Annotated in this window: 39 protein-coding genes and 1 pseudogene (1 of these 40 running past the window's edge); 12 read left to right on the top strand and 28 right to left on the bottom strand. The window is 73.5% G+C overall.

The annotated features are described in order from the left end of the window. Both ACWDYF_RS00675 and ACWDYF_RS00670 read right to left on the bottom strand, forming a co-directional pair. Positions 1-1,166 (bottom strand): aspartate aminotransferase family protein (locus ACWDYF_RS00675; protein WP_389464530.1); only part of this gene is annotated, 1,166 nt, incomplete at its 3' end. Positions 1,167-1,395: 229 nt separating this feature from the next. Then, positions 1,396-1,647, bottom strand: a complete 252-nt coding sequence (locus ACWDYF_RS00670) for a helix-turn-helix domain-containing protein (RefSeq protein WP_381740034.1) — start codon at positions 1,645-1,647, stop codon at positions 1,396-1,398. Between the two features lie 52 nt (positions 1,648-1,699). Between ACWDYF_RS00670 and map the strand changes: the two genes are divergently transcribed. After that, the gene (map, locus tag ACWDYF_RS00665; protein ID WP_389464532.1) at positions 1,700-2,467 is read left to right on the top strand and encodes a type I methionyl aminopeptidase; all 768 of its coding nucleotides are present in this window, start codon (positions 1,700-1,702) and stop codon (positions 2,465-2,467) included. A gap of 161 nt (positions 2,468-2,628) precedes the next feature. Continuing rightward, the gene (locus ACWDYF_RS00660; protein ID WP_389464533.1) at positions 2,629-5,196 is read left to right on the top strand and encodes an ATP-dependent Clp protease ATP-binding subunit; all 2,568 of its coding nucleotides are present in this window, start codon (positions 2,629-2,631) and stop codon (positions 5,194-5,196) included. A 109-nt stretch (positions 5,197-5,305) separates the two neighbouring features. On the opposite strand, the gene ggt is transcribed toward ACWDYF_RS00660, so the two are convergent. Continuing rightward, positions 5,306-7,129: a gamma-glutamyltransferase gene (ggt, locus tag ACWDYF_RS00655; protein ID WP_389464535.1), complete on the bottom strand. Its 1,824-nt coding sequence runs from the start codon at positions 7,127-7,129 to the stop codon at positions 5,306-5,308. A 104-nt stretch (positions 7,130-7,233) separates the two neighbouring features. Here ggt and ACWDYF_RS00650 point away from each other — a divergent pair, with 104 nt between their 5' ends. Then, positions 7,234-8,001 (top strand): hypothetical protein, encoded by a 768-nt coding sequence (locus ACWDYF_RS00650; RefSeq protein WP_389464537.1) that lies wholly within the window; start codon positions 7,234-7,236, stop codon positions 7,999-8,001. Between the two features lie 272 nt (positions 8,002-8,273). On the opposite strand, the gene ACWDYF_RS00645 is transcribed toward ACWDYF_RS00650, so the two are convergent. The 7 genes and pseudogenes from ACWDYF_RS00645 to ACWDYF_RS00615 all read right to left on the bottom strand — a co-directional run bounded on the left by ACWDYF_RS00645 (position 8,274) and on the right by ACWDYF_RS00615 (position 14,221). Continuing rightward, positions 8,274-8,720 (bottom strand): DUF6278 family protein, encoded by a 447-nt coding sequence (locus ACWDYF_RS00645; RefSeq protein ID WP_381740025.1) that lies wholly within the window; start codon positions 8,718-8,720, stop codon positions 8,274-8,276. A 134-nt stretch (positions 8,721-8,854) separates the two neighbouring features. Further along, positions 8,855-9,634: an exodeoxyribonuclease III gene (locus ACWDYF_RS00640; protein WP_389464539.1), complete on the bottom strand. Its 780-nt coding sequence runs from the start codon at positions 9,632-9,634 to the stop codon at positions 8,855-8,857. Positions 9,635-9,680: 46 nt separating this feature from the next. Further along, on the bottom strand, positions 9,681-10,316 hold the full coding sequence (locus ACWDYF_RS00635; RefSeq protein ID WP_389464541.1) for an MBL fold metallo-hydrolase: 636 nt from the start codon (positions 10,314-10,316) through the stop codon (positions 9,681-9,683). Positions 10,317-10,423: 107 nt separating this feature from the next. After that, complete coding sequence (gene pcaDC / locus ACWDYF_RS00630; protein ID WP_389464543.1) at positions 10,424-11,728, bottom strand: bifunctional 3-oxoadipate enol-lactonase/4-carboxymuconolactone decarboxylase PcaDC; 1,305 nt, start codon at positions 11,726-11,728, stop codon at positions 10,424-10,426. A 606-nt stretch (positions 11,729-12,334) separates the two neighbouring features. Then, positions 12,335-12,469: pseudogene (locus ACWDYF_RS00625) on the bottom strand (IS5/IS1182 family transposase); the annotation flags it as partial. Between the two features lie 82 nt (positions 12,470-12,551). Then, positions 12,552-13,010, bottom strand: coding sequence for a hypothetical protein (locus ACWDYF_RS00620; protein WP_389464545.1), 459 nt, complete (start codon positions 13,008-13,010; stop codon positions 12,552-12,554). Positions 13,011-13,537: 527 nt separating this feature from the next. Next, on the bottom strand, positions 13,538-14,221 hold the full coding sequence (locus ACWDYF_RS00615) for a hypothetical protein (protein WP_389464547.1): 684 nt from the start codon (positions 14,219-14,221) through the stop codon (positions 13,538-13,540). Positions 14,222-14,374: 153 nt separating this feature from the next. On the opposite strand from ACWDYF_RS00615, the gene ACWDYF_RS00610 reads away from it, so the two are divergent. Continuing rightward, positions 14,375-14,980, top strand: a complete 606-nt coding sequence (locus ACWDYF_RS00610) for an FG-GAP repeat domain-containing protein (RefSeq protein WP_389464548.1) — start codon at positions 14,375-14,377, stop codon at positions 14,978-14,980. Positions 14,981-15,064: 84 nt separating this feature from the next. Here the strand turns inward: ACWDYF_RS00610 and ACWDYF_RS00605 are convergent, their stop codons facing one another. From ACWDYF_RS00605 to ACWDYF_RS00565, 9 genes are all read right to left on the bottom strand, one after another. Then, the gene (locus tag ACWDYF_RS00605; protein WP_389464549.1) at positions 15,065-18,031 is read right to left on the bottom strand and encodes an AfsR/SARP family transcriptional regulator; all 2,967 of its coding nucleotides are present in this window, start codon (positions 18,029-18,031) and stop codon (positions 15,065-15,067) included. Between the two features lie 179 nt (positions 18,032-18,210). Further along, positions 18,211-20,430 carry an SWIM zinc finger family protein gene (locus ACWDYF_RS00600; protein ID WP_451584257.1) on the bottom strand — a complete coding sequence of 740 codons (2,220 nt, stop codon included), beginning with the start codon at positions 20,428-20,430 and terminating at the stop codon, positions 18,211-18,213. 137 nt (positions 20,431-20,567) lie between these two features. Continuing rightward, positions 20,568-23,471: a DEAD/DEAH box helicase gene (locus tag ACWDYF_RS00595; RefSeq protein ID WP_389464625.1), complete on the bottom strand. Its 2,904-nt coding sequence runs from the start codon at positions 23,469-23,471 to the stop codon at positions 20,568-20,570. Between the two features lie 239 nt (positions 23,472-23,710). After that, positions 23,711-24,295 (bottom strand): hypothetical protein, encoded by a 585-nt coding sequence (locus ACWDYF_RS00590; protein WP_018571659.1) that lies wholly within the window; start codon positions 24,293-24,295, stop codon positions 23,711-23,713. Continuing rightward, complete coding sequence (locus ACWDYF_RS00585) at positions 24,292-25,440, bottom strand: ROK family glucokinase (protein WP_018571658.1); 1,149 nt, start codon at positions 25,438-25,440, stop codon at positions 24,292-24,294. The genes ACWDYF_RS00590 and ACWDYF_RS00585 overlap by 4 nt, the downstream gene beginning before the upstream one ends. Before the next feature lie 117 nt (positions 25,441-25,557). Next, positions 25,558-26,355, bottom strand: a complete 798-nt coding sequence (locus ACWDYF_RS00580; protein WP_018571657.1) for an ATP-binding cassette domain-containing protein — start codon at positions 26,353-26,355, stop codon at positions 25,558-25,560. Further along, positions 26,352-27,401: an ABC transporter permease gene (locus ACWDYF_RS00575; protein WP_381740001.1), complete on the bottom strand. Its 1,050-nt coding sequence runs from the start codon at positions 27,399-27,401 to the stop codon at positions 26,352-26,354. The genes ACWDYF_RS00580 and ACWDYF_RS00575 overlap by 4 nt, the downstream gene beginning before the upstream one ends. Beyond that, the gene (locus ACWDYF_RS00570) at positions 27,398-28,402 is read right to left on the bottom strand and encodes a sugar ABC transporter substrate-binding protein (protein ID WP_389464554.1); all 1,005 of its coding nucleotides are present in this window, start codon (positions 28,400-28,402) and stop codon (positions 27,398-27,400) included. Before ACWDYF_RS00570 ends, ACWDYF_RS00575 begins: the two co-directional genes overlap by 4 nt. A 164-nt stretch (positions 28,403-28,566) precedes the next feature. Further along, positions 28,567-29,304, bottom strand: coding sequence for a GntR family transcriptional regulator (locus ACWDYF_RS00565; protein WP_086024387.1), 738 nt, complete (start codon positions 29,302-29,304; stop codon positions 28,567-28,569). 129 nt (positions 29,305-29,433) lie between these two features. On the opposite strand from ACWDYF_RS00565, the gene ACWDYF_RS00560 reads away from it, so the two are divergent. Beyond that, positions 29,434-30,462: a Gfo/Idh/MocA family protein gene (locus tag ACWDYF_RS00560; RefSeq protein WP_389464556.1), complete on the top strand. Its 1,029-nt coding sequence runs from the start codon at positions 29,434-29,436 to the stop codon at positions 30,460-30,462. A gap of 64 nt (positions 30,463-30,526) precedes the next feature. Here the strand turns inward: ACWDYF_RS00560 and ACWDYF_RS00555 are convergent, their stop codons facing one another. The 3 genes from ACWDYF_RS00555 to ACWDYF_RS00545 all read right to left on the bottom strand — a co-directional run bounded on the left by ACWDYF_RS00555 (position 30,527) and on the right by ACWDYF_RS00545 (position 33,861). Beyond that, positions 30,527-31,708 carry a cytochrome P450 family protein gene (locus tag ACWDYF_RS00555; protein WP_389464558.1) on the bottom strand — a complete coding sequence of 394 codons (1,182 nt, stop codon included), beginning with the start codon at positions 31,706-31,708 and terminating at the stop codon, positions 30,527-30,529. A 109-nt stretch (positions 31,709-31,817) separates the two neighbouring features. Beyond that, positions 31,818-32,498 carry a response regulator gene (locus ACWDYF_RS00550; RefSeq protein ID WP_037889519.1) on the bottom strand — a complete coding sequence of 227 codons (681 nt, stop codon included), beginning with the start codon at positions 32,496-32,498 and terminating at the stop codon, positions 31,818-31,820. Positions 32,499-32,613: 115 nt separating this feature from the next. Next, complete coding sequence (locus ACWDYF_RS00545; RefSeq protein WP_389464559.1) at positions 32,614-33,861, bottom strand: sensor histidine kinase; 1,248 nt, start codon at positions 33,859-33,861, stop codon at positions 32,614-32,616. A gap of 180 nt (positions 33,862-34,041) precedes the next feature. On the opposite strand from ACWDYF_RS00545, the gene ACWDYF_RS00540 reads away from it, so the two are divergent. Further along, positions 34,042-34,239, top strand: a complete 198-nt coding sequence (locus ACWDYF_RS00540; RefSeq protein WP_018571649.1) for a hypothetical protein — start codon at positions 34,042-34,044, stop codon at positions 34,237-34,239. A 39-nt stretch (positions 34,240-34,278) separates the two neighbouring features. On the opposite strand, the gene ACWDYF_RS00535 is transcribed toward ACWDYF_RS00540, so the two are convergent. Continuing rightward, positions 34,279-34,677, bottom strand: a complete 399-nt coding sequence (locus ACWDYF_RS00535; protein ID WP_389464561.1) for a ribonuclease domain-containing protein — start codon at positions 34,675-34,677, stop codon at positions 34,279-34,281. Positions 34,678-35,009: 332 nt separating this feature from the next. Here ACWDYF_RS00535 and ACWDYF_RS00530 point away from each other — a divergent pair, with 332 nt between their 5' ends. Continuing rightward, positions 35,010-35,729 (top strand): SDR family oxidoreductase, encoded by a 720-nt coding sequence (locus ACWDYF_RS00530; RefSeq protein ID WP_389464563.1) that lies wholly within the window; start codon positions 35,010-35,012, stop codon positions 35,727-35,729. Between the two features lie 83 nt (positions 35,730-35,812). On the opposite strand, the gene alc is transcribed toward ACWDYF_RS00530, so the two are convergent. Further along, positions 35,813-36,928: an allantoicase gene (gene alc, locus ACWDYF_RS00525; RefSeq protein ID WP_018571646.1), complete on the bottom strand. Its 1,116-nt coding sequence runs from the start codon at positions 36,926-36,928 to the stop codon at positions 35,813-35,815. An 85-nt stretch (positions 36,929-37,013) separates the two neighbouring features. Next, positions 37,014-38,351: an allantoinase AllB gene (gene allB / locus ACWDYF_RS00520; protein ID WP_018571645.1), complete on the bottom strand. Its 1,338-nt coding sequence runs from the start codon at positions 38,349-38,351 to the stop codon at positions 37,014-37,016. Between the two features lie 443 nt (positions 38,352-38,794). On the opposite strand from allB, the gene ACWDYF_RS00515 reads away from it, so the two are divergent. Beyond that, positions 38,795-39,595 (top strand): IclR family transcriptional regulator, encoded by an 801-nt coding sequence (locus ACWDYF_RS00515; RefSeq protein ID WP_018571644.1) that lies wholly within the window; start codon positions 38,795-38,797, stop codon positions 39,593-39,595. A 45-nt stretch (positions 39,596-39,640) separates the two neighbouring features. Here ACWDYF_RS00515 and ACWDYF_RS00510 read toward each other — a convergent pair whose 3' ends face one another. Together ACWDYF_RS00510 and ACWDYF_RS00505 are read right to left on the bottom strand one after the other, a co-directional pair. Further along, positions 39,641-40,321, bottom strand: a complete 681-nt coding sequence (locus ACWDYF_RS00510) for an ABC transporter ATP-binding protein (protein ID WP_381739988.1) — start codon at positions 40,319-40,321, stop codon at positions 39,641-39,643. Continuing rightward, on the bottom strand, positions 40,318-41,382 hold the full coding sequence (locus ACWDYF_RS00505) for an ABC transporter permease (RefSeq protein WP_389464567.1): 1,065 nt from the start codon (positions 41,380-41,382) through the stop codon (positions 40,318-40,320). The genes ACWDYF_RS00510 and ACWDYF_RS00505 overlap by 4 nt, the downstream gene beginning before the upstream one ends. Before the next feature lie 135 nt (positions 41,383-41,517). Here ACWDYF_RS00505 and ACWDYF_RS00500 point away from each other — a divergent pair, with 135 nt between their 5' ends. Both ACWDYF_RS00500 and ACWDYF_RS00495 read left to right on the top strand, forming a co-directional pair. Continuing rightward, positions 41,518-42,768, top strand: coding sequence for a sensor histidine kinase (locus tag ACWDYF_RS00500; RefSeq protein WP_389464569.1), 1,251 nt, complete (start codon positions 41,518-41,520; stop codon positions 42,766-42,768). Further along, a complete protein-coding gene (locus tag ACWDYF_RS00495; RefSeq protein ID WP_018571640.1) occupies positions 42,765-43,403 on the top strand; it encodes a response regulator in 639 nt (212 codons plus the stop codon). The genes ACWDYF_RS00500 and ACWDYF_RS00495 overlap by 4 nt, the downstream gene beginning before the upstream one ends. A 179-nt stretch (positions 43,404-43,582) precedes the next feature. Here ACWDYF_RS00495 and ACWDYF_RS00490 read toward each other — a convergent pair whose 3' ends face one another. Beyond that, positions 43,583-43,909, bottom strand: coding sequence for a DUF5955 family protein (locus tag ACWDYF_RS00490; protein ID WP_381739981.1), 327 nt, complete (start codon positions 43,907-43,909; stop codon positions 43,583-43,585). 143 nt (positions 43,910-44,052) lie between these two features. On the opposite strand from ACWDYF_RS00490, the gene ACWDYF_RS00485 reads away from it, so the two are divergent. Both ACWDYF_RS00485 and aceB read left to right on the top strand, forming a co-directional pair. After that, on the top strand, positions 44,053-44,652 hold the full coding sequence (locus ACWDYF_RS00485) for a nucleotidyltransferase family protein (RefSeq protein WP_389464572.1): 600 nt from the start codon (positions 44,053-44,055) through the stop codon (positions 44,650-44,652). A gap of 184 nt (positions 44,653-44,836) precedes the next feature. Beyond that, a protein-coding gene (gene aceB, locus ACWDYF_RS00480; RefSeq protein ID WP_381739977.1) for a malate synthase A crosses the window boundary here: on the top strand, positions 44,837-44,857 show its 5' portion. It continues 1,605 nt past the right edge of the window; the window shows 21 of its 1,626 coding nt (coding positions 1-21); it begins with the start codon at positions 44,837-44,839; its stop codon lies beyond the right edge, outside the window.

Here is a 44,857-nt window from a genome sequence, read left to right as displayed (position 1 = left end):
CCGATGAGCAGGCCGCGTTCGCGGGCCGCCTCCAGCACGGCGGCGGCCGCCCGCGGGTCGGCCTCGTCGGTGCCGGGTCTGACCAGTTCGACGCCGATCATGAGTCCGCGGCCGCGCACCTCGCGTACGCCGGGCAGCCGGGCGGCGACGGCCCGCAGCCGTTCGATGAGCAGGCCGCCGACCCGGCGCGCGTTGCCCTGGAGGTCGTGATCGAGCAGGTGGTTGAGGTTGGCGAGGCCCGCGGCCATGGTGATCTGGGTGCCGCCGAAGGTGGAGATGCTGTGGGCGTCCAGGCAGTTCATGATCTCGGCGCGGGCGATCACCCCGCCGATGGACATGCCGTTGCCGATGCCCTTGGCGAAGGTGACGAGGTCCGGCGGTCCGCTGCGGCCGTGCGCCTGCCAGCCCCAGAAGTGGTCGCCGGTGCGGCCCCAGCCGGTCTGCACCTCGTCGGCGATCCACAGGACGCCGTGCTCCGCGAGGACCTCGCGGAAGGCCGCGTACAGGCCGTCGGGCGGGGAGGTGAAGCCGCCGACGCCCTGGATCGGTTCGGCGATGAGCGCGGCGGGCGGCCGGGTGTGGCCGAGGAGGTCCCTGAGGTCCTCGACGCAGGCCGCGACGAACCCGGCGTCGTCCAGGTGGGCGAAGGGCCCGCGGGTGCGGACGCCGCCGTGGACGTAGAGCGTCTGGAGCGGGGAGAGGGAGCTGGGCGACCAGGAGCGGTTGCCGGTGACGCCGATCGCGCTGAAGGAGCGGCCGTGGTAGCTGTTGCGCATGGCCAGGACCGTGTTGCTGCGCCGGTGGGTGGTGGCCAGCAGCAGCGCGGTGTCGTTGGCCTCGGTGCCGGAGGTGGTGAAGAACACCCGGGCGTCCGGGATGCCGCTCAACTGGGCGATGCGTTCGGCCAGTTCGACCATGGGCCGGTTGAGGTAGAGGGTCGAGGAGTGCACGATCCTGGCGGCCTGCTCACTCACCGCCTTGGTGACCTCGGGCAGCGCGTGGGCGGTCATGGTGGTCAGGATCCCGCCGAAGAAGTCCAGGTAGCGGCGGCCTGCCGCGTCCCAGACGTACCGGCCCTCGCCGTGGGTGATCTCCAGCGGGTCCTCGTAGTAGAGGGAGAGCCAGTCGGGCAGGACGGCCCGGTGACGGTCGTAGAGGTCGTTCACGGCGTCCCTCCTCGTACGCCCGGCCCGCGGGGCCGGGGAGGCGATCGGGTCACTGCGCGGCGGACGTGACGCGGGAGAGTCCTCTACGCACGTAGAACGGACCCGGGGGCACGAACGTAAGCCCCTTGGCGCCCCTTGCCAAGACCATCGCCGTGAACCGGCGGAGTCGATCGTGTTTCACACTCCGCCGGGTGAGTCCGCGGCGCCCCGCCGGTCCGGGAGGGCGCGCTCACACCCGGGCGGGCACGCACCGGCCCACCAGTTCGTCCATGGACAGGCCCAGGGCGTGCGCCAGGGCGGCGACCGTGAAGAACGCCGGGGTCGGCGCCCGGCCGGTCTCGATCTTGCGCAGGGTCTCGGCCGAGATGCCCGCGCTCGCCGCGACCTCGGCCATGCTGCGGCTGCCGCGCGCCTCGCGCAGCAGCCGCCCGAGACGCTCGCCGCGCTCGTGCTCTTCCGGGGTGAGAGGGGTGCGCACCATGACGCCATCCTAGCGCGTCGACCGGTATAGAAATACCGGTATAGTAATTGGCATGGTGGAACTGAAGACAGACACATCGATCGACGCCATGCACGAGACCGGCCAGGTCGTCGCGCGCGGACTCACCGCCGCCCGCGAGGCCGCCGCGGTGGGGGTCTCCCTGCTGGAGCTGAACGAGGTCGCGCACGACGTGCTGCGCGAGGCCGGGGCGGCCTCGCCCTTCCTCGGCTACCGGCCCTCCTTCGCCCCGACCCCCTTCCCCGCGGTGCTCTGCGTCTCGGTGAACGACGCGATCGTGCACGGCGTCCCGACCCGCTACCTGCTGCGCGACGGCGACCTGGTCTCCCTGGACTTCGGCGCCCACCTGGGCGGCTGGGCGGGCGACTCCGCGCTCAGCTTCACCGTCGGCCGGGCGCGTCCCGCCGACACCCTGCTGATCGAGACCGCCGAGCGGGCCCTGGCCGCCGGAATCGGCGCGGCCGTCGTCGGCAACCGCGTCGGCGACATCGCCCACGCCATCGGCACCGTGTGCCGTGCGGCGGGCTACGGCATCCCGCAGGACTTCGGCGGCCACGGCGTGGGCCGCCACATGCACGAGGACCCCGGCGTCCCCAACGAGGGCCGCCCCGGACGCGGCATGCCGCTGCGCCACGGCATGGTCCTCGCCATCGAGCCCATGCTGATCGGCGGCGGCACCGACGGCTACCACCCGGCCCCCGACGGCTGGACCCTGTGCACGGACGACGGCTCCCGTGCCGCGCACGTCGAGCACACGGTCGCGATCACCGGCAGCGGCCCGCGCGTCCTCACCCAGCGGTAGCCCGGCGCCCCGGGAGCCGCGCCCGACCGTGCCCGACCGCGCCCGACCGTGCCCGCCCCGCGCTCGACGTGCCCGGACAAATGGGACGTGTCATCGTGGCATGACCGCATCCCATCCGGTTACCCGGCGAAAGCCACCCGTCAGCGAAGGAACGGAAAGCGATGACCAGCGGCTTCGTCGGCCCGGAGGGCGAGGACGACCCCTTCGGCGAATTCTTCGCCCGGTTCTTCGGCGGCACCCGCCCCGGGCCCCGGCACGTCGACATCGGCAGGCTCCTCAGCCGGCCGGCCCGGGAACTCGTCAAGGGCGCGGCCCAGTACGCCGCCGACCACGGCAGCCGGGACCTGGACACCGAGCACCTGCTGCGCGCGGCGCTCGCCACCGAACCCACCCGCTCCCTGCTCAGCAGGTCGGGCGCGGACCCGGACTCGCTCGCCACCCAGATCGACGAGCGGTCCGGGCCCGTGCAGAACCCACCGGGCGACGCCTCCCCGCCCCCCGCGCTGTCCCTCACCCCGGCCGTCAAACGGGCCCTGCTGGACGCCCACGACATGGCACGGGCCGGCGGCGCGGGCTACATCGGCCCGGAGCACGTGCTCAGCGCGCTGGCCGCCAATCCCGACTCGGCGGCCGGGCACATCCTGAACGCGGCCCGCTTCGCCGCCTCGGGCCTGCCGCCCGAGCAGCCGGACACCGCGGCGGCGCCGGGAGCGGAGCGGCAGCGGCCCACCGGCACGCCCACCCTGGACAAGTACGGCCGCGATCTCACCGAGCTGGCCCGGCAGGGCCGGGTCGACCCGGTGATCGGACGGGACCAGGAGATCGAGCAGACCGTCGAGGTGCTGTCCCGGCGCGGGAAGAACAACCCCGTGCTGATCGGGGACGCGGGCGTCGGCAAGACGGCCATCGTCGAGGGGCTCGCCCAGCGCATCGCCGACGGCGACGTGCCCGACATCCTGCTCGGCCGCCGGGTGGTGGCCCTGGACCTGACGGGCGTGGTCGCCGGCACCCGCTACCGCGGCGACTTCGAGGAGCGCCTGAACACCATCGTCACCGAGATCCGCACCCACTCCGACCAGTTGATCGTCTTCATCGACGAACTGCACACCGTGGTCGGCGCGGGCGGCGGCGGCGAGGGCGGCTCCCTGGACGCGGGCAACATCCTCAAGCCCGCCCTGGCCCGCGGCGAGCTGCACATCGTGGGCGCCACCACCCTGGAGGAGTACCGGCGCATCGAGAAGGACGCGGCGCTGGCCCGCCGCTTCCAGCCCATCCTGGTCCCGGAGCCGACCCCGGCGGACGCCCTCGAGATCCTGCGCGGGCTGCGCGACCGCTACGAGGCCCACCACCAGGTCCGCTACACCGACGAGGCCCTGGTGGCGGCCGTGGAGCTGTCCGACCGCTATCTGACCGACCGGCGGCTGCCGGACAAGGCCATCGACCTGATCGACCAGGCGGGCGCGCGGGTACGGCTGCGGGCCCGCACCAAGGGCACGGACGTACGGGCCCTGGAGCGCGAAGCGGAACAGCTCGCCTGCGACAAGGACCAGGCCGTCGCGGACGAGCAGTACGAGCGGGCCACCGAGCTGCGCGACCGCATCGGGGAGCTGAAGCGGCGCATCGCCGAGGCGGGCGGCGGCGAGGAGGCCGACGAGGGCCAGCACCTGGAGGTGACCGCCGAGGCCGTCGCCGAGGTGGTGTCCCGGCAGACCGGCATCCCGGTCAGCAGCCTCACCCAGGAGGAGAAGGAGCGCCTGCTCGGCCTGGAGGAGCATCTGCACCGGCGGGTGGTCGGCCAGGACGAGGCGGTCGCCGTGGTCTCCGAGGCCGTACTGCGCTCCCGTGCCGGGCTCGCCAGCCCCGACCGGCCGATCGGCAGCTTCCTGTTCCTCGGCCCGACCGGCGTCGGCAAGACCGAACTGGCCCGCGCTCTGGCCGAGGCGCTGTTCGGCAGCGAGGACCGCATGGTCCGCCTCGACATGAGCGAGTACCAGGAACGGCACACCGTCAGCCGCCTGGTGGGCGCCCCGCCCGGCTACGTCGGCCATGAGGAGGCCGGGCAGCTCACCGAGGTGGTGCGCCGTCACCCGTACTCGCTGCTGCTGCTCGACGAGGTGGAGAAGGCGCACCCGGACGTCTTCAACATCCTGCTCCAGGTGCTCGACGACGGGCGGCTGACCGACTCCCAGGGCCGCACGGTGGACTTCACCAACACCGTCATCGTGATGACCAGCAACCTCGGTTCGGAGGCCATCACCCGGCGCGGCGCGGGGATCGGGTTCGGCGCGGGCGGGGCGGAGGCCGACGAGGAGGCGCGGCGCGAGCAGATCCTGCGCCCGCTGCGCGAGCACTTCCGGCCCGAGTTCCTGAACCGCATCGACGAGATCGTCGTCTTCCGGCAGCTCAGCGCCGAGCAGTTGCGGCAGATCACCGATCTGCTGCTGGAGCGCACCCGGCGGCTGCTGCACGCCCAGGGCGTGGCCGTGGAGTTCACGGACGGGGCCGTCGAGTGGCTGGCGCGGCGCGGCCATCAGCCGGAGTACGGGGCGCGGCCGCTGCGCCGGACCATCCAGCGCGAGGTCGACAACCGGCTGTCCCGGCTGCTGCTGGACGGGCGGCTCGGCGAGGGCGGCCGGGTCACGGTGGACGTCGAGGACGACCGCCTCGCCTTCCGCACCGAGAACGGGGAGGCCGGGGACCGGGAAGCGGTCCCCGCCCCCGCCGAGTGACGGAGCCCGGCGCACGCGCAGGGGCCCCGGACGGTGAACTGCCGTCCGGGGCCCCCGCGTCGGGTGTGTTCCGGTGGCCTGCCGGTCCGGGCGGGCGGCGGCCTCCGGCCTACCGGTCCGGGTGGACGACCATCGCCGAGCCGCCGCCCCTGCGCACCTTCTCCGCCGCCGCCAGCCACCTGCCGTCCGGCAGGCGCTGCACCCCGGTGGCCGCGCCGATCTCCGGGTTGAGCTTGAAGGAGTGGCCGATCGCCTCCAGTTGCTTCCTCGACGGGCTGTCGTAGAGGGCGGGTTCGAGTTCGGTCTGCGCCGCGTTGCGCTGGCTGGCGCGGGGCGCGGCGATCGCGTCGACCAGCGGCAGATGCCGGTCGAGGAACCCGGTGAGGGTCTGGAGCACGGTGGTGATGATGGTCGCGCCGCCGGGTGAACCCACCGCCGCCACCGGCCGGTTGGCGCCGTCCAGCACGATCGTCGGCGCGATGGAGGAGCGCGGCCGCTTGCCGGGGCCGGGCAGGTTCGGGTCGTGCACCGCCGGATTGGCGGGCGTGAAGGAGAAGTCGGTCAGTTCGTTGTTGAGCAGGAAGCCCCGGCCGGGGACGGTGATGCCGCTGCCGCCGGTCTGCTCGATGGTGAGCGTGTAGGAGACCACGTTGCCCCACCGGTCGGCGGTGGTCAGATGGGTGGTGTTCTCGCCCTCGTAGGTGGTGGACGCGGCGGTGCCGCCGGTGCCGCAGGCGGCGGGCCGGGCCGGGTCGCCGGGCGCGAGCGGGCTGGTGAGGACGGCGTCGTCCTTGATCAGGCAGGCCCGGGAGTCGGCGAACCGCTGGGAGAGCAGCCCGGCGGTGGGGACCTTCTCGAAGGCGGGGTCGCCGACCCAGCGCCCGCGGTCGGCGAAGGCGATCCGGCTCGCCTCGATGAAGTGGTGCAGGTACTGGACCTCGCTCGCCCCGGACAGCTTCGTGTTCTCCAGGATGTTCAGCGCCTCGCCGACGGTGGTGCCGCCGGAGGAGGAGGGCGCGATGGAGTACACGTTCAGGCCCCGGTAGGACGTGCGCGTCGGGGCCTGGAGCTTGGCGCGGTAGACCGCGAGGTCCTTCTCGGTGAGCTTGCCGGGCCGGGCGTTCCGGCCCGAGGCGGGATCGACGGGCGGGTGCTCGACCGTGCGGACGATCTCGTCCGCGAGGGCGCCGTGGTAGAGCGCGCCGACGCCCTTGCGGGCCAGTTCCGCGTAGGTGCGGGCGAGGTCGGGGTTCTTCAGGACCGAGCCGACGGCGGGGAGTTCGCCCTTCGGCAGGAACAGCTTCGCGGTGTCCGGGAAGGCCCGGAAACGGGTCTCGTTGGCGGCCGTCTGCGAGCGGAAGGTGTCGTCGACGGTGAAGCCGTCGCGGGCCAGCCGCTCGGCGGGCCCGAGCACCGTACCGAGCCGCTTGCTGCCCCACTCGTCCAGGGCCTTCTGCCAGGTGGCGGCCGTGCCGGGGGTGCCGACACTCAGCCCGCTGGTGACGGCGTCGTCGAAGGAGAGCGGCTTGCCGTTCTCCTTGAACAGGTCCTCGTCGGCGCTGAGCGGCGCGGTCTCGCGGCCGTCGATCGTGTGCACCGTGCGGGTCCTGGCGTCGTAGTAGACGAAGTAGCCGCCTCCGCCGATGCCGGACGAGTAGGGCTCGGTGACGCCGAGGGCGGCGGCGGTCGCCACGGCCGCGTCGACCGCGTTGCCGCCCTTCTTCAGCACCTCGATGCCGGCCGCGGTGGCGTCGGCGTCGACACTGGCCACGGCGCCGCCGCGGCCGACGGCGACGGGCACCTTCTTCCCTGCCGTCCCGGCCGGTGCCGGGCCCGTGTCCGGGTGCGCGGCGGGCGGCGCCGCCGCCCCCACCGACACCACGGCCGCACAGACCGCGAGAACCGACAGCTTCCGTGTTCCTGGGCGACGCATCCGCACCTCCAGTCAGAGACCGTCCGTGCAGCCTATGGCATTGCCATGATCGCGTCAGGACCGTCTCGAACACAGTACCGTCCGAGCCGCTAGCATGCGCGGCCATGAACGACGACGTGCGCAACATCGTCCTGGGCGTGGTCGCGGCGGGCGTCAGCGCCGCGCTCGGCTGGCTGGCCCGTACGTTCCTGTGGCGGCGCGGGCTCCGCCGCAAGCAGGCGTTCTTCGGGCTGCCCGACAACTCCGAGTCGCTGCTGGTCGTCAACCGCGACCCGGCCGCGAGCGAACCGGCCGTCCACCGCTTCGACGTCTTCGCGCTGCTCGAACTGTCCGCGCTGATCAAGGAGTGCGGCGCGCACCTCCAGGTGGTCACCCAGGACGCGGTCCATCAGGGGGTGGGCGAGCGCACGGAGTTCTGCGTGGGCGGGCCCGCCTCCAATCGCCGGATGCTGGCTCACATGGCGGCCATGCTCCCCGGGGTCCGCGTCAACATCGACCCGGAACCGGGCCCGGACCGGGGCGCCTTCCAGATCGGCACCGAGCGCTACCGGATGGACCCGGGCGTCACGGAGCATGTGCTGCTGGCCAGGCTCGTCCCGGGCGAGGGCCGCGAGGCACGGCCCGTGTTCCTCTTCTGCGGCCAGCGCGCCATCGACAACCAGGCCGCGACCCGCTACCTGGCCCGCCACCACGAACGGCTCGCCCGCAAGTACGGCACGCGCCCCTTCGTGCTGCTGCTGAAGGTGGTCAGCTCCCAGTCCTACGGCCCCGATGTGGTCGAGCTCGTCGCGGACGTGACCCGCGCGGCCCAGGCGCCGCTGCCGGCCCCGGCCGATCCCGCCGCGAGCACAACCCGCCCGGCGGCCAGCTGACCTCCTTCTCGCCTGCGGACGGTGCGGAGTGGCTGTCCGTACCGCCGCGCGAGCAGTGATCTCCGGCTGCCGCCGGCCGGGTATGGCTCTGTGGACCGCTGCCCCCTGAGACGGTCGCGAACGCCATATCGTAGTCGAGGTTCGGCGCGATGGGCCCGCCGACGTGGAGGAAGGGCCCCGGGCGGCGGCGCCTGGGCGGCCCGGATCCGGCTTTGCGACGGTTGCAGCAATCGCCGTCCGGCGCCCGGTTCCGCCCGCTCGGCTGCCCGGTCTCAGCCCTCCGCCACCTCCGCGTACAGCTGGGACAGTTCCGGTACGCCCTCCTCGGCCCAGGTGTGCCCGGCCTCCACCACGACGATCTCCCGGCCGGAGGCCAGCCGTACGACGGGGTGGCCGTTCGGCCACAACTCCCAGACGGCGCCGGGCACGGTGCGCACGATGACCGTGCCCAGATAGAGCCCGGCGTCGATGCCCAGCCACGACACCGTCTCGGCGTCGTCCCGCCAGCGCGGCAGCAGCTGGTCCAGCGCCTCCAGGGAGGCGGGCGACTCGTCGAGCCGGACACCGGACGCGGCCACCAGGGCGCGCAACTGTTCGCAGGTGGAAAAGAGAGCGGCGAGATCCTCCGGGGCCGGGGGTCCCTCCCCGGCCGTGACCACCGTGACGCCGACGGCCGTCGCGTGCCGCTTGTGCCAGTTGCCCGTGAAGCGGAAACCCATGCACCCAGCGTGGCACCGCGGCCACCGTCCGCGCCACAGGCCGGCACGGACGGCGCGTCCCGGGTGCCGCCGGTCCGCCGCGGCGCCGGGTCCGCGGCCGTGCCTCCGCCCCCGCGCGCCGCCTCGGCCCGGGGCTACACGTCCAGGTCGACCACCACGGGCGCGTGGTCCGAGGCGCCCTTGCCCTTGCGCTCCTCACGGTCGACGTAGGAGTCGGTGACCGCCTTGGCGAAGGGCTCGTTGCCGTAGACCAGGTCGATGCGCATGCCGCGGTTCTTCGGGAAGCAGAGCTGGCGGTAGTCCCAGTACGTGTACGGGTGGTCGTACTTCAGGGGCCGGGGCACCACGTCGGACAGGCCCGCCTCGCTCAGGGAGGCGAGGGCGGCGCGCTCGGCGGGGGTGACGTGGGTGGCGCCCTCGAAGGCCGCGCGGTCGTAGACGTCGTCGTCGGTGGGCGCGACGTTGTAGTCGCCGAGGACGGCGAAGGGGCGGCCGCCCGCGGCGTCGCCCGCGACGGCCGCCCGCAGCGCCTCGAACCACTGGAGCTTGTAGGCGTAGTGCGGGTGGTCGACCTCGCGGCCGTTGGGCACGTACACCGACCAGACGCGCAGCGGGCCGCAGGTCGCGGAGACGGCGCGGGGCTCCTGGACACCGTCGTAGCCCGGGTCTCCGGGCAGGCCCTTGACCACGTCGTCGAGGCCGACGCGGGAGAGCACCGCCACGCCGTTCCACCGGCCGGTGGCGTGGACCGCCGCCTCGTAGCCCAGCTCGCGCAGGGGTTCGAACGGGAACTGATCCTCGGCGATCTTGGCCTCCTGGAGGCAGAGCACGTCGGTGCCGCTGCTCTCCAGCCAGGCGAGCAGCCTGGGGAGGCGGGCGGTGATCGAGTTCACGTTCCAGGTCGCGATGCGCATGCCTCACAACCTACCCGCCACCACTGACAAGCCCGCCCGCGTCCGCTCACACGTCGGCGGAGGTCCCCGGCGTCAGCCGCAGGTGCTCGGCGCCGCCCAGGCTGCCGATCTGGTGGTCGTAGATCGGGCGGGCCAGGTCGGTCAGGAGGGCGTCGTGGATGTCGTAGGCCCGCCGCGGCTTGACCTCGCGGACGTACTCGATCACCTCGGCGATCTTGTTCCAGGGGGCCATCACGGGCAGCATCAGGGTCTCGACCGGCTGGTCGGGCACGGTCAGCGCGTCGCCCGGGTGGAAGACCTTGCCGCCGTCGATCAGATAGCCGACGTTGGTGATGCGCGGGATGTCCGGGTGGATCACGGCGTGCAGCTCGCCGTGCACCTGCACGTCGAAGCCGGCCGCGGTGAAGGTGTCCCCGTGGCCCACGGTGTGCACCCGGCCCGGGAAGGCCGCCGAGATCTGCTCCGCCACCGACCGCAGCGTCCAGATCTCGGCGCCCGGGTTCGCCTCCAGACCGGCCCGCAGCCGGTCCTCGTCGAAGTGGTCCAGGTGCTCGTGCGTGACCAGGATCGCGTCGGCGCCGACCGCGGCGTCCTCCTCGCTGAAGGTGCCCGGGTCGATGACGAGCGTCCGCCCGTCCTTCTCCAGGCGGACACAGGCGTGCGACTTCTTCGTGAGCTTCATGGCTCCCATCCTGCCGCGCGGGCCGGACGGACGGCACGTTCAAGCTGGTGCTCCTGGTGCCCGGCTGGACGATCACCGTGCTCCCCCGGCTGCCCGAGGGCCCGCGGTCACTCCGTGGGGGTGGTCTCCTCCTGTATGACCCGCTGGGCCACCCGGAAGGCGCTGCCCGCGGCGGGCATCCCGCAGTAGACCGCCGTCTGGAGCAGCACCTCCTTGATCTCGTCGGGGGTGAGGCCGTTGCGCAGCGCGGCCCGGGTGTGGGCGGCCAGGTCGTCGAGGTGGCCGCCGGCGACCAGGGCGGTGAGCGCGACACAGCTGCGGGTGCGCCGGTCGAGCCCCGGGCGGTCCCAGACACCGCCCCAGGTGCTGCGGGTCAGGAACTCCTGGAAGTCCCCGCCGAACTCGTCGGCCCGCGCCAGCTCCCGGTCGACGTGCGCGTCGCCGAGCACCTCGCGCCGGATCTTGAGCCCGGTGTCGTACGTGTCCGGCCCGCCGGCGGGCTGCGGCGGCACCGCCGCCGGGGCGATCTCGGCGATCGGCGCGCTCTGCGGGGCCTGCGCGGGCGCGGCCAGTACGGGCCTCGGCGGGGCCGCGACGATCGCCATCTGGCCGGTGCTCGACTCGAAGGCGGGCTGCCACGCCGTGGAGAAGTGCCGCACCAGCAGGTCGGTCACGGCGGCGGGCTGCTCGACCGGCACCAGATGGGAGGCGCCCGGTACGACGGCGAGCCGCGCGTCCCTGATCCCGGCGACCAGGGTGCGGGCCTCGGCGGGACCGGTCACCTGGTCCTCGGAGCCGACCAGCACCAGCGTCGGCACGCCCACCCGGCCGAGTTCGGCGCGGACGTCGAAGGAGGCCAGCGCCTCGCAGGCGGCGATGTAGCAGCCGGGGTCGGTGGTGCGCACCATCTGCACGGCCCAGTCGGTGATCGCGGGCTGGGCGGCGGCGAACCCGGTGGTGAACCAGCGGTCCGGGGAGCTGCGGGCGATGGGGTCGAGCCCATTGGTCCGGACGATCACCCCGCGCTGGCGGAACTCGTCCGCCGTGCCGAACCGGGGCGAGGCCGCGATCAGGGCGAGCGAGGCGAGCCGCTCCGGGTGCCGCAGCGCCAGCTCGACGCCGACCGCGCCGCCGAGGGCGCAGCCGGCGTAGCCGAAGCGCTGCACCCCGAGCCCTTCGAGGGTCGCCAGCAGCCGGTCGGTCAGATCCCCCACCGACCCGGCCGGATGCGCGGGCGCGCCCCCGTGCCCCGGCAGATCGAACCGGAAGACCCGCCACTGCTGCGTCAGCTCGGGCACCTGCCGGTCCCACATATGCCAGGTGGTACCGAGGGACGGCCCCAAAATCAGGACAGGAGCGTCTTCTGGCCCGTCAAAGCGGTATTGCAGCGTTTCGATCTTGGCTTCGCTCACGGGTTCACACCTTCATCTGTCATGATCTGTCACACGCTCCCTGCGAGACCTCCTCATGCCTCCGCTGCGGGAAGCAGGTCCGCCACGTCCGGCTTCACGTACCACTCACTCGTCGTCTTCACGTTCATGTGTCCGGCTCACATGGCTAGCAGGTGATCCGGCACCCCGTTGTGGGCGAGGTACGTGAGGCAAGACGCCCGAGCATCGTACAGACGGGCCCTGCGAAGACCATTTGCATCCATTGTTCTGTAGGCCCGCGTTCGAAGCTGCCGACCGTTCAACGCGCCCCCAGGTTCATCCACGAGCACATACCCGCCGCCCTCGTGCCCCTTCGCCCGCCACCGGACGTTCCCCTGCCTGCGTTGCGCAGAATGGTTCGGATGTCGGCGATGCCGAGCATGGCCGCGTCCAGATCGATGTCCGGCCACCCGCAGGCCGCAGATCTCCCCCGGACAGAGCCCCATCAGGGACAGCAACAGTGGCGCAAACAGGCGGCTGCTCTTCATCGCAGCGACGAAGGCACCCGCCTCCGAGGCGTTCCATGGCTGAAGCGTGTCGCAGAAGGCCGTGTCTCAGCAGGTCGGGGCCGGTTTCGGGCTGGCCCGGTCACGCTGCCGGGGCGAGGTTGTGCATGTGGGCGACGGCCTGGACCGCGTGGTGGAGACCATTGCCGCGTTGGCGGCAGTCGCGGGGGGTGTAGTTCTTCATGTGGGAGAAGGTGTGCTCGACATCCGCGTCCACTCCGCCGCTGTCCGCCGCTCCCTCGTGGCGCGGGCAGCGGCGGAGTGGACAGACAACTCAACTATGACGGCTCGATATGTGCTCAGACTCCCACGAAGGCAGCCGTGATCAGGCACACTACAGCGCCGACAGTGCAGACATCAGCGATCCACGACACGGTGAGTTTCTTCGTCACCTGGGCCTTTTCCGTAGCTCTCCGCCTGCGCCGCACTTGCTGCTCGATGCACTCGGCGGCACGATCCGCAGATTTCACGAAGCTGTCGATGAGCGACCCACCGAATCCCGTGCAATAGATCTCGTCTCCCTGCTGCGTGACCAAATTCAGTGTTTCTCCACCACCACCCCGCACCTCGGCGACGGCCCGGTACGGCACCGTGTAAGTGATCAACGGATTGACCACAGTCAAGGCTGAAGAGCCGAGCACAATGCGTGAGCCCATGATCCGCCGGGTGAGCGCAATGGTGAAGAAGCATGCGGCCACACCGGAAATCGGTCCACCTTTGAAGCTGTAAGTGAGACTGATGATCAGGCCTGCTGCCACCAGCCCGAAGCCAGCAGTGGCGACCCATGACAGGACCCTGAACGACGTCCTTCGCAGGATCTGTGCCTCACGACCGTTGGACAAGATGCGTGCCCTTCTGGAAGTACGTGCGTCCGCGCGCAGCAAGGGTGGGGAGCATGCCATGCTGACCCACCCTTGCTGATGCTTCGGTCAGCAGGCTCCGCCATAAGCGCCAAGGCTGGCGCTACCGGATCCGCAGAACCCCGTGTTGAAGGCCGCGTTGACACCCATGTTGCCGTATGTGGCTCCCCAGTCGATCGCACCCTTAGGGTTGTCAGCTGTCACCCAGCTCTTGGATCCTCCGCCGACGCCGCGCACCCCAGGGACCTTGGTCCGGTAAGCACGGGGGGCACGCGCGATCGCGTTGCTCCGGTAAGCAGCTCTCCAGGTTTTTGCGCCACCGGCCACTCGGCCGTAGACGGCCGCACTGCCACCGCCGACGGCAGTCCAGGCCAAATCCTTGGAGTAGGCGGCAACGTCCCAGTTTCCGTAACCGACGCCGTCTCCTAGGAACTTCGCTGTCGCGATGCCAGCACCCACCACCATGCAGGTCCCAGCTGTGGCAATAATGCACACGCCAAATCCGGCCAGAGTCGAGTAAGTCTTGATGTCTTCCCAATGGTTCCCGACCCAGCGTCCCGCCGCGGATTCCTTGGCATTTGACCAGGCATCACGCCGGTGATGTTCCCCGCGTCGTCGTAGGCGTAGGTGACGTCGTCGATGCGCTGGGGGGCGAGGTCGCGGTCGGTGGTCTGGCGGGTCAGGCGGCCGGTGAACTCGTCGTATGTCTGGGTGTTATAGAGCTTCTTGCCGAGGGTGCCGTACTCGGTGCGTACGGGGCGTGAGAAGACGTCGTGGCTGGTGGCGTTGACGAGAGTGATGAGGCCGGCGGCGGTCTTCTCCGGGAGGTTGCCCTGGCCGTAGACGGTAGCCTGGCGTTCGCTGGGCAGGTTGCCGACCGCGGGGTGCTTGATCCAGGTCTGCTGGCCTGTGTAGTCGTTGTAGCCGTAGGTCCAGTTGTAGGTGCCCGCGCTCGCGCCCGCCTCGGCCGGGATGGTGACCGTGGTGGAGGTGGGCTGGTAGGCGTCGCCCTGCTCAAGGACGCGGGTGTCACCGGAACCGGCACCTTCACCTGGTACGCCCGCGCCGAGGACGCCACCGCCAGCAGCGCTTTCAGCGCCCAGTCCCACTTCCAGTTCGACGGCACCCGGCCCAGCCGGCCGCCCACGGCCACCTCCGTCCAGTTCCCCGACGGCACCGACGGATGGCCCGAGAACACCAGCCCCGTCCACACCGCGACCCCCGCCACCGCCGGCGGATCCAAGGACGTCACATTCACCCCGGTGTCGGCCGGCTCCCACCTCCTCTACGCCCGCAGCATCGACCGCGGCAACAACGCCTCCGACCGCACCGCATACCTCTTCTACGTCAAGAGCCCCAACGTCACGGACAAGCCCGGCGACCTCAACGGCGACGGCAACAGCGACCTGTACGGAGTACGCACCGACGGAACACTCCGGCAGTACTCCGGCACCGGCAACGGCACCGTAAGTGTCTACGCCAGCGCCAGCTCCACCAACTTCAAAGGCGCCTCCATCACCCACCGCGGCGACTGGACCGGCGACGGCTACGAAGACCTCATCGCCCTCACGGGGAGCGCCGGCAGCAGAACCCTCCAGCTGTACCCCAACAACGGCTACGGATACGCCTGCACCACCAAGGGAGAGCAGGCCGACAGCGGGACCTGCACCGACGACCGCCAGGAACTGACCGTCGACGACCCCGCCGACAACCACTGGCAGAACGCCGACCAGGTCCTCGCCATCGGTGACGTCGACCACGACGGAAACGTCGACATCCTGGCCCGGGAGAAGTCCACCGGCGCGCTGTACTTCTACCCCACCGCCGTCGGCACCAGCGGCTGGGACGCCTTCCAGGCACTGAGCTGACCAGCACCGGCCGCTGTTCCGGAGTCGTGCACATCCCGCGCTGACTCAGGGCAGCGGCCAGTGGCCGGCCCGGGATTCCGGCCGTCACGGTGACGACGGGCGGGGCGGGGTGTTCGTCTCGTTGATGTCGCCGATCGTCTGCCACAGGCGCAGGGCGCGTCCTCGGTGCCGGTGGGCCAGGTGGGGGGCGCCGGCGAGGGCGTCCAGGTCGCCGATCAGCTGCCAGCAGGCGGCCTCGTCCTGGCGGTCGCCGTGGCGGTGGAAGAGGGCCGCCGCGCGTTCCAGTGCGGGGGCCGCGTGGTCGCGGTCGTGTCGGCCGGCGTGGACGCGGCCGACCTCCAGCAGGGTGTACGCGGCGCAGCGTTCGTCGGCCAGGTTCTCGAAGGTGGCCAGCGCCTGCCCCAGGCAGCGCAACGCCTCGTCGGGGTCGCCGCGCCGGTCGTGCAGGCGGCTGAAACGCCGTAGCACCACGGCCACGCGATGCGCGTCGCCCAGTGTGCGGGCCTGGCGCAAGGCGGTGGTGAACCATGGCTCCGCCTCGTCGAGCTTGTCCTGCATGAGCTTCATCACGGCCACGGAGCAGGAGAGCTGCGCCTCCATGTGGCGGTCGCCCTCGCCGACCGCGATGGCCAGCGCGTGCTCGACCCGTTCGAGGGCTTCGTCGTCTCGGCCCTGCACCCGGCTGACCGTGCCCAGCATGGCGATGGTCAGGGCCTCCCCGCGTCGGTCACCGGCCTTCCTGCACAGCGTGAGGGAAGATTCCAGGGACCGGGTGGCCCGGTCGAACTCGTCCTGGTAGATGTGGAGTTGCCCCAGGCCGCGCAGCAGGACCGACGCGCCGCGCGCGTTGCCCGCGGCCTCGGCCGCGTCCAGCGCGAGGCGGTGCCCGTGCTGCCAGTCCTGGTAGAGGCACCGGTGGTCGTAGTAGGTCGCCGCACCGGCCGCCAGTTCCCAGGCCAGTTCGTCCAGGCCCCGGTCGGCGGCCAGCTTCACCGCGCCGAGCAGGTTGTCGCGTTCCGCGTCGAACCAGCCGACCGGGTCGGACATCAACCGGTCCACGACCGCGCGGGGCAGCGCGCGGCGCGGTGCGGAACCGGGCGCGGCCGTCAGCAGCCCGGCCGCCGGGAGCAGATCGGTGCCGCGCCCGATCAGCTCCAGCCAGACGGACAGCACCCGGACGACCGCGTCCCGCTTCTCCTTGGCGGACAGGGAGGCGGCCAGCTCCACGGCGCAGGTCCTGATCAGATCGTGCAGCCGGTAACGCGGCTCGCCGAGGGCGTCGGTGGCGACCAGCCGCACCAGGCTGGCGTCGACGAGGATGTCCAGCACCTCTTCGCCGTCCGGGCGGTCCAGCAGGGGGCCGACCACCCAGCCGGGCAGGGTGTGGGGGCCGAGCAGACCCAGCAGGCTCAGCGCGCGCACCGCGTCGTCCGGCAGCAGCCGCAGGCTCAGTTCGACGCTGGCCCGCACACTGAGGTCGCCGATCCTCAGCTCGGCCAGCCGCCGTGACTCGTCCTCGATGCGTTCCCGCAGCACCCGCAGCGACCAGGCCGGGCGGCCCGTGAGCTTGCCGCTGGCGATCCGGATGGCCAGCGGCAGGTTTCCGCAGCAGTCGAGGATCGCGTCGGCCTCCCCCGGTTCCCCCTCGACCCGGCGCCGTCCGATGATTCCGGTGAACAACTCCCGCGCCTCCGCCGGGCTCAGCACGTCCAGGTCGATGTGCCGGGCGCCGGGGAGCTGTGTCAGCAGCCTGCGGCTGGTGATCAGCACGGCGCAGCCGTCGGCGCCGGGCAGCAGCGGCAGCACCTGATCGGCGTGACCGGCGTCGTCCAGCACCACCAGCATGCGCCGGTCCACCAGCAGCGACCGGTAGAGCGCGGCCCGTTCGGACAGGCTGTTCGGGATGGCGCTGCCCGCGACCGAGAGCGCGCGCAGCGCCTCGGCCAGCATCATCGCCGGGTCCCGTGGCTCGTCCGAGGTCGCCGCGAGGTCGAGGTAGAGCTGACCGTCGGGGAAGCCGGCGCTCGCCCGTCGCGCGGCGTGCGTCACCAGGCAGGACTTGCCGACGCCGGGACCGCCCACGACGACGGCGACCGGGGCCCGGTTCGGCGCCGACGCGTCGAGCAGCCCGGCGATCTCGGCCAGGGCGTCGGCCCGGCCCACGAAGTCGGGTACGTCGAGAGGGAGCTGACGCACCGGCATCGCCATGTCCGGCCCGGTGACCGCCGGGGCGGGGCTCTTCGGCGGCGTCGCCGAGGGGCCCACCGCCGAGGGGCCCGCCGACGGGGGACCCGTCGCCGGGGGCGCGGCTGTCAGGGCGGGGTCCGCGGTCAGGATGCGCTGATGCAGTTCCCGCAGCGGTGGGGCGGGGTCGACGCCGAGTTCGTCGGCCAGGGTGCGGCGCAGCCGCTCGTACACCCGCAGTGCCTCGCCCTGGCGTCGGCACCGGTAGAGGGCGAGCATCAGGTGTTCGGCGACCTGTTCGTCGAAGGGGTGTGTGTGCAGCAGGGCGGTCAGTTCGTCGATGACTTCCCGGTGGCGCCCCAGGCCGAGTTCGATGGCGAGGCACTCCTTGTGCGTCGCCGCGCGGCGCTCGTTCAGCCGTGCCGCGTCGATCTCCAGGGCTCGGCCGGGGACGTCGGCCAGGGCGTTCCCGCGCCAGCGGGCGAGCGCCCGCCGCAGCGCGGCCGCCGTCTCGGACGGGGTCGTGTGCTGTTCGGCGAGGTGTCGCTCGTGGTCGAACTCCAGGAGGTCGAGCCGGTCCTGGGCCAGGTGGATCTCGTAGCCGCCGCGCCGCGTGCCGATCAGGGAGCCGGGTGCTCCGCGGGCGACGAGGTTGCGGCGCAGTCCGGAGACGGCGTCCTGGATCTGGCGGACCGCGGTGGCGGGCGGCCGCGCGTCCCACATCACGGCGACGAGCCGTTCCATGGGGACGGTGGTGTTGGCGTCGAGCAGGAGTGCCGCCAGCATCTTGGCCTGCCGCGGGCCGTTCAACGGGACCGCACGTCCGGCGATCCGGGCTTGCAACGGCCCCAGTAAGCCGAATTCCATGCTCCCCCTGGTACCTCACGGTCGGCGCCGGTCCCCCTGGCCGACCGCGCGCTGAGACGAATTTACGGCGGTCGGCGGAGCGGTGTCCATAGCGTCTCCAGCAGCGCTTTCAGCGTCTTCGCGGCACCCGTCGCGCGCCCCGTGAGACCGAAGGTTCCTTTCACGTCGGCCGTTTCCGCTCACGCCTCCGGGACGGCCTCCAGGCCGCTCAGCGCGTCGACCGGGTCCGAGGCGGGGGTGCCGCGCGGCCACCAGTCGTCGCGGTCGGGTTCGGACTCGTACGCGTACCAGAGGTGGTCCCGGCCCAGGCGGAGCTGGAGCCGGCCGACGGGGTGGGTGAGGCGGTTGCGGTGGGGGCGGAAGGGCGGCAGACCGGCGGCGAGGAGCAGGGGGCGGGCCCGGTCGAAGCGGCCGGCCGGGGGGTCCCAGGGGTCCTCCAGCACGGCGAGCCCCTCGGCGCCGCCCTGGCGCCAGGCGGCCACCGCGCGGGCCAGCTCCGCCGTCGTGCGGCCGGTGGCCGAGGCGAGCGAGGCGTAGAGGGAGCGGGTGGCGGCGGTCAGTCCGGAGCCGGGGCGGGCCGCGGCCAGGCGCACCGCGTCCTGCCAGAGCGTCAGCCCGCCGACCGGATCGCGGCCGGTGGTGAGCAGGGCGTGGGCGCGGGCGGCCGCGTCGGTCGCCAACTGGTCCAGGGCGAACGGGTCCGGCCCGCCCGCCGCCGACGGATACGCCGGGGGCTGCCCGGGGTGCGGCGGGGGCGGCAGCGGGGCGGGCAGCGGCAGCGGGCGGCGCGCGAGCGCCTCGGTGGCCCGCTCCCCCGGCAGCGGCTCCGGGTCCCGGTCCTGGGCGTCGCGGGCGGCGCGGGCCGCGCTGCGCCGGGACAGGGCGTCCAGCAGGTCCCGCTCGCCCCGGCCGCGGAGCAGCAGCAGGACGAAGGGGTCGGCGTCCAGCAGCCGCGCCGTCTGGTAGCACAGGGCCGCCGCGTGCTTGCAGGGGTGGCCGCGGTCGGGGCAGGAGCAGTGCGGTTCGAGGTCGTACGGTCCGGGCAGCAGCGGGACACCGCAGTCCGCCAGGGACTGCGGCATCTCCTTGTCCAGGAGCGCGGCGATATGACCGGGCCGCTCGGCGGCGGCGTCCAGGAACCGGTCCCACTCGGCGTCGTCCAGGGTGCGCATCCGCACCTGGACGCGGTACGGACGCGGACGGCTGCCCTGTACGTACGCGAGGACCAGGCCGGGGGTCACCGTGATGGCGTCCACGTGGCCGGTGCGCGCGTAGTCACGGCCCCGGGCCAGCCGGGCCGCGTCCAGCGCGCCGTCCTCCAGGGCGGTCGTCCATGCCTCGCCCCACCAGGTCTGTGCGAAACCGGGTTCCGTCCGGCCCTCCGGGGCGGTGGCGGGCGGCGCGGGGAGCGCCGGGAGCGCCGGGAAGGTGCGGCGCAGTTCGCCGTCGCGGCGGGGGGAGGCCATGCCCCCGGGGGCGCGCACAGCGAGGTGGGACGCGGTGGGCTGGGGACTGGTGGGCCGGGCCGGGGCGGGGGCGCCTTCGGGGGCGGCCGTCGTGGTGCCGGTCCCCGTGCCGGGGGGTGCGTCCTCGGTGCTGTCGTCCGGTTCGTCGTCCGTCTCCGCTGCCGGGGGCATCCGGAAGGCGTGCGCGAGGAGTTCCGCCACGGCGCGGACGGGGGCGGAGGTGCCGGGGCCGGGGCCGGGGCTGGTGCCCGGGATTCCGTCGCCCGGTCCGCCGTCGCCCTCTGTCCGGCCACCGGTTCGAGGCAGGCGGGCGCGGGGCGGGCCGGGCTGTGCGGCCGTACGGCGGGACGGGCGGGCCTCGCGGGCGGTACGCGCGCGAGGCGCGGCGGCCGACCGGGGCCGCGCCCCTCCCTCGTCCGGCGCGGACGGTTGCTGCTGCTCCTCCTCCGGGCCGCCACGGGCGCGCGCCGCGCGCAGGGCCTCGCGTGCGATGTCGGCAGGGCGGGCGGTGGTGGTCTTCGCCGGTGCGGGGCGATCCGGTACGGGGGTGTCCGGCGCGGTGGGCGGGGCCGGTTCGGCGCGCTGCGGGGTCGGGGACTGTGCCGAGGACGGGGCCGGGGGCAAGGACGGGGCCGGGGACGGGGACGACTGTGCCGTCCGTCGCAGGGCCGCGCGCGCCGCGTCGCCCGGCCGCGACGGCTGGTGCGACGGGCCTGGCTGCGGCGACGGCTGTTCCGGGGAGGGCTCGGTGGTCGATTCCGGTCGCCCTTCGGGCCTCGGCTCCTCGGTCTCGTCCGGTGCGAAAGCGGTGGGGCTGACCGGCGGCGGCGTCGGTGTGCCGGGCGGCTGCGGCCGGTGCCGTCGCGCCGCTTTCAGCGCCTCGCGCGCCACGTCGGCGGGGCGTGGCGGCTGAGGCTCCGCGGGCGTGCGCACCCCAGGGGCGTCGGTGGCGTCGGAGGTGTCGGAGTCAGCAGAGCCTTCGGCCCGCGCGGGCTCGGGTCCGCCGACCGCGCCCGGCCGCCCGGCACGCCCGCTCTGTTCGGCCCGTTCGGTCTGTTCGGTCGTGTGCATCAGGCCCCCCTCCGCAGCGACACCAGGTCGGACAGCTCCCGGTCGGACAGCTCGGTGAGGGCGGACTCGCCGGTGCCGAGGACGGCTTCGGCCAGGGCGCGCTTCGCGGCGAGCATCTCGGCGATGCGGTCCTCGACGGTGCCCTCGGTGATGAGGCGGTGGACCTGGACGGGCTGGGTCTGGCCGATGCGGTAGGCGCGGTCGGTGGCCTGCTCCTCGACGGCCGGGTTCCACCAGCGGTCGAAGTGGACGACATGGCCCGCGCGGGTGAGGTTCAGGCCGGTCCCGGCCGCCTTCAGGGAGAGCACGAGGACGGGGGTGGCGCCCTCCTGGAAGCGGTCCACCATGCGTTCGCGCTCGGGGACCGGGGTGCCGCCGTGGAGCAGGTCGACGGGGACCGCGCGGGCGGCGAGATGGGAGGTGATCAGCCGGGCCATGCCCACGTACTGGGTGAAGACGAGGGCGGAGCCGTCCTCGGCGAGCAGGGTGTCCAGCAGTTCGTCGAGCAGGGCGAGCTTGCCCGAGCGGGCCGCCGCCCGGTCGGCGCCGGGCAAGTCCCCGTCCTTCAGATAGAGGGCCGGGTGGTCGCAGATCTGCTTGAGCGAGGTGAGCAGCTTGAGGACCAGGCCGCGGCGGGCGATGCCCTGCGCGGTCTCGATGGCCAGCATCGATTCCCGTACCACCGCCTCGTACAGCACGGCCTGTTCGCGGGTGAGCGGGACCGGGTGGTCGGTCTCGGTCTTGGGCGGCAGCTCGGGGACGATGCCTGGATCGGACTTCCTGCGGCGCAGCAGGAAGGGCCGCACCAGCCGGGCCAGCCGCCGGGCGGCCTCCTCGTCCTCGCCGTTCTCCACGGCGCGCGCGTGGCGGGCGCGGAAGGAGGTGAGGGGGCCGAGGAGGCCGGGGATGGTCCAGTCGAGGAGGGCCCACAGTTCGGAGAGGTTGTTCTCCACGGGGGTGCCGGTCAGGGCGACGCGGGCGGGCGACGGGATCGTGCGCAGGGCCTTCGCGGTCGCCGAGTGGGGGTTCTTGACGTGCTGTGCCTCGTCCGCGACGACCAGGCCCCAGGGCTGCTCGGCGAGCAGGGGCGCGGTCGAGCGCATGGTGCCGTACGTGGTGAGGACGAAGCCGCCGTCGAGGCCGTCCAGGGTGCGGTCCGGGCCGTGGAAGCGGCGGACGGGGACGCCGGGCGCGAACCGGGTGATCTCCCGCTGCCAGTTGCCCAGCAGGGAGGCCGGGCAGACCACCAGGGTGGGTTCGCTGCGGGCCCGCTTCAGATGCAGGGCGATGAGGGTGACGGTCTTGCCGAGGCCCATGTCGTCGGCGAGGCAGCCGCCGAGGCCGAGGGAGGTCATGAGGTCGAGCCAGCCGAGGCCGCGCAGCTGGTAGTCGCGCAGGGTGGCGCGCAGGCCGGGGGGCGGTTCGGCCGGGTGTACGCCCGCGGTGATGCGGTCGCGCAGGGCGGCGAGGGCACCGACCGGCACGGCCTCGACCGTCTCGCCATCGACCTCGGTGGTGCCGGTGAGGGCGGCGGAGAGCGCGTCGACCGGGTCGAGCAGGCCCAGATCGCGGCGGCGGGCCTTGCGGACCAGGGCGGGATCGACCAGGACCCAGCGGTCCCGGAGCCGGACGACCGGGCGGTGGGCCTCGGCGAGGGCGTCCATCTCGGCTTCGGTGAGCGGGTCGCCGCCGAGCGCCAGCTGCCAGGAGAAGCGCAGCAGTCCCTCGCTCTCGAAGAAGCCGGTGCCGTCGGTCGCGGAGCCGGGAGCGGACCGCACCACCGCGGTCGCGGTGAGGTCGTCGGCCAGGTCGCGCGGCCAGTGCACGGCGACGCCGGCTGCCGCGAGCCGGGTCGCGGCCACGCCGAGCAGTTCGCCCGCCTCCTCCTCGGACAGGGCGAGCACGTCGGGCACGTCCTGCTCGGCGAGCCGGTCCAGCGGCGGCCAGATCCGGGCCGCGCGGCGTACGGCCAGGGCGGCGTCCACGCGCGCGCGGGGGCCGAACGCCGCGTCGGCCTCGCCCGCCCACAGGGACGTCGCGTCGGCGACGAGGGTGGGGTCGGCGAGGCTGTGCACCTGGACGATCGCGGTGCCCGACCTGCGCGTCGGCCGCCCGCCGACGCCGCCCGCCGGGCTGTCCGCCGGGTCCGCGTCGAAGAGGTCGTACGCCGACAGGTCCAGGCGCAGGGAGATCCGGACTCCGGCGTCCGTGCCCGCGGCGACCTGGGCCGCCCAGTCCTGCGCGGCCGGGAGGTGCTGGGGTGCGCGGTGGGCGAAGGGGCGGCCCGCGGTGTGGGGGGCGGCGGGGGTGCGGGGCAGGGTGTCGGCGACGGCGTCGAGGAAGGCGCGCAGCAGTGCTTCCGGTTCCGGCAGCCGGAGCGGGCCGGTGCCGGGCAGTGGCACGGCGTGTCCTTCGGGGGGCAGGGCCGCGGCGACGGCCCGCAGGTGGGCGATGTCGTCGGGGTCGAGCGGCCCGGCCCGCCAGGCGTCGTGCCCGGTGGCGGTCAGGCCCGGCAGGAGGCGGCCCCGCGCGCTCAGCCGCAGCGCGTGCAGGGCGGCGGCGCCCCAGCAGGCCGTGGCGGGGTGGGCTGCGGGGTCGTGGCGGGCGCGCACCAGGTGGGGCAGGGCCGCGTCGATCGGCAGGGACAGGGCGGCGACGGTCCTGCGGCGGAGGACCGCGCCGTGCGGCCGCACCACCGTGAGGGTCGTGGGGACGGGCGGGGCGCCGGCGGCGGGGCGTGCGGGGTCGGACAGCGCGCCGGAGGCAGGCGCGTCCGGGTCCCACAGGACGATGCGGCCCTCGCGCGGCAGCGGCGCGGGCACGAAGACGGCGGGGAGGCGGACGGACACCGCGGGTCCGGCCGCGGGCAGTGCCGGACCGGGGCTTCTGGCCGCGCCGGGCATCCCCAGCGAGACCGGCATCCCGTGCGAGGCGGGCATCTCGTGCGAAACCGGCATCCCCGGGGAGCCAGGTGTCCCGGCCGCCCCGGGCCGTTCCGCCCCGGGCACGCCCGGCCCGGGGGCGGTCCCGGTCGTCTCCGTCACGGCCATGTCGCTCATACGTCCTGTCACCTCCCGCTCGCCGGTCGAGCCAGTCGTCCTCGACTCTACGGGCGGGGTCTGACAATCGGCTCCGGGCCGGGTCAGGGGACCGTCTGGGAGACCACGTAGACCATGGGCAGCGCCGGGTCGGAGAAGTTCACCATGATGTCCTGGCTGGGCGCGGGGTTCTCCTGGTCGTGGCTGAGGCCGTACCAGGATCCGGGGCCCTTGAAGTTCCAGCCGGTGATGTCGCGGTCCCGGTGGCCGAAGCTGATCTCGCCCTTCCTGAGATCGCCGCGGTTGACGCCCATGGCCTCCAGGAAGGTGTCGAGTCCGGGCTGGGTGGTGCGGAACCGGACGTAGAGGCGGCTGGTCTTCCAGTTGTTCGTCTCGTAGGAGGCGACCTGGTCGGCGGGGTGCGGGATGGGGACCTCGTAGAGCCGGCGCTGCACCTTGGCCGGGTAGGTGGGGGTGAGGCCGGTCGCCGCGTACTTGGCCTCCTTGTCCTTGCCGCTGTCGCGGCTCTGGGCGGCGGAGAGGACCAGATAACCGGCCGGGACGCCGATGAGCAGCACGATGATCAGCAGGGTGAGGGCCCGGCGGCGGTTACGGTGGCGACGGTCCTCGGCGGGCCGGGACGGCGGTTCGTCGGGCGGCGCGGCCTGGCGGGGCACGGACATCGTCACAGTGCCTCCCGGGCGTCGCGGCGGAACTGCGTGTAGCGCTCGTAGCGCTCGTGGCGCTCCACCCGGCGGCGCTTGGCGCGGCGGAAGCGGCGGGCGACCAGCCGGGCGAGGTCGGCGGCGCCGACCATGCCGGCCTCGGGTCCGAGCTGGGCGCGCACGATGCGGGCCTCGGGGCGGTAGCCGCGGCCGGTGAGGTGGCGTTTGAAGGCGTCCCGGGCGGGGCCGATGAGCAGGTCGTCGGCCGCGGAGACACCGCCGCCGACGACGAAGCAGGACGGGTCGAGGGCGGCGGCGAGGTTGGCGATGCCGACGCCGAGCCACTGGCCGATGTCCTGGAGGAGCTCGACGCACATGGCGTCGCCCTCCCGGGCCAGCTCGGTGATCATCGGGCCGGTGATGTCGGGGATGCTGCCCTTGACGTGCTCGATGAGGCCGTAGGCGACCGGGGAGTCGGCCGCGGCCAGCTCACGGGCCTCGCGCACCAGGGCGTTGCCGGAGCTGTACTGCTCCCAGCAGCCGCGGTTGCCGCACGGGCAGCGGTGGCCGCCGGGCACCACCTGCATGTGCCCGAACTCGCCGGCCACGCCGTACTTGCCCCGCTTGACCTGGCCGTCCTCCAGGATCGCGCCGCCGATGCCGGTGCCCAGCGTGATCATGACGAGGTGGTCCTCGCCGCGGCCGGCGCCGAAGCGCCACTCGGCCCAGGCGGCGGCGTTGGCGTCGTTGTCGACCAGGACCGGCACCGACAGGCGCTCGGAGAGGCGGTCGCGCAGCGGTTCGTTGCGCCAGGACAGGTGGGGGGCGAAGAGCACCCGGTTGCGGTCGGCGTCGACCCAGCCGGCCGCGCCGATGCCGACGGCGTGCACGTCGTGCCGGTCGGAGAGGTCCAGGACCAGTTCGGCGATGGTGTCCTCGACGACCTTCGGGCTCTTGGACTTGTCGGGGGTCTCCGTGCGCAGCCGCTCCAGGATGTTGCCGTCGGCGTCGACGACGCCCGCCATCACCTTGGTGCCGCCGATGTCGATGCCGACCGTGGGGACCCGGGGCGCCGTCAGGTGGGAACGGCGCTCCCTGGTGCCCACGGTGCGCAGGACCGTGGCCCGGCGGGAGCCGATGGGGGCGGTGAGGTCGCGGTAGGTGCTCATCGGCCCCGATTCTGCCGCACGCGCGGTAAGCGTGTCGTACGGGGCACCGGGGGGCCGGTGCCCCGGGCGGGCTCCACGCGCGCGCGTGGAGATGCGCCCGACGCTCGCCCGCTCCCCTCAGGGAGTGCTTTTCTCCAGCTCGTGCCGGAGGTCGTCGAGTTCGCTGCCGCCCGCCATCTGCCGGGTCAGTTCGTCGAGGGTGATCTCGTCCCGTGTGTGATGGCCCACCATGGTGCCCCGCTTCAGCAGGACGAAGCGGTCGCCCACGAGGTACGCGTGATGCGGGTTGTGGGTGATGAGTACGACACCCAGTCCCTGGTCGCGTGCCGCGGCCACATACTTCAGGACGACGCCGGACTGCTTCACACCGAGTGCGGCGGTGGGCTCGTCGAGGACGAGCACCTTCGCGCCGAAGTGGACCGCCCGCGCGATGGCCACGCACTGGCGTTCGCCGCCCGAAAGGGTGCCGATGGGCTGGTCGACGTCCCTGAGGTCGATGCCCATGCGCAGCAGTTCGGCGTGCGTGGTGCGGCGCATGAGGTCGACGTCCATGCGCTTGAAGGGGCCGGTGCCCCGGGTGGGTTCCGAGCCGAGGAAGAAGTTGCGCCACACCGGCATCAGGCCGACGACGGCGAGGTCCTGGTAGACGGTCGCGATGCCCCGGTCCAGGGCCTCGCGCGGGGAGGACAGGGTGGTCTCCTCCCCCTCCACGCGCAGGACGCCGTCGTCGTGCCGGTGCAGTCCCGCGATCATCTTGATCAGCGTGGACTTGCCCGCGCCGTTGTCGCCGAGGACGCAGGTGATCTCCCCGGCGTGCACCTGGAGGGAGACGCCTTCGAGGGCGCGGACGGTGCCGTAGTGCTTGCTGACGCCGGACAGCTCCACCAGGGGCGTGCGGGTGTCGGTCTGCGTCATTTGGTGGCCTCCGCCCGCTTGCGGACCCAGGCGTTGAGCAGGGTCGCCAGGAGCAGCATCGCTCCGAGGAAGAACTTGAACCAGTCGGGGTTCCACTCGGCGAAGACGATGCCCTTGCTGGTCATGCCGAACAGCAGCGCGCCGACCGCCGAGCCGATGGCGCTGCCGTAGCCGCCGGTGATCAGGCAGCCGCCGATGACGGCGGCGATGATGTAGATCAGCTCGTTGCCGACGCCCTCGCCGGACTGCACGGCGTCGAAGGAGAACAGCAGGTGCTGGCCGGAGATCCAGGCGCCGAGGGCCACGCCCATGTAGAGGCCGATCTTGGTCCTGGTGACCGGGACGCCGACCGCGCGGGCGGCGTCCTGGTTGCCCCCGACGGCGAAGATCCAGTTGCCGGTGCGGGTGCGCAGCAGGATCCAGGAGGCGACGGCCACCAGGGCGAGCCACCACAGGATGGTGATCTTGAAGTCGACGCCGCCGACGCTGAGCGTGGAGGCGAAGACGGCGTGGGCGGCCGGGAAGCCCTCCATGTCGCCGATGGTCTTGGTGGAGACCGTGCCGTCGATCAGTTTGGTGAAGCCGAGGTTCATGCCGGTCAGCATCAGGAAGGTGCCCAGCGTGATGATGAAGCTGGGCAGCCTGGTGCGGGTGAGCATGAAGCCGTTGAACGCGCCGATGGCGAGGGTGACCAGCAGGGAGATGCCGATGCCGACCCATACGTTGGCGGTCAGCTGGTAGCTGAACATCGACGACAGGAGCGCCGAGGAGGTCACCATGACGCCCGCGGACAGGTCGAACTCGCCGCCGATCATCAGCAGCGCGACCGGTACGGCCATGATGCCGATGGTGGAGGACGCGTACAGCACGGTGCTGAGGCTGGAGGCGCGGACGAATCCGTCGGCGATGACGGCGAAGAAGACGAAGACGGCGACGGCGCCGACGACCGAGCCCAGCTCGGGCCGGGCGAGCAGCTTGCGCAGCGGGGAGGTGCGCAGCAGCCGTTCGTCGGCGACCGCCTCGGCCCGGTTCGCGGTCGCGCTCATCGGGTGCCCCGCTGCGCGTACTGCTCCAGGGCGCCGGCCTGGTCCTTGGTGACGATCTGCGGGCCGGTGAGCACCGGCTTGCCGCCGCCGAGGACGTCGGCGTTGTACTTGTAGAGCCAGAGCAGGTCGACGGCCTGGTAGCCCTGGAGGTAGGGCTGCTGGTCGACGGCGAAGCCGAGGGTGCCGTCCTTCAGCTCGGCGGCGACCTTGGCGTTGAGGTCGAAGGTGTCGATCTCGGCCTTGCTGCCCGCGTCCTGCTTCGCCTTCACGGCGGTGTCCGCGTAGGGCGCGCCGAGGGTGACGACGGCGTCGACGGACTTGTCGGCCTGGAGCTTGGCGCCGACCGCGGACTGCACGTCGGGCATGTTGGTGCCGTTGACGTAGAGGTTGTCGACCTTGCCGGAGAAGGTCTTGGCGACTCCGGCGCAGCGCTGCTCGTGGCCGACGTTGCCCTGCTCGTGCAGGACGCACAGGGCCTTCTTCTTCCCGCGCTTGTTCAGCTCCTCGCCGACGGCCTCCCCGGCGACGGTCTCGTCCTGGCCGACGTGGGTGAGCGCGCCGAACGCCTTGGACTCGGCGGAGCCGGAGTTCACGGTGATCACCGGGATGCCGGCCTTCTCGGCGCGGGCCACGGCGGCCTTCATGGCGTCGGGCTTGGCGAGCGTGACGATGATGCCGTCGACCTTCTTGTCCACCGCGGCGTCCACGAGCTGCGCCTGCTGCTGCGCCTCGTCGTCGTGGGAGTACAGGAAGTTGATGTTGTCCTTGACCGCGGCCTGCTTGGCACCGTTCTGCACGATGTCCCAGAAGGTGTCGCCGTCCCCGGAGTGGGTGATCATCGCGAAGGTCCAGCGGGGGGTGTTCACCGCCGCCCGGCCCTGGGCCGCCGCGGCCTTGCGGGCGTCCTCCGCCCGCTTGCCGCCGGTGCTGCTGCATCCCGCGAGGGACAGCGACAGCGCCCCTGCGAGCGCCATGCCTACCCAGGTTGGAAACCGTGCCACGAGGCCGTGCCCTTCTCGCCGTGTTCGAACGTACGCGCGGGGCCGATGAGCGTTCCATCAGCCCCGAACATCGCATTATCTGACACGAGCGTACGAGGGTGAGAGGCCGGGCCGTGTGCCCTGGCTCACTTGTCCGGACATTGTGACGACGCGGGGGCCTGTGTTCAAGACCGTACGAGCAGCTGGAATTCGAAGGAATAGCGGGACGGCCGGTAGGTGTGGGTGCCGAACTCCACCGCGCGGCCGGTGTCGTCGAACGTGACGCGTTCCATGGTGAGCAGCGGGGAGCCCTCGCTCTCGCCGAGCCGCTCGGCCTCGGGCGCGGAGGCGGCGCGGGCGCCGATGGACTGCCGGGCACTGTGCAGGGTGATCCCGGCCGAGCGCAGCAGGCGGTACAGGCCGGTGGCCTCCAGCCGCCCGGTGTCCAGGTCGAGCAGCCCGGCGGGCAACTGGTTGACCAGGTACGCCATCGGCTCGCCGTGGGTGAGGCGCAGCCGCTCCACCCGGTGCACCTCGTCCCCCTCGGCCACCCCCAGCGCGGCGGCGGCCTCGGCGGACGCGGGCACGACGGTGTTGACCAGCACGCTGCTGCTCGGGCGCTGCCCGGCCGCCTCCAGGTCGTCGTAGAGGCTGCTCAGCTCCAGCGGGCGTCTGACCTGGCTGTGCACGACCTGGGTGCCGACACCGCGGCGGCGCACCAGCAGGCCCTTGTCGACGAGCGACTGGATGGCCTGGCGCACGGTGGGCCGGGACAGGCCGAGCCGCGCGGCCAGCTCGATCTCGTTGCCCAGCAGGCTGCCCGGTGTCAGGGCGCCCCGCTCGATCGCCGCCTCCAGTTGCTGCGCCAGCTGGTAGTACAGCGGCACGGGGGAACTCCGGTCGACGCCGAGCGCGAGCGACACGGTGGGGTCCACATCTGGTTTGGGCACCCGCCGAGCGTAGCCGGGTGGCCGGTTGACGGGAAGTCGTGAAGTCAGATTGTCCTGACATACAGATTGACAGGGTCAGGGGTGGGCCCCCACTTTGTTCCCATGCGCATCGGGATCATCGGAACGGGCCGGATCGGCACCGTTCACGCGAACACGCTCAGCCGCCACCGAGAGGTCGGCTCACTGATCCTCACGGACGCCGATCCGGCGCGGGCCCAGGCCCTGGCCCACCGGCTGGGCGAGACGGCCGCGCCCGGCGTGGACGAGATCTTCACCTGGGGCGTCGACGCGGTGGTGATCAGCACGACGACCCAGGCGCACGCCGACCTGATCGGCCGGGCGGCGCGCTCCGGGCTCCCGGTGTTCTGCGAGAAGCCGGTCGCCCTGGACCTGCCGGGCACCCTGCGGGCGCTGGCCGAGGTGGCGGCGGCCGGGACGGTCCTCCAGATGGGCTTCCAGCGCCGCTTCGACCCGGGGTACGCCGGTGCGCGCGCGGCGGTGCGCTCGGGACGGCTCGGGCGCCTGCACACCGTGCGCGCGCTGACCTCGGACCGCACACCGCCGCCCGCCGACTGGCTGCCGCTGTCCGGCGGCCTGTTCCGGGACACGCTGATCCACGACTTCGACGCGCTGCGCTGGGTGACCGGGCACGAGATCACCGAGGTGTACGCCCGGGGCTCCGACGCCGGTCCCGCCATGTTCCGGGAGGCCGGCGACATCGACACCGGCGCGGCGGTGCTCACCCTGGACGACGGCACCCTCGCCACGGCGACGGCGACCCGGCTGAACGGCGCGGGCTACGACGTCCGCATGGAGCTGGCCGGGGAACGCGACCAGATCGTCGTCGGCCTCGACGACCGTACGCCGATCGCGTCCACCGAACCGACCGGGCCGCCGGCCGCGGACAAGCCGTGGACCGGGTTCCTGGAGCGCTTCGGCCCCGCCTACGAGGCCGAGCTGAACGCCTTCGTCGACGTCCTGTTCGGCCAGCGCCCCAACCCGTGCGACGGCCACGAGGCCCTCCAGGCGCTCCGGATCGCCGAGGCCTGCGAGCAGTCCCGCCGCGAACACCGGCCGGTGCGGCTGGCGGAGATCCCGGACGGCACGGCGGACGGCACGGCGGGCGGCTGAGCGGGCGGCGGCAGGCGGCGGGCCGGTGCCCCGGCCCGCCATGGCTGCCGGCGGCCCGCCGTGGCTACCAGCGGACCGGCAGGCTCCTGGTGCCGCGGATCAGCATGCCCGGGAGCCATTCGCCCGGCGGGCCGTCCAGTGCGAGGGCGGGGGCGCGGCGCAGGAGTGTGTGCAGGGCCGTACGAGCCTCCAGACGGGCCAGCGGGGCGCCCAGGCAGTAGTGGATGCCGTGACCGAAGGCGAGGTGGCCGCGGGTGTCGCGGTGCGGGTCGAAGCGGTCCGGCTCCGGATGGCGGGCGCCGTCCCGGCCGGCCGCCGCGAGCCCGATCAGCACCGGCTCGCCCTGCGCGATGGCGGTGCCGCCGATCTCCAGCGGCCGGGCCGCGTAGCGGAAGGTGGCGTTCTCCACCGGGCCCTCGTAGCGCAGGGTCTCCTCCACGGCGGCGTCCACGAGCGCGGGGTCGGCGCGCACCTCGGCGAGCTGCGCGGGGTGCCTGAGCAGGGTGTGCACGGTGTTGGTGATGAGGTTGACCGTGGTCTCGTGGCCCGCGATGAGCAGCAGGAAGGCCATGCCGCGCAGCTCCCCGGGGGAGAGCCGGTCGCCGTCCTCCGCCGTGGTGCGGATCAGCGCGCTCAGCAGGTCGTCGGCGGGGCCCGCGACCCGCTTGTCCTCGATCAGCTCGGTGAGATAGGCGCCGAGCCGCTCCACGGAGCCGAGGAAGCCCTCCTCGCTGGTGGGCGCCACGAACTCGTTCGACATGTCCCGGAACGCGGTCCGGTCCATCTCCGGCACCCCGAGCAGCTCGCAGATGACCGTGATCGGCAGCGGATAGGAGAACGCCTCCACCAGATCCGCCCGCCCCAGCGGCAGCATCGCGTCCAGCAGCTCATCGGTGATCGCCTGGATCCGGGGCCGCATCCCCTCGATGCGCCGTGCGGTGAACGCGCGGGTGACCAGGGACCGCAGCCGGGTGTGGTGCGGCGGGTCGGCGATCAGCAGATGCCGGCCGATCGCCTCCTCCTCGACGGGCCGGATGTCGAGTCCGGCGACGTCCTTGGCGAGCCGCGGGTCGGCGAGGGCGGCGCGGGCCTCCTCGTGGCCGACGACGAGCCAGGTGTCGTAGCTCTCCGGTGGTGGCAGCCGCACCCGGTGGACCGGGCCGAGTGCGCGCAGTTCGGCGTAGACGGTGTGGGGGTCCGTGCGGAACCCCTCGCCGTACTCCGCCAGATCGATCACGTCCGCCATGCTCGCTCCCCTCCGGGGCGCGCGCACCGTCCGGCACCGCCCCGTGTCCCGTACAACGCGGGGCGGCGGGGCGAAGTGCCCCCGCCGCGCGCCCTCTTCGGGACGCCCCTCAGCCCGCTTCCTCGTCGAGCAGTCCCGCGTCATGGGCCAGCAGGGCGATCTGCACCCGGTTGTTGAGGGAGAGCTTGGCGAGGATGCGGGAGACGTGTGTCTTGACGGTGGCGACGCTCATGTAGAGCTCGCCCGCTATCTGGGCGTTGGCCAGGCCCTGTCCGACCCGGACGGCCACCTCGCGCTCGCGCGCGTTGAGCGCGGTGAGGCGCTCACGCGCGCGGGTGCGCCGGTCCTCGCCCGCACCGCCCGCACCGCCCGCGGCGTGCCGGATGAGCTGGCGGGTGACCGTGGGCGAGAGCACCGGGTCACCGGCGGCCACCCGGCGCACCGCGGCGACGATCTCGGCCGGCGGGGTGTCCTTGAGGACGAACCCGGCGGCGCCCGCGCGCAGCGCGCGCAGCACCTGGTCGTCGGCGTGGAAGGTGGTCAGGACCACGACCTGCGGCGCCTTCGGACGGGCGCGCAGGCGCTCCGTCGCGGTCAGCCCGTCCATGCCCGGCATGCGGACGTCCATCAGGACGACGTCCGGCCGGGCGCGCTCGACCAGGGCCTCCACCTCGTGCCCGTCGGCCGCCTCACCGACGATCTCGATGTCGTCCGCGCCTCCCATCATGAAGGACAGACCGGCTCTCACCAGCGGGTCGTCGTCGACGAGGAGCACTCGGATCGCGGTCATGGGCCAAGCCAATCAAAACGCCCGCGCGGTGACCACACCGGCTCGCCGCCCCGCACCGGACGGCCGCCGGTGGCCCGTCCGGACCGTCGCCGCCCCGGCCACCGGCCGGGCGCCGTCACGCCGGCCACGGCAGGAGCGCCCTGACCTCGAACCCGCCCTCCGGGGTGGGCCCGTGGCGCAGGGTGCCGCCCGCCAGCGCGGCCCGCTCGGTCAGGCCGATGAGCCCCTGGCCCGAGCCGGGGACGTGCGGGACCTCCCCCTCGGGCGGCGGATTGCGCACGTGCACGGCGAGGTCCCGGCCGGGTGCGCCGGTGACGGTCACCGCGACCTCCGCGCCGGGGGCGTGCTTGCGGGCGTTGGTCAGCGCCTCCTGCGCGATGCGGAAGGCGGTGCGGCCCACGGAGGCGGGTACGGCGGCCGGGTCGGTGACCTGTCCGGTCAGCACCACCGTCATGCCGGCCTCCCGCGACTCGGCCACCAGCGCGTCCAGCGCCGCGAGGGTGGGCTGCGGGCGGCCCGCGTCGTCGGAGTCGCCCGCGCGCAGTACGCCGATGATCTCCCGCAGGTCCTGGAGGGCCTCGTGCGCGCTCTCCCGGATGACCCCGGCCGCGCGCGCGACCTCCTCGCGGGGCGCGTCGGGCCGGAACTCCAGGGCGCCCGCGTGCACGCTCAGCAGGGTCAGCCGGTGCGCGAGGACGTCGTGCATCTCCCGGGCGATGGCCTCGCGGGCGAGCCGCTGCGCCTGCTCGGCGCGCAGCCGCGCCTCCGTCTCCGCGCGCCGCGCCCGGTCCCGCAGGCTCAGCATGAGCTGCCGCTTGGACCGCACGAACATGCCCCAGCCCATGACCGACATGGTCAGCAGCACGGCGAAGGCGAGGACGGCCGGGTAGGACAGGTCGGGGTCGGGGCGCAGCCAGTAGTAGAGCGGGAGCAGCGCGAGCTGGGCGCCGCCGACCCAGGCCCCGTAGCGGAGGGGGCGGTGCACGGTGAGCGTGAACAGGGCGAGCACACCGGCGCCGCCCGCGGTGTTCGAGACCAGGCCGACGGGCACCATGGCGACGGCCAGCGCGAGGGGCCACCGGCGGCGCAGCCAGAGCGCGGCGCAGGCCAGCGCCCCGATCACCTGGTCGACGAGGGAGAAGCCGCGCGGCAGGTGCTCCGCGTCGAGCGAGCTGGCGGCGGCGAGCCCGAGGAGGACGGCCAGGAGGAAGCAGAGGAAGTCGACGATCCAGTCGCGCGCGGTGCGCCGGGGCCGGCCGCCGCCGCTGGTGTCTGGGTCGAGTTCGTCGGCCACGGCGGACGGCAGCCACCATCGCCGTCCGGTGAACGCCACCGGCTCCTGGAGCGTCGTGTCAGTCTTCACAGTCGACAAATCTACGCAACGCGGGTGGCCCGCTTCACGGGTCCGGAGCGGTTGTGCGACCAAAGTCGCGACGCGGGAGACTTCCGGCTCACCGGCTCGGCGGGAACGTAGACCTCCGGCGGCCGGACCGCGCCCCGCGGCCGATGCGCGCGGGGGTCCTGCGGGGCGAGGCTCGCTTCCATGAAGAAGGTTCTGGAGGTCGCCGGGTTCATCGCCCTGGCGCAGGGCGTGCTGGGTTTCGTGCAGGACTTCACCCACTGGCGCGTGGGCATGGTGCAGCGCCTGGCTTTTCTCCATGGCTACGAGGTGTTCGCGAGCTTCGTGCTGATCGTGCTGGGCTGTGCCCTGTTCGCCGCCGCCGAGGGCCGCGGGCGGTGAGGCTCCGCGGTTCCTCGGCGGCGGCCGCGCGGGCCGGGCTCAGCAGCCGAAGTCGACCAGGTCGAACGTCGCGTAGTGGTCCGCGGTGTAGTAGTCCTCCTGGCTCTTCTCACCGGTGACGATCCGTCGCGCGCCCCGGGTGGGGGAACCGGGGGTGACGACGGTGTACTCGTGGTAATAGCCGCTGGACCGGCTGGGCAGGACGCCTTCGCGGTTCTGGAAGACGACGCCGTCCTGGTCGTACGGGAAGGGCCCGCCCTGGTCGATCAGGTCGAGCGTGTGGTGCGCCTGGGAGGGCAGGGCGCCGTAGCAGATGCTGCCGACCGAGGCCGTGGCGGCGCCGGCCGGGGCGGCGGCGGAGACGGTGCCGCCGACGAGGAGGGCGGACAGGAGGGCGCCTGCGGCGCCGATGCGGGTCATGCGTGGGGGGAATCTCATGCCTCATGATGACGCGCGTAGACAGTGGCATGTCAATGACAAGACTGTGGAGCTTCCCGGCATGTCCGGTGAATTCACCGGCCGTTGACCGAAGGCGGTCAGGTGTTCCCGGGACGTTCACGCGAGCCGCTCTTCCGGGGGCGCTCCCGGGCGCTTTCCCGGCCCACGTCGGCGTCCGAAGGCCGCCAGCGCCGGGGCGGCCCGGCCGCTGGGATGGGGGCATGACTTCGACAGCTTCTGCTTCTGCTTCTGCTTCTGGTCCTGCTTCTGGTTCTGCGTCTGCGACCACGCCCGCTGCTTCCGGGGCTTCGCGGTGGCCCCTGGACGGCAGAGTGGCGCTCGTGACCGGCGGCAGCCGCGGCATCGGCGCGGCGACGGCGGTGCGGCTGGCCCGCGCGGGCGCCGATGTGGCGCTCACCTATGTGAACGGCAAGGACGCGGCGGACGAGGTGGTCCGGACCGTACGGGGACTCGGACGGCGGGCGGTGGCCCTGCGCGCGGACGCGGCCGACCCGGCGCAGGCGTCGGCCGTCGTCGACCGCGCGGCCGACGCGCTGTGCACCCTCGACGTGCTGGTGAACAACGCGGGCGTGGGCGTGCTGGGCCCGGTGGAGAGCCTCTCGCTCGCCGATGTGGACCGGGTGCTCGCGGTGAACGTGCGCGCCGTCTTCCTGGCCTGCCGCGCGGCCGCCGTACGGATGGCGGACGGCGGCCGGATCATCACCATCGGCACCTGCATGACCCAGCGCGTGCCGGGACCCGGCGGCACCCTCTACGCGACCGGCAAGTCCGCCCTGATCGGACTGACCAAGGCGTTCGCCCGGGAGCTGGGAGCGCGCGCGATCACCGCGAACCTCGTCCACCCGGGTCCCATCGACACCGACATGAACCCGGCCGACGGGCCGCTCGCCCCCGGCCAGGCGGCCATGACGGCGCTGGGCCGCTTCGGCACCGCCGACGAGGTGGCGTCCATGGTGGCGTTCCTCGCGGGGGCCGACGCGGCCTATGTCACCGGCGCGGAGTTCGCGGTGGACGGCGGGCACGCCGCGTGAGCCGAGGCCCCCTCGGGCGGCGGGGCGCACCGGTGCTGTCGGGCCGGTGCGCCCCGCCCCCCGGGGGCCGGGAGCGGAGCGGGTCAGCCGCCCAGCTCCTGGTGGCGGGCGGCCAGGCCCGCGGCGCCGTCCTCGGTCAGCGCACCGAACAGGCGCAGCCGGGAGATGCCGCCGTCCGGGAAGATGTCCACGCGCGCGTGCGTGCCGACGACGGGCTCGGGCAGGACGAAGCGGTGGTTGGTGTCGGGCTGGCAGCGGGTGCGCGGCAGCACCTCGCGCCACTCGCCGTCCTCGCCGTCCTTGACGGACACCGAGGCCCAGCCCGCGCTGTTGCCCTTGAGGTAGGCGGTGTCGATCTCCAGGGCCCGGATCTCGGACCGGGCGACCAGCCGGTAGCGGATCCAGTCGTTGCCCTGGTCGCGGCGGCGCCGGGTCTCCCAGCCGTCGTCCATCTTGCGGGAGCGGCCCGGCTGGATGGTGTTGGTGGCGGGCGAGTAGAAGAGGTTGGAGGCGTCCTCGACCCGGCCGCCGTTCTCCAGGGCGACCACGTCGAGGGTGCCGAGCGCCGCCAGCCACGCCGGGTCGGGCACGACCTCGCCGTACACGCGCAGCCGCGCGATGCCGCCGTCCGGGTGCTGGTTGACGCGCAGGTGCGTGAAGCGCTGTTCGACGCCGACCTCGAAGCCGTTGGCCGCGTGGCCGCCGATCGGGGTGCGCGGGACGAGGGTCGTCCACTTGACGTCGTCGGCGAGCAGCTCCGCCGGGGAGGGCGAGCCCGCCACGCAGGTGCCCTCGACCGACACGGCCTGCGGGTAGTTGCCGCGGAAGTGGGCGGTGTCGACGACGACCCCGCGTACGACGCCGGGCGCGCCGAGGCGGATCAGCGCCCAGTCGTGGTCGTCCTCGGTGGGCCAGGGGTGCTCGGCGGACACACCGCGGCGGCGGCGGGTCTCCCAGCCGTCCATGACCTTGCCCTTGTGTCCGAAGTGCTCCGGGTCGAACTCGGCGCGCTCGGGCACCAGCAGGTTCTCGCGCTGGGCGAAGAACTCGTCGTTGGCGGCGACGACACCGGCGCCGAGGCGGCGGTCGGCGAGGTTGGCGTACTGGGTGAAGGGGAAGTCGGCGGTGCGGTAGTCCGCGTACGGGTCACCGCCTCCGTAGGGGTTCGCGTCGCCGGTGAAACGAGGAGTCGCCGTCACGGTGATCAGTGCTTCCTTTCGGGAGTCGGCCGGTGGGGGCGCGGGCGCGGGAACGGGTCACGCGGCCGCGCGTACGGGAGGTGGCTCAGTGGGGCCGGGTCAGCAGCCGGCCCTTCGGTGCGGTGAACTCGCCGTCCGCGACGATGCGTTCGCCGCGCAGCCAGGTGGACCTGACCACGCCGTGCAGCGTGCGGCCCGCGTAGGCGGTGACGCGGTTGCGGTGCTGGAGCTCGGCCGGGTCGACGGTGAAGGTCTCCTCGGGGGCGAGGACCGCGAAGTCGGCGTCCCGGCCGGGCTCGATGGCGCCCTTGCGGTCGAGCCCGACGAGGGCGGCGGTGCGGGCGGACATCCAGCGCACGACGTCCTCCAGGCCGTACCCGCGCTCGCGCGCCTCGGTCCAGACGGCGGCCAGGCTGAGCTGGAGGGAGGAGATGCCGCCCCAGGCGGTCGCGAAGTCGCCGGTCTTCAGGTCGGCGGTGGAGGGCGAGTGGTCGGTGACGACGCAGTCGATGGTGCCGTCGGCCAGCGCCTGCCAGAGCAGGTCCTGGTTGGCGGCCTCGCGGATCGGCGGGCAGCACTTGAACTCGCTGGCGCCGTCCGGTACTTCCTCGGCGGTCAGGGTCAGGTAGTGCGGGCAGGTCTCGACGGTGATCCGTACGCCCTCGGCCCTGGCCTCGGCGATCAGCGGCAGCGCGTCGCTGGAGGAGAGGTGCAGCACGTGCACGCGCGCGTCCAGCCGCTTCGCCTCGGCGATCAGGGTGGCGATGGCGGTGTCCTCGGCGTCGCGCGGCCGGGAGGCGAGGAAGTCGGTGTACCGGGGGCCGCCGTGCTGCGGGGCGGCGTCCAGGTGGTGCGGGTCCTCGGCGTGCACGATCAGCAGACCGCCGAAGCCGGCCGTCTCGGCGAGCGAGGTGGCCAGCGCCTCCCGGGTCAGGTGCGGGAACTCGTCCACACCGGAGGGCGAGAGGAACGCCTTGAAGCCGAAGACCCCGGCGTCGTGCAGCGGGCGCAGGTCCTTGACGTTGCCGGGCAGGGCGCCGCCCCAGAAGCCGACGTCGATGTGCGCCTTGTCCCGGGCCACGTCCTGCTTGATCCGCAGGTTGTCCACGGTGGTGGTGGGCGGCAGGGAGTTGAGGGGCATGTCGATCAGGGTGGTGATGCCACCGGCCGCCGCGGCGCGGGTGGCGGTCCAGAAGCCCTCCCACTCGGTGCGGCCGGGGTCGTTCACATGAACGTGGGTGTCGACCAGGCCGGGCAGCAGCACGTCGTCGCCGAGGTCCTCCAGGCGGGCACCGGCGGGGACCTCGGCGTCGTGGGGCAGGACGGCCGTGATCGTGCCGCCGGTGACCGCGACGGACGCGGCACGCGTCCCCTCGGGCGTGATGACTCGTGTCGAGCGCAGCACCAGTTCGGCGTCGGACACCGGGACCCCTCTCTTCGCCATCTCTTCGTCGCTTCGTCTCTTCGTCGCTTCGTCGGCTCTTCGCCGCCGCCGCGGGCCCGGGAGGCGGGTCGCGCGGCCCCGCCGGTCCGCGGCGGCGCGGCGCCGTGGACACGGGAGAACGCCGTGGACACGGGAGAACACAGACGTGACAACCGACGTACGGGTACAGGGATGGGCAGGTGGAATACGCCCATTTACACCCATGTAACGGACTTCAACGTTCTGTTGAAGGAGTCTTCACTCCCGCCCTCACCTCGTCAAGAGGCACACTGCTGGACAGCCGGCCGGCGCGTGCACTCTGGACGTTTCCACAAAGCGGAATTAGAATTCCAACAGACAGAACGTAGTTCCGTACAGGCAGGGAGTCAACCGGCCCCCCGGTAGGCTTTGGCCCTTCCTGCCCGCCCCGAAAGGAACGCGCCGTGCCGACGTCCAGCGCCAGCACCACCGACTCCGCCAAGTCCTCCGCGAGCGGTGGGGTCCAGTCCCTCGAGCGCGCCTTCGATCTGCTCGAGCGGATGGCGGACGCGGGCGGCGAGGTGGGCCTCAGTGAGCTGTCCGCGGCCAGCGGCCTGCCCCTGCCGACCATCCACCGCCTGATGCGCACGCTCGTGGCCTGCGGCTACGTCCGCCAGCAGCCGAACCGGCGGTACGCGCTCGGCCCCCGGCTGATCCGCCTGGGCGAGTCGGCCTCGCGGCTGCTGGGCACCTGGGCCCGCCCCTATCTCGCCCGGCTGGTCGACGAGACCGGCGAGACGGCGAACATGGCGCTGCTCGACGGCGACGAGATCGTGTACGTGGCGCAGGTGCCCTCCAAGCACTCGATGCGGATGTTCACCGAGGTGGGACGGCGGGTGCTGCCGCACTCGACGGGCGTGGGCAAGGCGCTGCTGGCGCACACCCCGGACCACGAGGTGCGCGCCCTGCTCGCCCGGACCGGCATGCCCGCCACCACCGAGAAGACGATCACCACCCCCGAGGGCTTCCTCGCGGCCCTGGCGGACGTGCGCGAGCTGGGGTACGCCATGGACGACAACGAGCAGGAGATAGGAGTCCGCTGCCTCGCGGTCACCGTGCCCGACTCCCCCACCGCCGCCGCGATCTCCATCTCGGGTCCGGCCGGCCGGGTCACGGAGGCCGCGACCGAGCGCATCGTCCCGGTGCTCCAGCAGGTGGCGGCGGAGCTGTCCCAGGCGCTGACCAGCGCCGGTCCGGCGGTCTGAGCCGCCCGGCCGAGGCCGCCGCACCCGTACCGGGAGCGGGCGCCCTCAGGTGGCGGCCGCCGCCGTCGCGGTGAGCCGTCCGTCCCGCATCTCCCGTACCGCGTCCACGGCGTCGAGGTGGGCCCGGTCGTGGGTGACCAGGACCGTGGCGGTGCCCCGGTCGCGGGTGAGGCGGGTCAGCAGGCCGAGGACGGCCGCGCCGCGTTCCTGGTCCAGGGCGCTGGTGGGTTCGTCGACGAGCAGCACCGAGGGCTCGTTCATCAGCGCGCGGGCGATGTTCACCCGCTGCCGCTGGCCGCCGGAGAGCTGGTGCGGGCGGCGGTGCGCCTGATCGGCGAGGCCGACCGCGGCCAGCAGGTCCCGGGCGCGGGAGCCCGCCGCGCGGCGGCCGTCCAGGCGGGCCATCAGCTCCAGCTGCTCCAGCGCCGTCAGCGACGGCAGCAGGTTCGGCTGCTGGAAGACGATCCCGATGGCGCGGCGGCGCAGCACGGCCCGCTCGGCGGCGCTCAGCCGCCCGGTGGGCACGCCCGCCACCCGTACGCTTCCGCTGTCCGGGGTGATCAGCGTGGCCGCGACCGCGAGCAGGCTCGACTTGCCCGACCCGGAGGGCCCGGCCACGGCCGTGACGGTGCCCGCGGGCACCTCCAGGCTCACCCGGTCCAGCGCGGTCAGCCGGCCGTCGCCGTCCGGGTAGGTCAGGGTCACGTCGTCCAGCAGCAGGCTCATCGCACGCCTCCCAGCGCGGTCAGCGGATCGACGGCGGTGATCCGCCGCACGGACAGTCCGGCGCCGAGCGCACCGAGGGCGGTCATCACCGCGGCGGGCACCAGGACGGTGGGCGGGTCGAGCACGAAGGGCACCGTCCCGCCGCGTACCAGCACACCCGCCAGGCAGGCCAGCCCGGTGCCCAGCGCGGTGCCCGCCGCCAGCAGGACCACCGCCTGCCCCAGGGCGTCGGCCAGCAGATGGCGGGTGGAGGCGCCGAGCGCCTTGAGCACGGCGATGTCGGGCGAGCGCTGGATCGTCCACACCGTGAAGAAGGCCCCGACGACCAGCGCGGAGATGACGAAGAGGAAGCCGCGCATCAGTTGCAGGGAGCCGTTCTCCGCCTGGTAGGAGCCGATGGCCGTCAGGGCGTCGTCCCTGGTGAGCGTGCGGGTGCCGGCGGCGCGGTCCCCGGCGGCCAGGTCGGCGCCGTGCGCGCGCAGCGCGATCACGGTCGCCCGGCCGCCGTCCCACGCCGTCCACACCACGGGCACATGGCTGTAGGAGGCGTGCCCGGAGACGGCCGCCACCGTCCAGGACCGCTCGCCGAGCCGGATCCGGTCCCCGGCACCGGCGCCCAGCGCGGCGGCGGCGCCGGTCGACAGCACCGCGTGTCCGGGCGCGACACCGGACGGGGCGAGCCCGGAGGCGGGGCGTACGGCGAACACCGCCAGCGCCGCCCTGCGCCCGCCCGCGCCGGTGCCCGCCCCCGTGCCCGCCCCGGCGGTGGCGTCCACGGTGCGGATCGCGACCGGTTCGGCGTACGGCACCCGCCGGGACCACCGGTCCACGGCGTCGGGCGCGAGCGACGAGCCGGTGAACGACACCGACTGCCCGGCCGGTGGCGCGGCGAAGGCGAGATGGTCGGCGGGCAGCCCCTTCACCGCCGAGGTGTTCTCCCCGGCGAGCCCGGCGGTCAGCCCGGACAGCAGCCCCACGAGCAGGGTGATCAGTGCGACCACGGCTCCCATCAGGGCGAACCGCCCCTTGGCGAACCGGAGGTCTCTCCATGCGACGAACATGTGCCCAAGCCTCGGCCGCGCGACCCCCGCCGGGCATCGCCCCGGGGCACGCTCGTGCCGGGCCGAAGGGAGCAGCCGTCTTTCCACCTTTCGGTTGACCGGTGCGGCGCCCGGCCCGCTTACGCTGGACGGGCCATGGACCTCCGCCCCCGCTCCCCCGTCGCCGTCATCCTGCGCCTGTGCCTGTACGCCCTGTTCGCGGGGCTGCTCGGGCTCGCCGCGGCCCATGCGACGGGACCCGGCACGGTGGCGGCGGCGCTCGGCACGGGCGCGGTGTTCGCCTTCGGTGTGCTCCAGCCCGCCGTGCTGCGCTCCCGGCGCCGCTCGGCGGTGTGGCTCGCGGCGCTCGGCGCGGCCTGGCTGGTCCTGCTGGCGTACTCCCCCCAAGCCGTGTGGGCGGCGTTCCCGCTGTACTTCCTGCTGCTGCATCTGCTGCCGCTGCGCTGGGGCCTGCCCGCGGTCGCGGCGACCGCGGCGGCGGCCATCGCCGGGTTCGCCGGACACGCGGAGCGGATCAACGCGGGGGTGTTCATCGGCCCGCTGCTCGGCGCGGCGGTCGCCGTGGCCACGGTCCTCGGCTACGAGGCCCTGTACCGGGAGAGCGAGCGGCGCCGCGAGCTGATCGAGGAGCTGGTGGCCACCCGCGCGGACCTGGCCGCCGCCGAACGGGCCGCGGGCACCCTCGCCGAGCGGGAGCGGCTGGCCCGGGAGATCCACGACACGCTCGCCCAGGGCCTGTCCAGCATCCAGTTGCTGCTGCGCGCCGCCCAGCGCGAGGTGCCCGCCGGTTCACCGGCCGCCGCGCACATCGAGCAGGCCCGCGCCGCCGCGCAGGACAATCTCGCCGAGGCCCGCCGTTTCGTCCGCGCCCTGACCCCGCCCGACCTGGAGCACGGCTCGCTCACCGGCGCGCTGGAACGGCTCTGCTCGCGCGCGGTGGGCCCGCCCGCGGTCCGCTTCTCGGTGAGCGGCAGCCCGGCGGCGCTGCCCACTCCGTACGAGGTGGCGCTGCTGCGGATCGCGCAGTCGGCGCTCGGCAACACCCTGCGGCACGCCCGCGCCGCCCGTGCGGAGGTCACGCTGAGCTTCATGGACACGGCGGTGGCGCTGGACGTCGTCGACGACGGGGCGGGTTTCGTACCGGACGCGGTGCCGACGGCCGTGGGCGCGGGCGCGGGAGGCGCGGGGCGCGCGGGGGCTGCGGGCGAGCGCCGGGCGGTGTTCCCGCGCGCCGGGGCGGACGGCGGTTTCGGGCTGCCCGCGATGCGCTCGCGCGCCGAGGCGCTGGGCGGCACGTTCGCGGTGGAGTCCGCGCCGGGCCAGGGCACGGCGGTGGCGGTCACCCTGCCCTGGCCGGTGGCCCGGGACACGGGAGGCGGCGCGTGAGCGTGCGGCTGCTGCTCGCGGACGACCACCCCGTGGTCCGCGCCGGTCTCAAGGCGGTGCTGTCCGCCGAGCCCGACTTCGAGATCGTCGCGGAGGCGCCGACGGCGGAGCGCGCGGTGGAGCTGGCCGCCGCGGGCGGGATCGACGTGGTGCTGATGGATCTCCAGTTCGGCCCGCACGGGATGCACGGCGCGGAGGCCACGGCGGCGATCACCGCCCGGCCCGGCGCCCCGCGCGTCCTGGTGCTCACCACGTACGACACCGACGCGGACATCCTGGCCGCGGTGGAGGCCGGGGCGGCGGGCTATCTGCTGAAGGACGCGCCGCCGCAGGAGCTGGCCGCGGCGGTGCGCACCGCCGCCTCCGGCCGTTCGGCGCTGGCCCCGGCGGTCGCCCACCGGCTGATGGACCGGATGCGCACACCGGCCGCCGCGCTCAGCCGCCGTGAGCTGGAGGTCCTGGAGCTGGTCCGCGACGGCCTGTCCAACCTGGAGATCAGCAAGCGCCTGTTCCTGAGCCAGGCCACGGTGAAGTCCCACCTGGTGCACGTCTACGCCAAGCTGGGCGTCGACTCCCGTACGGCGGCGGTGGCGGCGGCCACCGAGCAGGGGCTCGTACGGCGGCGCAGGCCCTGAGACACGGGTCCCGGGGGTGGCCCGGGGCGGCCCCGGGGGTGGTCCGGGGGTGGAGGGCCGTGACGGCGCCCTCGGCGCACACACCCGGGAGGCGTACATGCCCGGGAGGCGCACGTGCCCGGGAGGCGTACGCGGCGCGCGAGCCCTCGATGTGCGGCGCGCGCCCCCGAGCGCGGACCTCAGCGCAGGGGCGGCGGCGGTCCGAACAGGTCCACCGCGTCGCGCACCTCGGCCAGGCCGGGGCGCAGGGCGCTGACGGAGCCGATCGAACCGGCGATCAGCAGCAGGGAACGGCGCAGCCGGGGGATCTCGGGGCTGCCCGGAGCGGTCGCCGCCGAGAGCGCGGCGAGTGCGGCGAGCTCGTCCTCGGCTATCGCGCGGTCGGGGAACTCCCCCGGATGCGCGGCGAGTTCACGACGCAGACGGGATACGGCGGCGCGCAGCCCCGCCACCCGCGGATCCTCTTTGCCGCCGGTCACCGGCCGCTGTCCCAAGCTCCGCAACACAGCCCTCCCCCTCGCACGTCGCCGTGCGCAGTCCCCGGACCCGGGTCAGTAAACGCCACCGGAACGGGGTGCGCCAGCGTGCGGACCGAAATTCAGCCTCGCCCGATCGGCGCGGTCGACGGGCCGTCAGGTATGCAGGACGTATGACACATACGGATGACGAGGTGGCCGGTCTCGTGCTCGCGGCCGGTGGCGGGCGGCGGCTCGGCGGCCGGCCCAAGGCACTGCTCACCCACCGGGGCCGGCCGCTGGTGGAGCACGCGGTCGGGGTGCTGCGCGCGGCGGGCTGCGCCCGGGTGCACGTGGTGCTGGGCGCGCGGGCGGACGAGGTGCGGCGGCGGGCCCGGCTGGAGGGCTGTGTGCTCGTGGACAATGCGGACTGGGAGCAGGGCATGGGCTCCTCGCTGCGGGCCGGGCTGGATTCGCTCGCGGATTCGGGGGCGCGGGCGGTGCTGGTCTCGCTCGTGGACCAGCCCGGGATCGGGGCCGTGGCGGCGGCCCGGGTGCGGGCGGCGTTCCGGGACGAGACGTCGCTGGTCTCGGCGGCGTACGACGGGGTGCGCGGGCATCCGGTCCTGTTCGGCGCCGCGCACTGGGCGGGGATCGCGGCGAGTGCCGGCGGCGACCGGGGGGCACGCGGCTATCTGAAGGAGCACGCCGGGCGGATCGTCCTGATCGAGTGCGCGGACGTGGCGCAGCCCTACGACATCGACACGGAAGCGGACCTGGCGCACCTGGAGTGAACGGGCTGGCACCGAGCGCCAGCTTCCCTCGACTCAGAGAATCTCGACATCAACAAACCATTGAAGTTCCACGATAAGGAAACTACTATCCACTGATCAGAAGCACCCGACCGCACAGCGGGTGCGAATCGCCCCATTCGTACTCCTTGGCACCCGGTGCCACCGCTGAAGGAAGTGACAGCTCATGTCCGCACCAGCGCCGTCC

It is taken from the genome of Streptomyces sp. NPDC003284 (assembly GCF_053589675.1).
The sequence above is the reverse complement of the archived record's forward strand: the minus strand, read 5'-3'. Positions and strand labels throughout refer to the sequence as shown.

Excerpts from the sequence above, each read along its gene's own strand:
- ACWDYF_RS00670 (WP_381740034.1), bottom strand. The coding sequence starts at position 1,647 with ATGGTGCGCACCCCTCTCACCCCGGAAGAGCACGAGCGCGGCGAGCGT.
- ACWDYF_RS00595 (WP_389464625.1), bottom strand. The coding sequence starts at position 23,471 with ATGCCCGGCGCGGCCAGAAGCCCCGGTCCGGCACTGCCCGCGGCCGGA.
- ACWDYF_RS00505 (WP_389464567.1), bottom strand. The coding sequence starts at position 41,382 with ATGTTCGTCGCATGGAGAGACCTCCGGTTCGCCAAGGGGCGGTTCGCC.
- ACWDYF_RS00660 (WP_389464533.1), top strand. The coding sequence starts at position 2,629 with ATGACCAGCGGCTTCGTCGGCCCGGAGGGCGAGGACGACCCCTTCGGC.
- ACWDYF_RS00580 (WP_018571657.1), bottom strand. The coding sequence starts at position 26,355 with ATGACGCAGACCGACACCCGCACGCCCCTGGTGGAGCTGTCCGGCGTC.
- ACWDYF_RS00650 (WP_389464537.1), top strand. The coding sequence starts at position 7,234 with ATGAACGACGACGTGCGCAACATCGTCCTGGGCGTGGTCGCGGCGGGC.
- map (WP_389464532.1), top strand. The coding sequence starts at position 1,700 with ATGGTGGAACTGAAGACAGACACATCGATCGACGCCATGCACGAGACC.
- ggt (WP_389464535.1), bottom strand. The coding sequence starts at position 7,129 with ATGCGTCGCCCAGGAACACGGAAGCTGTCGGTTCTCGCGGTCTGTGCG.
- ACWDYF_RS00535 (WP_389464561.1), bottom strand. The coding sequence starts at position 34,677 with ATGAGATTCCCCCCACGCATGACCCGCATCGGCGCCGCAGGCGCCCTC.
- ACWDYF_RS00585 (WP_018571658.1), bottom strand. The coding sequence starts at position 25,440 with ATGAGCACCTACCGCGACCTCACCGCCCCCATCGGCTCCCGCCGGGCC.
- ACWDYF_RS00540 (WP_018571649.1), top strand. The coding sequence starts at position 34,042 with ATGAAGAAGGTTCTGGAGGTCGCCGGGTTCATCGCCCTGGCGCAGGGC.
- ACWDYF_RS00645 (WP_381740025.1), bottom strand. The coding sequence starts at position 8,720 with ATGGGTTTCCGCTTCACGGGCAACTGGCACAAGCGGCACGCGACGGCC.
- ACWDYF_RS00575 (WP_381740001.1), bottom strand. The coding sequence starts at position 27,401 with ATGAGCGCGACCGCGAACCGGGCCGAGGCGGTCGCCGACGAACGGCTG.
- ACWDYF_RS00605 (WP_389464549.1), bottom strand. The coding sequence starts at position 18,031 with ATGGAATTCGGCTTACTGGGGCCGTTGCAAGCCCGGATCGCCGGACGT.
- ACWDYF_RS00560 (WP_389464556.1), top strand. The coding sequence starts at position 29,434 with ATGCGCATCGGGATCATCGGAACGGGCCGGATCGGCACCGTTCACGCG.
- ACWDYF_RS00635 (WP_389464541.1), bottom strand. The coding sequence starts at position 10,316 with ATGAAGCTCACGAAGAAGTCGCACGCCTGTGTCCGCCTGGAGAAGGAC.
- ACWDYF_RS00550 (WP_037889519.1), bottom strand. The coding sequence starts at position 32,498 with ATGACCGCGATCCGAGTGCTCCTCGTCGACGACGACCCGCTGGTGAGA.
- ACWDYF_RS00555 (WP_389464558.1), bottom strand. The coding sequence starts at position 31,708 with ATGGCGGACGTGATCGATCTGGCGGAGTACGGCGAGGGGTTCCGCACG.
- ACWDYF_RS00500 (WP_389464569.1), top strand. The coding sequence starts at position 41,518 with ATGGACCTCCGCCCCCGCTCCCCCGTCGCCGTCATCCTGCGCCTGTGC.
- ACWDYF_RS00485 (WP_389464572.1), top strand. The coding sequence starts at position 44,053 with ATGACACATACGGATGACGAGGTGGCCGGTCTCGTGCTCGCGGCCGGT.
- ACWDYF_RS00640 (WP_389464539.1), bottom strand. The coding sequence starts at position 9,634 with ATGCGCATCGCGACCTGGAACGTGAACTCGATCACCGCCCGCCTCCCC.
- ACWDYF_RS00510 (WP_381739988.1), bottom strand. The coding sequence starts at position 40,321 with ATGAGCCTGCTGCTGGACGACGTGACCCTGACCTACCCGGACGGCGAC.